The 57489-nt window shown below is 68.4% G+C and carries 48 protein-coding genes and 1 tRNA gene (2 of these 49 running past the window's edge); 26 read left to right on the top strand and 23 right to left on the bottom strand.

Going from position 1 to position 57489, the window contains the following annotated elements; genetic code table 11:
- The 9 genes from G524_RS0102410 to G524_RS16765 form a co-directional block, all read left to right on the top strand.
- A protein-coding gene (locus tag G524_RS0102410) for an adenylate kinase (RefSeq protein WP_027442276.1) crosses the window boundary here: on the top strand, window positions 1-402 show its 3' portion. 246 nt of this gene lie to the left of the window's left edge; only the last 402 of its 648 coding nucleotides appear in the window; its start codon lies off the left edge, out of view; it ends in the stop codon at window positions 400-402.
- 52 nt (window positions 403-454) lie between these two features.
- Complete coding sequence (locus G524_RS17035) at window positions 455-1336, top strand: hypothetical protein (protein ID WP_036857108.1); 882 nt, start codon at window positions 455-457, stop codon at window positions 1334-1336.
- 298 nt (window positions 1337-1634) lie between these two features.
- Entirely contained in the window at window positions 1635-2003 is a 369-nt protein-coding gene (gene rpsM / locus G524_RS0102400; protein ID WP_027442274.1) for a 30S ribosomal protein S13, read from the top strand.
- Window positions 2004-2063: 60 nt separating this feature from the next.
- Window positions 2064-2453: a 30S ribosomal protein S11 gene (gene rpsK, locus G524_RS0102395; protein ID WP_027442273.1), complete on the top strand. Its 390-nt coding sequence runs from the start codon at window positions 2064-2066 to the stop codon at window positions 2451-2453.
- Window positions 2454-2575: 122 nt separating this feature from the next.
- Window positions 2576-3631 (top strand): DNA-directed RNA polymerase subunit alpha, encoded by a 1056-nt coding sequence (locus G524_RS0102390; protein WP_027442272.1) that lies wholly within the window; start codon window positions 2576-2578, stop codon window positions 3629-3631.
- A 196-nt stretch (window positions 3632-3827) separates the two neighbouring features.
- Window positions 3828-4244 (top strand): 50S ribosomal protein L17, encoded by a 417-nt coding sequence (gene rplQ / locus G524_RS0102385; protein ID WP_027442271.1) that lies wholly within the window; start codon window positions 3828-3830, stop codon window positions 4242-4244.
- A gap of 92 nt (window positions 4245-4336) precedes the next feature.
- Complete coding sequence (locus G524_RS0102380) at window positions 4337-5707, top strand: serine hydrolase domain-containing protein (RefSeq protein ID WP_027442270.1); 1371 nt, start codon at window positions 4337-4339, stop codon at window positions 5705-5707.
- Between the two features lie 134 nt (window positions 5708-5841).
- Window positions 5842-6378, top strand: coding sequence for a hypothetical protein (locus G524_RS0102375; protein ID WP_051220845.1), 537 nt, complete (start codon window positions 5842-5844; stop codon window positions 6376-6378).
- Between the two features lie 163 nt (window positions 6379-6541).
- Complete coding sequence (locus tag G524_RS16765) at window positions 6542-7396, top strand: hypothetical protein (RefSeq protein ID WP_051220844.1); 855 nt, start codon at window positions 6542-6544, stop codon at window positions 7394-7396.
- A 12-nt stretch (window positions 7397-7408) separates the two neighbouring features.
- On the opposite strand, the gene G524_RS0102365 is transcribed toward G524_RS16765, so the two are convergent.
- From G524_RS0102365 to G524_RS14740, 12 genes are all read right to left on the bottom strand, one after another.
- A complete protein-coding gene (locus G524_RS0102365) occupies window positions 7409-8044 on the bottom strand; it encodes a trimeric intracellular cation channel family protein (RefSeq protein WP_027442268.1) in 636 nt (211 codons plus the stop codon).
- Window positions 8041-8739 (bottom strand): membrane protein, encoded by a 699-nt coding sequence (locus G524_RS0102360; protein WP_027442267.1) that lies wholly within the window; start codon window positions 8737-8739, stop codon window positions 8041-8043. The genes G524_RS0102365 and G524_RS0102360 overlap by 4 nt, the downstream gene beginning before the upstream one ends.
- Window positions 8740-8763: 24 nt before the next feature.
- A complete protein-coding gene (locus tag G524_RS0102355) occupies window positions 8764-10122 on the bottom strand; it encodes an amidase family protein (RefSeq protein WP_027442266.1) in 1359 nt (452 codons plus the stop codon).
- Window positions 10123-10199: 77 nt separating this feature from the next.
- Window positions 10200-11684, bottom strand: coding sequence for a DUF4403 family protein (locus G524_RS0102350; RefSeq protein WP_036857105.1), 1485 nt, complete (start codon window positions 11682-11684; stop codon window positions 10200-10202).
- A gap of 62 nt (window positions 11685-11746) precedes the next feature.
- A complete protein-coding gene (gene lpdA, locus G524_RS0102345; protein WP_027442264.1) occupies window positions 11747-13153 on the bottom strand; it encodes a dihydrolipoyl dehydrogenase in 1407 nt (468 codons plus the stop codon).
- 51 nt (window positions 13154-13204) lie between these two features.
- Window positions 13205-14482, bottom strand: coding sequence for a 2-oxoglutarate dehydrogenase complex dihydrolipoyllysine-residue succinyltransferase (gene odhB / locus G524_RS0102340; protein WP_027442263.1), 1278 nt, complete (start codon window positions 14480-14482; stop codon window positions 13205-13207).
- A gap of 53 nt (window positions 14483-14535) precedes the next feature.
- Window positions 14536-17331 (bottom strand): 2-oxoglutarate dehydrogenase E1 component, encoded by a 2796-nt coding sequence (locus G524_RS0102335; RefSeq protein ID WP_027442262.1) that lies wholly within the window; start codon window positions 17329-17331, stop codon window positions 14536-14538.
- An 82-nt stretch (window positions 17332-17413) separates the two neighbouring features.
- Window positions 17414-18304 (bottom strand): succinate--CoA ligase subunit alpha, encoded by an 891-nt coding sequence (gene sucD / locus G524_RS0102330; protein WP_027442261.1) that lies wholly within the window; start codon window positions 18302-18304, stop codon window positions 17414-17416.
- A 10-nt stretch (window positions 18305-18314) separates the two neighbouring features.
- Window positions 18315-18785 carry a hypothetical protein gene (locus G524_RS0102325; protein ID WP_156893979.1) on the bottom strand — a complete coding sequence of 157 codons (471 nt, stop codon included), beginning with the start codon at window positions 18783-18785 and terminating at the stop codon, window positions 18315-18317.
- On the bottom strand, window positions 18778-19740 hold the full coding sequence (mdh, locus tag G524_RS0102320; protein WP_027442259.1) for a malate dehydrogenase: 963 nt from the start codon (window positions 19738-19740) through the stop codon (window positions 18778-18780). Before mdh ends, G524_RS0102325 begins: the two co-directional genes overlap by 8 nt.
- 236 nt (window positions 19741-19976) lie before the next feature.
- On the bottom strand, window positions 19977-20330 hold the full coding sequence (locus G524_RS0102315; protein ID WP_036857103.1) for a hypothetical protein: 354 nt from the start codon (window positions 20328-20330) through the stop codon (window positions 19977-19979).
- Window positions 20331-20486: 156 nt separating this feature from the next.
- Window positions 20487-21653: a cell wall hydrolase gene (locus G524_RS14740; protein WP_245561267.1), complete on the bottom strand. Its 1167-nt coding sequence runs from the start codon at window positions 21651-21653 to the stop codon at window positions 20487-20489.
- A 159-nt stretch (window positions 21654-21812) separates the two neighbouring features.
- On the opposite strand from G524_RS14740, the gene G524_RS0102305 reads away from it, so the two are divergent.
- The 4 genes from G524_RS0102305 (at window position 21813) to uvrA (ending at window position 27777) form a co-directional block, all read left to right on the top strand.
- Complete coding sequence (locus G524_RS0102305) at window positions 21813-22685, top strand: ABC transporter substrate-binding protein (RefSeq protein WP_245561266.1); 873 nt, start codon at window positions 21813-21815, stop codon at window positions 22683-22685.
- Window positions 22682-23680, top strand: a complete 999-nt coding sequence (locus tag G524_RS0102300; RefSeq protein WP_027442256.1) for a FecCD family ABC transporter permease — start codon at window positions 22682-22684, stop codon at window positions 23678-23680. The genes G524_RS0102305 and G524_RS0102300 overlap by 4 nt, the downstream gene beginning before the upstream one ends.
- Window positions 23680-24426, top strand: coding sequence for an ABC transporter ATP-binding protein (locus G524_RS0102295; RefSeq protein ID WP_027442255.1), 747 nt, complete (start codon window positions 23680-23682; stop codon window positions 24424-24426). The genes G524_RS0102300 and G524_RS0102295 overlap by 1 nt, the downstream gene beginning before the upstream one ends.
- A gap of 453 nt (window positions 24427-24879) precedes the next feature.
- Window positions 24880-27777, top strand: coding sequence for an excinuclease ABC subunit UvrA (gene uvrA, locus G524_RS0102290; protein ID WP_027442254.1), 2898 nt, complete (start codon window positions 24880-24882; stop codon window positions 27775-27777).
- Between the two features lie 53 nt (window positions 27778-27830).
- On the opposite strand, the gene G524_RS0102285 is transcribed toward uvrA, so the two are convergent.
- Complete coding sequence (locus tag G524_RS0102285; RefSeq protein ID WP_027442253.1) at window positions 27831-28895, bottom strand: succinylglutamate desuccinylase/aspartoacylase family protein; 1065 nt, start codon at window positions 28893-28895, stop codon at window positions 27831-27833.
- Window positions 28896-29055: 160 nt separating this feature from the next.
- Between G524_RS0102285 and smpB the strand changes: the two genes are divergently transcribed.
- From smpB to G524_RS0102240, 8 genes are all read left to right on the top strand, one after another.
- Window positions 29056-29538, top strand: a complete 483-nt coding sequence (smpB, locus tag G524_RS0102280; RefSeq protein WP_027442252.1) for an SsrA-binding protein SmpB — start codon at window positions 29056-29058, stop codon at window positions 29536-29538.
- 227 nt (window positions 29539-29765) lie between these two features.
- Window positions 29766-30320 carry a DUF2062 domain-containing protein gene (locus G524_RS0102275; RefSeq protein WP_027442251.1) on the top strand — a complete coding sequence of 185 codons (555 nt, stop codon included), beginning with the start codon at window positions 29766-29768 and terminating at the stop codon, window positions 30318-30320.
- Between the two features lie 402 nt (window positions 30321-30722).
- Window positions 30723-32894, top strand: a complete 2172-nt coding sequence (locus G524_RS0102270) for a response regulator (protein ID WP_425387193.1) — start codon at window positions 30723-30725, stop codon at window positions 32892-32894.
- A gap of 123 nt (window positions 32895-33017) precedes the next feature.
- Complete coding sequence (locus G524_RS0102265) at window positions 33018-34514, top strand: DUF4139 domain-containing protein (protein WP_027442249.1); 1497 nt, start codon at window positions 33018-33020, stop codon at window positions 34512-34514.
- A gap of 11 nt (window positions 34515-34525) precedes the next feature.
- Entirely contained in the window at window positions 34526-36163 is a 1638-nt protein-coding gene (locus G524_RS14735; protein WP_051220841.1) for a DUF4139 domain-containing protein, read from the top strand.
- Between the two features lie 164 nt (window positions 36164-36327).
- A complete protein-coding gene (recA, locus tag G524_RS0102255; RefSeq protein WP_027442248.1) occupies window positions 36328-37395 on the top strand; it encodes a recombinase RecA in 1068 nt (355 codons plus the stop codon).
- Window positions 37396-37694: 299 nt separating this feature from the next.
- Window positions 37695-40364, top strand: coding sequence for an alanine--tRNA ligase (gene alaS, locus G524_RS0102245; RefSeq protein WP_027442247.1), 2670 nt, complete (start codon window positions 37695-37697; stop codon window positions 40362-40364).
- A gap of 148 nt (window positions 40365-40512) precedes the next feature.
- Window positions 40513-41130, top strand: a complete 618-nt coding sequence (locus G524_RS0102240; protein ID WP_156893978.1) for an energy transducer TonB — start codon at window positions 40513-40515, stop codon at window positions 41128-41130.
- Here G524_RS0102240 and G524_RS0102235 read toward each other — a convergent pair.
- A complete protein-coding gene (locus G524_RS0102235) occupies window positions 41127-42893 on the bottom strand; it encodes a cation:proton antiporter domain-containing protein (RefSeq protein ID WP_027442245.1) in 1767 nt (588 codons plus the stop codon). The two genes, G524_RS0102240 and G524_RS0102235, sit on opposite strands and share 4 nt — an antisense overlap.
- A 150-nt stretch (window positions 42894-43043) precedes the next feature.
- Here G524_RS0102235 and G524_RS14730 point away from each other — a divergent pair, with 150 nt between their 5' ends.
- On the top strand, window positions 43044-44345 hold the full coding sequence (locus tag G524_RS14730) for an NYN domain-containing protein (RefSeq protein WP_169447824.1): 1302 nt from the start codon (window positions 43044-43046) through the stop codon (window positions 44343-44345).
- Between the two features lie 49 nt (window positions 44346-44394).
- Here the strand turns inward: G524_RS14730 and G524_RS0102225 are convergent, their stop codons facing one another.
- From G524_RS0102225 to cpdR, 3 genes are all read right to left on the bottom strand, one after another.
- Window positions 44395-45618 (bottom strand): NADP-dependent isocitrate dehydrogenase, encoded by a 1224-nt coding sequence (locus G524_RS0102225; RefSeq protein ID WP_027442244.1) that lies wholly within the window; start codon window positions 45616-45618, stop codon window positions 44395-44397.
- A gap of 217 nt (window positions 45619-45835) precedes the next feature.
- Window positions 45836-45910 (bottom strand) — tRNA-Val (locus G524_RS0102220).
- A gap of 94 nt (window positions 45911-46004) precedes the next feature.
- Window positions 46005-46391, bottom strand: a complete 387-nt coding sequence (gene cpdR / locus G524_RS0102215) for a cell cycle two-component system response regulator CpdR (protein WP_027442243.1) — start codon at window positions 46389-46391, stop codon at window positions 46005-46007.
- A 113-nt stretch (window positions 46392-46504) separates the two neighbouring features.
- On the opposite strand from cpdR, the gene G524_RS0102210 reads away from it, so the two are divergent.
- Window positions 46505-47497, top strand: coding sequence for an N-formylglutamate amidohydrolase (locus G524_RS0102210; RefSeq protein WP_245561265.1), 993 nt, complete (start codon window positions 46505-46507; stop codon window positions 47495-47497).
- A 15-nt stretch (window positions 47498-47512) separates the two neighbouring features.
- Here the strand turns inward: G524_RS0102210 and G524_RS0102205 are convergent, their stop codons facing one another.
- Window positions 47513-48307: a SapC family protein gene (locus tag G524_RS0102205; protein ID WP_027442241.1), complete on the bottom strand. Its 795-nt coding sequence runs from the start codon at window positions 48305-48307 to the stop codon at window positions 47513-47515.
- A 133-nt stretch (window positions 48308-48440) separates the two neighbouring features.
- Window positions 48441-49892 carry an FAD-binding oxidoreductase gene (locus G524_RS0102200; protein WP_051220866.1) on the bottom strand — a complete coding sequence of 484 codons (1452 nt, stop codon included), beginning with the start codon at window positions 49890-49892 and terminating at the stop codon, window positions 48441-48443.
- 178 nt (window positions 49893-50070) lie between these two features.
- Here G524_RS0102200 and G524_RS0102195 point away from each other — a divergent pair, with 178 nt between their 5' ends.
- The gene (locus tag G524_RS0102195) at window positions 50071-50646 is read left to right on the top strand and encodes a hypothetical protein (protein ID WP_027442239.1); all 576 of its coding nucleotides are present in this window, start codon (window positions 50071-50073) and stop codon (window positions 50644-50646) included.
- Window positions 50647-50801: 155 nt separating this feature from the next.
- On the top strand, window positions 50802-52214 hold the full coding sequence (locus tag G524_RS0102190; RefSeq protein ID WP_027442238.1) for a DEAD/DEAH box helicase: 1413 nt from the start codon (window positions 50802-50804) through the stop codon (window positions 52212-52214).
- On the opposite strand, the gene G524_RS0102185 is transcribed toward G524_RS0102190, so the two are convergent.
- Window positions 52211-54526, bottom strand: a complete 2316-nt coding sequence (locus G524_RS0102185) for an ATP-dependent helicase (protein WP_036857238.1) — start codon at window positions 54524-54526, stop codon at window positions 52211-52213. The genes G524_RS0102190 and G524_RS0102185 overlap by 4 nt on opposite strands.
- 270 nt (window positions 54527-54796) lie before the next feature.
- On the opposite strand from G524_RS0102185, the gene G524_RS16215 reads away from it, so the two are divergent.
- Complete coding sequence (locus G524_RS16215) at window positions 54797-55183, top strand: hypothetical protein (RefSeq protein WP_051220839.1); 387 nt, start codon at window positions 54797-54799, stop codon at window positions 55181-55183.
- Between the two features lie 6 nt (window positions 55184-55189).
- Here the strand turns inward: G524_RS16215 and rsmD are convergent, their stop codons facing one another.
- The 3 genes from rsmD to G524_RS0102165 form a co-directional block, all read right to left on the bottom strand.
- Window positions 55190-55768 (bottom strand): 16S rRNA (guanine(966)-N(2))-methyltransferase RsmD, encoded by a 579-nt coding sequence (rsmD, locus tag G524_RS14720; RefSeq protein WP_036857102.1) that lies wholly within the window; start codon window positions 55766-55768, stop codon window positions 55190-55192.
- Window positions 55765-56559 (bottom strand): pseudouridine synthase, encoded by a 795-nt coding sequence (locus G524_RS0102170; protein WP_027442236.1) that lies wholly within the window; start codon window positions 56557-56559, stop codon window positions 55765-55767. The genes rsmD and G524_RS0102170 overlap by 4 nt, the downstream gene beginning before the upstream one ends.
- A gap of 70 nt (window positions 56560-56629) precedes the next feature.
- Window positions 56630-57489, bottom strand: the 3' portion of a protein-coding gene (locus G524_RS0102165; protein WP_027442235.1) for an aromatic ring-hydroxylating oxygenase subunit alpha. Its footprint extends 301 nt past the window's final position; 860 of the gene's 1161 nt are visible here — the last part of the coding sequence; the start codon falls outside the window, past its right edge — the gene reads right to left on this strand; the stop codon is at window positions 56630-56632.

The following is a 57489-nucleotide window of genomic DNA, read 5'->3' as shown; positions in this document are numbered from 1 at the left end:
TTCGATGGCTATCCGCGCACCGTGGCCCAGGCCGAGGCGCTCGACGCGATCCTCGCCAAGCACGGGCGCAAGCTCGACCACGTGATCGAACTGGCGGTGGACGAGGACGCGCTGGTGGCGCGCATCACCGGGCGCTTTTCCTGCGCCAATTGCGGGGCGCTCTATCACGACACCGCCCATCCGCCCGCCACGCCCGGCGTGTGCGATGTGTGCGGCGGCACCGAGTTCAAGCGGCGCCCGGACGACAATGAAGAAACGGTGCGGATGCGGATGCAGGAATATCGTGCCAAAACCGCGCCGATCCTGCCTTTTTATGAAGCGCGTGGTATCGTGTCGCGGGTCGATGGCATGGGATCGATCGAGGCGGTGGCGCAGGCCATCGACGCGATCCTGCGCGGATAGGCGCCCCGGCCGCGATGGTCTTGCCGGGCGCTGCAAGAGGGAGAGTGCCGCGATGCTGACCGCCTTCCGCGTCACCGCCACCGTGCTTGGCGCGGTGATCGCCGCCGCGCCGGCTGCGGCCGAAGTGACCCGCAGCACCGACAATGGCTTTGTCACCCGCCACGAGGTGGTGGTCGAGGCCGATCCCAAGGCGGTGTGGCTGGCGCTGATCACGCCGGCGGACTGGTGGCGCTCGGAACATACCTGGTCGGGTGATGCCGCCAATCTCACGCTCACCCCCCAGGCCGGAGGGTGTTTCTGTGAGACCATCCCCGAAGCGGACGATCCTGAACGCATCACGCTTGCGGGCAGTGTCGAGCACATGCGCGTGATCCAGGCCTATCCCGAAAGGGCCTTGCGGATGGTCGGCAGCCTCGGCCCGCTCCAGAGCGAGCCGGTCACCGGCGTGCTCACCATTGCCATCAGCACGGTGGAGAAGGGCACAAGGATCGTGTGGGAATACAATGTCGGCGGGCCGATGCGCTACGAGATCCCGGTGATCTCCAAGGCAGTGGACGGGGTGATGGGCGCGCAGCTCGCCGCGCTTGCGAAGCCGCTTAAGGTGGTGGAGATGCCGGCCCCTGCACCGGCGCCAGCCCCCGCCGAGGGCGCCAAGCCCGGAGGCGGCAGCGCTGCGCCCGCTGGTCCTGCGCCTGCCCCGGCGCCGGCGAAGGATACGGCTCCGGGACCTGCGGCCAAGCCCGCGGCGCCTGCACCTGCCGCCAAACCTGCGGAACCCGCGCCTGCCGCCAGACCCGCGGTCCCCGCGCCGGTGGCCAACGCCCCGGCCGCTGGGCCCGCCGCCAAGCCTGCCGCAAAGCCTGCCGACAAGCCCGAGGCCAAGCCCTCCAAGCTTGAGGACGCCTTCCGCGATCTCGATGGCCCCGGGCGCTGATCGCTCCGGCGCGGCGTGCCGTCTTTGGCCGTGGTGACGGCCTCATGATCGGGAAGACGCCGGGACGCGGTGCAGGCGGTTGACCTTGCCTGCGAATCGGCCTATGCGCGCCGCTCATTCGACATGTTCGAAGCAAGTTCGGCAGGCATCGCCGCTGCGCGTGCCGACCGGACTTTTTGCCGTTTGTGTCCCTGTCATAAAGGCAGGCCGCGCGGCGAGCGGACGGCAGGTTCGATGAGCGTTGAGATAGGGGAAGCCGCCCCGCGCGGCCCAACCCCTGTGGAGCATGGAGAAATAAGTGGCTCGTATTGCCGGGGTCAATATCCCCACCAACAAGCGCGTGATCATCGCGCTCACCTATATTCACGGGATCGGCCGCACCACCGCCATCCAGATCGCTGACAAGCTGGGCATTGCCCACAGCACCCGGGTGCAGGATCTTTCCGACGAGGACATCCTGCGCATCCGCGAAACCATCGATGCCGGCTACACCGTCGAGGGCGATTTGCGCCGCCAGACGGCGATGAACATCAAGCGGCTGATGGACCTGCGCGCCTATCGCGGGCTGCGTCACCGTGCGGGCCTGCCGGTCCGCGGCCAGCGCACCCACACCAACGCCCGCACCCGCAAGGGCAAGGCCAAGCCCATCGCGGGCAAGAAGAAGTAAGCCGGCAAGCGCTCGCGCTTTCCCGCTTTTTCCTTCTGACGAGCTAGAGGAATTTCAACAATGGCACGCGAACCAGGTCGTCTCCGGCGCCGTGACAAGAAGAACATCACCAGCGGCGTTGCCCATATCAACGCCAGCTTCAACAACACCATGATCACCATCACCGATGCCCAGGGCAATGCCATTGCCTGGTCGAGCGCCGGGATGATGGGCTTCAAGGGCTCGCGCAAGTCGACGCCCTATGCCGCGCAGGTGGCCGCCGATGATGCCGGCAAGAAGGCGGCCGAGCACGGCGTGCGCACGCTCGAGGTCGAGGTCAAGGGCCCCGGTTCGGGCCGCGAGAGCGCGCTGCGTGGCCTTGCCGCGGTGGGCTTCAACATCACCTCGATCCGCGACGTCACGCCGATCCCGCACAACGGGGTGCGCCCCTCCAAGCGCCGCCGCGTCTGATCCGCCGGGCAGGCGGGGGCTATGCGCCCCTGCCGCCCGATCGGGTCTGATGCGGCCGCAGAGCGCCCGGCATTACGGCCCGCCCAGTTTGAACCGCCGACAAGGCGAATTAGGGGAAATCCATGTCCGTCAACACCAAGAACTGGCAGGAACTCAAGAAACCCAACGCCCTCGAAATCAAGGACAGTGGCGATCGTCAGCGCAAGGCGACCTTCGTGGCCGAACCGCTCGAGCGTGGTTTCGGCCTGACGCTCGGCAATGCGCTGCGCCGGGTGCTGCTCTCGAGCCTGCAGGGCGCGGCAATCACCTCGATCAAGATCGAGAACGTGCTGCACGAGTTCTCGAGCCTTGCCGGGGTGCGCGAGGACGTGACCGACATCGTGCTCAACGTCAAGCAGATCGCGCTCAAGATGGAAGGCGAAGGCCCCAAGCGCCTGCAGCTTTCGGCCACCGGCCCGGGCGCGGTGACCGCTGGTGACATCGCGGTCACCGGCGACATCGAGATCATGAACAAGGATCTGGTGATTTGCCACCTCGATGAGGGCGCCACGCTCAATATGGAGCTGACCGCGGACACCGGCAAGGGCTATGCCCCGGCGGTGCAGAACCGCCCGGTCGATGCGCCGATCGGGCTGATCCCGGTCGACTCGCTCTATTCGCCGGTGCGCCAGGTGAGCTACAAGGTTGAAAATGCGCGCGTCGGCCAGGAGCTTGATTATGACAAGCTCTCGCTCACGGTCGAGACCGATGGCACTGTCACTCCGGAAGACGCGGTCGCCTATGCCGCGCGTATCCTCCAGGACCAGCTCACGCTGTTCGTCCACTTCGACGATGGCATCCCGCAGCCGGTCGGCACCATGATCGGCCATGCGGTGCAGCCCGAGGAGAGCGACGCCAACCAGCTCAATCGCTATCTGCTCAAGAAGGTGGACGAGCTCGAGCTTTCGGTGCGCAGCGCCAACTGCCTCAAGAACGACAACATCATCTACATCGGCGATCTGGTGCAGAAGACCGAAGCCGAGATGCTGCGAACCCCGAACTTCGGTCGCAAGTCGTTGAACGAGATCAAGGAAGTGCTCTCGAGCATGGGCCTGCGCCTGGGCATGGACATCCCCGGCTGGCCGCCCGAGAACATCGAGGAAATGGCCAAGAAGCTCGAGCAGGAGCTGCTCGGATAACCATCCGGGAAGCAGCCGCCTGATGGCAGCCGCAGGTTGCCGACGGACGAAGCTCGTTCGGAAGCGAAGCTGGCCGAAGGCCACCTCATGGGATTTTTTCCCATGACGGCGGGGGTTGCAGAAGGGCAGGTCGGACCCTTTCCGACCGGGATGGAGCTACCTCGCACGGGCTCCCTACGAACGAAGGAAAAAGACAATGCGTCATGGAATTTCGGGCCGCAAGCTGGGCCGCCGCACGGGTCACCGCAACGCGCTGCTGCGCAACATGGCCGCTGCGCTGATCAAGCACGAACAGATCATCACCACCTTGCCCAAGGCCAAGGAATTGCGCCCCTATGTGGAAAAGCTGATCACGCTGGCCAAGCGCGGCGGCCTTTCCAACCGGCGCCTCGCTATGGCCCGCTTGGGTGATGAAGTGCAGCTCAAGAAGCTCTTCGATGTGCTCGCCGCGCGCTATGCCACCCGCGAGGGCGGCTACACCCGGGTGCTGCGTGCCGGCATCCGCGCCGGCGATGCGGTGCAGATGGCGGTGATCGAACTGGTTGACCGCGATGAAGCCGCCAAGGGCCAGGATTCGGGCCCGGTGCAGGCCGGCGAATACGAAGAAGCGTAAGACCGCGCCGTTGCGCGACACGGGCAAGGGGCCGGGGCCGAAAGGTTTTCCGGCCCTTTCCTTTTGTGCAGCGGGGGATAGGTTGCGCCCCCATGATCCGCACCACCCTTGCCGCTGCCGCGCTGCTTCTCGCCGCCGCTCCCGCCGCCGCCCAGACCCAGCAACAAGCGCTCGAGGCGCGCTACACCCGCGCGCTTGCCGCCGGATACAAGGCGCTGATGCTGTGCGGGGCGATGGCCAGCGCTGAGCGCAGCGGATGGCCCGAGCGCAGCGAAGAGAGTGTGCTCGCTTATGAACTGACCGGGATTCAGCAGCCGCTTGATGCGCTCATAGGCGATCTCTCCCACCGCATCACGCGTTGGCCAGAGGGATCGCACCCGATCCGCCATGTCGTGGTCGATTGGGCAGAGGACATGCCACCCCGCATTGCCTTTCAGCGCAGCGGGGGCGGATGCGCGCTCGGCCCCATCGGTATGGAAGCGCGCGATGTGACCGAAACGCCCCCGGAGGCCCGACAAGGGTCGATTGCCAACTGGCACATGCGCAGGCCCGGGAAGGTCACGCCTGTGCTGGAGGCCGCAATGGGCGGCGCCTATGGTGCCAAGGCGCGCACCACGGCCGTTTCGGTCAATTGGGGGGAGGATGGCTGGGATTGGCGCTTTGCAGATGGGTTCACGCCCTTTACGCCGCAGCGCACCTGGTCAGTTGCCAAGAGCATTGCGGCCACGCTGGTAGGCGCAGCGATCCAGCGTGGCGAGGCGGACGTCAAGGCCTCGGCTGGCCTTGGCCTGTCGGAGAGTGACCCACGCCGCGCCATTACCCTCGATCACCTCTTGCGCATGGCCTCAGGCCGCTATTCCAATACCCCCGGCAATCGCACCGATGCGCTCTATTTCGGCGGATCGACCGTGCGCGAAACAGCGCTGCACTGGCCGGTGGTTCACCAGCCCGGAACGGTGTTCCGCTATGCCAACAACGACACGCTGGCAGCGGTTGCGGCCATCGCCCACACCTTTGCCGAGCATCCGCCGGCCGAACTTTTTGCAAGGATCGGAATGCACGACACCATCGCCGAGACTGACTGGCAGGGCGATTATGTTCTCTCCAGCCAAGTCTGGGCGAGCACGATGGATCTGATCCGCTTCGGCCAGCTTTACCTCAACGACGGCAAGCTCCCCTCGGGCGAGCGTATCCTGCCCGAAGGCTGGGTCAAATATGTCTCCGCCCCGTCCGGCCCGCAGCCCGATGGCCCCTTTGGCTATGGTGCTGGCTTCTGGCTGATGAACAGGTCCGAGGGCGTGCCGCCCGATACCTTCGCCGCTTTCGGCAATCGCGGGCAATATGTGGTGATCGTGCCTGCGCGGCAGGTGGTGATCGTGCGGCGGGGGGAGGATCCGCCCGGCTCGGGCTTCGATATCGCAGCCTTCACCCGCGATGTGCTGGCGGCCTTGGCTGCGCGATAGGCGTTCATCAAAAGGGGTTGTAGGATTAACGGCGCCTGTCGCGCCAGTTCAGCCATGCCTCAGCGCGAATCGGGCATTCCTTGCCCCACACCCCGGGCAATCGGGCCTGGCGTGAAACGACAAGGAACGCATCGATGACCACCACGACCAACCGGCTGGCCTCCGGCAAAGCGGCCAGGCTCGTGCTCGGCGCGGTCGCTGCCAGCGCGCTCGCCGCCACCTCCGCCACCCCTGCCATGGCGCACGATGGGCGCGACCGCGACGGCATCAGCGCGGGCGAGGTTATCGCCGGTGCGGTGGTGATCGGCGGGATCGCTGCGCTCGCCGGGGCCTTTGACGGCGACCGCCGGGACTATCGCGATCGGCGCTATCGCGGCGATTGGGATCGCGGCGGCTGGGGCTATGGCGGCGGCGCCCGCGGCGCGGTGGAGCGCTGCGTGCGTGCGGCCGAGTTTCAGGCCCGGCGCTTCGGCGGCTACCGCTATGCCGACGTGATCGACGTGCGCGATGTCGATCGGCGCCGCTTCGGCTTTCGCATCGAGGGCCGGATCGAGGTCGGTGATGGCGGGCGCTGGGGCGGGCGCGGGTTTGATCGCGGGCGCTTTACCTGCCGGCTCGATGGACGCGGCGCGCCGCTGATCGACTTTGACGGCATCCGCGGGCTGCGCTGAGCCGCCCGCACTCGGCGCGCGCCGCCTGCCTGCCTCTCCCTCGGGCGGTGCGCGCCATCTTCTTGCCGGACGACGGTTCAGCCCAGCGCAAGCCTGGCGCTGTTAGGCGCGGCCCAGCAGCGTGTGGTGGGCGCGCTTCGGCAAGCAACAGGAGAGAGCAGACATGGCTCTGAACTTGCGCGTTCTGGCGCTCACCGCCGCCTTGGGCGGCGCCGCTTTCATCACCGCTCCGGCATCGGCAGCCACCACAAGCGTGACAATTCCGGCCCATGGCGCGCCGCCTTTCGCCTTCGATCACAGCCGCTATGATCCCGCCCGCACCAGCGCCGATTGGCGCTGCTGGGGCTGGCGCTGCCGGCATTGGGGCTGGGGCGGCGGCTGGGGCCGGCGCGGCTGGCGGCGCGACCGGATCGATGCCGGCGATGTGCTGATCGGCGCGGCGATCATCGGCGGGATCGCCGCCATCGCCAGCGCCGAGAACCGCCGGCGCGAGCGCGATGTGGTGGTGGTCGAGCGCGAGCGTTATCGCCGGGTCCCCGATGACTGGCGCGACCGCCGCGCCGAGGAGCCGCGCACCCGGCTGCACGGCAGCGGGGCGCGCGGGCTCGACAATGCCGTGGACCAGTGCCTTACCCGGATCGAGCGCGATGTGCGGGTGGAAAGCGTCGATGGGGTTGAACGCTCGGCCGGCGGCTGGCGGGTGAGTGGGAGGCTGTTCAACGGCGCGCCGTTCCAGTGCCGGATCGGCAATGGCGGGCAGATCGACGGGATCGATTATGGCGATGGCTTTGCCTTTGGCACCGGCTCGGCCTCGTCCCCGCGCGGCGATGGGCAGTGGTCCGATGCGCGCTATGCCGATGCCCGTGCCGCGATTGGCGGGGCGGTGCGGCCCGATCTGTCGGTGCGCGAGGCGCGCCTGCCCGCGGGCGCCACAGCAGCGCCTCAGCCGATGCCGGCCTATCCCGGCGGGCCGATCCCGGGCGTGGCAATCCCCGAGACCATCGATGGCGATCTCTAGCGCCGCGGCCTGCTAGGCGAGCCGGCCATAGGCAGGAAGGCCCCATTGCCAGCGGATCGCCGCGGCGCGCAGGGCAAAGCCGCTGGCAAAGGCCGCGCCCCACACCGGCGGCGCGCCCAGCCCCAGCAGCGGCGCCGCGGCCATCCCGGCGACGGTGAGCGCGGCGCTGAGCGCGGCGGCGGTGACATAGAGTTCGGGCTGCATGATGATCGACGGGCGGCCCGCCACCACGTCGCGGACGATCCCGCCGACACAGCCGGTGATCACCCCCATCAGCGCCGCGGGCACCGGGGGCACGCCATAGGCGAGCGCCTTGGCGCTGCCGAGCACGGCATAGGCCGCAAGCCCGGCGCCATCGGCATAGGCAAGCCCGCGCCCTTGCCACCAGCTCACCGGGGTGAACCAGGCGATGAGCGCGGTGGCCAGGCACACCGGGGCCACCCACGGGTCGGCAATCCAGAACACCGGCGCCCCGATCAGCAGATCGCGCAAGGTGCCCCCGCCCACGCCCGTCACCAGGGCGAAGAAGGCCATGGTCACAAAGGTCTGCCGCAGCTGCGCCGCGAGCACCGCGCCGGTGAGCGCAAACAGCGCGATCCCTGCCAGATCGAGCGCATCGAGAATGGGGGTGAACACCGCCGGGGTCATCGCGTTCCCGGCCCCGGGCGCGCGCGGCGGCGGCGGAACATCAGCACGCAGCCGATCAGCGCCGAGCCGAGCGCCAGTGCGGCAAAGCCGATCAGCACCGGGTGGCTGGTATCCTCGCGCCCGGAAAGGTCCATGATGTGGAGGCCCCAGGCAAGGTCGAAGGCGCGCCACCAGCGGGTGCGCACCGCCTCGATCTCGCCGGTCTCGCGCCCGACATAGACATTGGTGCCATCGGCAAGGCGCACCTGCCACACCGCCAGCGGGCGGCGGAAATCGAAGGGTGCCTTGTCGGCGGCATAGGCGGTGACGCGCACCACCTTGTCGCCGCCGACGATCCGCTCGGCCACCAGCGCCCGGGCGGCGGCGGCATCGAGCGGGGGGAGCGCCGCGCCGCTTGCGGCATCGACCCTGCGGATGCTGCCATCAAGCCCGGTGAGGATCGCCACCGCGCGGCCCTGCTGCATCACCAGCCGCAGCTCCTTGAGCCTAGCCTCGGGCGCGGCGAGCGCGCTTCCCGCGATCACCAGCGGCGCCTCGGGCAGCGCGCGGCGCAGATGTTCGCCGCGCACCTCTCCAATCGGGCGCAGGGTCATGAACAGGCCGCTTGCCAGCCACAGCACGATCGGCACGCCCACCAGCCAGCCAAGCCAGATGTGCCAGCGGGCAAGGCGGGGCATGAACGCGAAGCGGGCCATGCCGCGCCCCATGGCCGAGCCGGCTTAGCCGTGCAAGATCGCGGCGATCGCCTCGGCCGCGGCGATGCAATCGAGATCGGCCCAGCGCCGGCCGATCACCTGCAGTCCGCAGGGCAAATCGGCGCCGAGATAGCTTCCTGTCCCGATCGGCAGCACCGTGGCGGGAAGGCCGGGGAAGGTGGCAAGCCCGGCCCAGATGAGGCCATTGCCGCCCGGCTCCTCGATACCATTGATGCTGAGCGTGCCGCGGAACACCGCTTCCTCGCGGTGCGGCATCGCCAGCACCGGGGCGGGCGGGGCGAGTACGAAGTCATAGGTCTCGAGCAAGGCGCTCCAGCGCGCCATGGCCACCGCCTGGGCATCGAGCAGATCGAACCAGTCGCTTGCGCTGGCGCGCTTCCCGTCGGGCGCCGGGGCGCCGCGCGCCATCACCACGTTCATCATCTTGAGATAGGCGCGGTGCTGCGCGGCAAGATCGGGGAGGAGCGCGCTCTCCCGCTCGATCGCGATCCCCGCGCGCATCAGCGCCTCGATCGCCGCCTCGGTGGGCGCGCGCACGCTGGCATCGAGCGGGGCGCCGGGCAGATCGGTGAGCGCCAGCAGGCGGCATTGGCCCAGCGGCTTTACCCGCCGGCGCAGCGGCACATCGGCGCCCACTTCGACCAGCACAGCCAGATCAGCCGGATCGCGCGCCAGCGGTCCGGCGATGCTGAGCGCCCCGTCATGCGCGGCGATGAAGCCCGGCTTACGGCTCATCGCCGGGTGATCGTGGCCGTGCTTGGGCACCAGGCCCCAGGTGGTCTTGTGCCCCCACACCCCGCAGAAATGCGCCGGCACCCGCACCGATCCGCCGATATCGGTGCCGTAGTCGCAGGCCACCATCCCGCTCGCCACCGCCGCAGCGCTGCCGCCCGAGGAGCCGCCGGGCGAGCGCTCGGGATGGTGCGGATTTGCGGTGCGGCCATAGACCGGGTTGAAGCTCTGCCAATCGGTGAGGTCCACCGGCACGTTGGTCTTGCCGATGATCACCGCGCCTGCTGCCTTCAGCCGCTCCACCAGCAGCGCATCGCGCGGCGCGGGCTGGTCCTTGTAGCGGGCATGGCCCCAGGTGGTGGGCAGGCCGGCGACATCGAAGCTTTCCTTGATCGTCATCGGCACGCCGAACAGCGGCTGATCCGCGCGCGGCCCGGCGGCATCGAGCGCGCGCGCCTGGACATGGGCGGCCTCGAAATTGGGCACGGCCAGGGCGTTGATCGCCCCGTCTTTTTCCTCGATCCGGGTGATCGCGGCATCGACCGCTTCGGCCACGCTGAGCCTGCCGGCACGGATGGCGGCGCTGGTGGCGAGCGCGCCCGGCTCGCTGGTCAATTGCGGATAGGCCATGCGTGATCCTCTGTCCTTTCACCCCTTGCTGCCTGTGCTAGCCGCCGCGCGCCAGCAAGGCAAAGGGGGCTTGCCGCCTATTTCACGCCGCCAAGCCCAAGGAGCTTCGCCCGGATCGTCGCCTCGAGGCTCACGGGGAGAAACAGGCCCTGTCCATGGGCCTCGATCGTGCCGGTGCTAAGCTTGTCGATGGTGACCGAATAGGCCACCGGCCCGTCCACCCGCTGCGCCAGCGCTGCATCGATCTTGGCGCGCAGCTTGTTGAAATCGTTCTCGAAGTTCTGCCGCAGGGCCGCGGCGATGGCGCTATTGAACTCGGGCGTGTTGGCAAGCGCAAGCAGCAGATCGCCGCCGAGCGAGCCGGTGGCGCCGGTGATTGCGACATCGGCAAACTCGATCGCGCGCGAATCGGGCTGGTTGACCGGGCGGCCCACCAGCCACACCGTGCCTTGCGCCTTGTCCACCAGCGCAAGATCGGACGTTGCGGCAAAGCTCACCCCCACGGCGATGCGCTGCCCGGTGGTGCCATAGGCCTCGACCTTGTCGATCCGGGCGGTGACGCTGCCATAATCCTTGAGCGGGATGGGCCGCGCGGTGCGCTTGGCGAGAGCCTTGGCGATCACCGGCTCGAGCACGGCATAATCGGCCACCACGGGGATGGCGAGGCTGGCCTTGTTGCGCGCGCCTTCGAGCCGGCCAAGCGGAGGCAGGGGGGTGGGGGCGGGCGGCTCGGGCCGCGGGCCGACGATGGTCTCGACCATGCCGTCAAGCCCGAGGCTCAGCGTCAATTGCTGGCCACTGGCGCGGTAGCCGCCATAGAGGAAGCGCTGCGGGGTGAGCCGCGCCCAGACCGCGGGGTTGCGGGCATTGAGCTCGAGCACGGTGTGCGCGGCGCGCCAACCGCGCGTGGCCGCCTCGCGCAGCTCGAGGCGCGCAAGTTCGCGCGCGATCTCGCGCTCGATCTGCTGCGTCAGCGGGCGCAGCTCCTTGTCCGCGGCCGAGGCAAAGCGGATGCGCTGGCCGAGAAAGTCGATCCCCGGCTCGCGCACCCAGCGATAGGAAAGGTCGGGCCGGGCGATGATGCGCCAGTCGGGCGCCACATCGAGCGTCAGGCGCAGCACCACGTCGGCGGCCGCGGTGGCGGTCTCGCCCTTGAGCACCCCGGCAATATCGCGCGCCGCCACCCGGGCGCGTACCGGCAGGGTGACGATGAGCTCGCGCCCCTTGCCTGTCAGGCGCAGCCGCCCGCGCGTGGCCGTGCCGGTGATGTCGCAGGTGACCCGCGGGGTCTTGACCGCCACCAGTTCAAGATCAAGCCGCTTGGACGGCACGCAGTCCATGTCCTGCCGATTGATCGTCCACAAGGTGCGCGGGAGGCGCTGCTCGAGCGTGCGCTCGAGCGCGCTGAGATCAACCGCAAGATCAACCGCGACATGCGAGGCCGCCGCCGGGATCGTCACCGGATCGCTCGCCCGGGGCGGGGCGATGGGCGCGGCGCTTTCCGCCTGGCACCCCGCCAAGGCCAGCGCGCCCGCTGCGATCAGCCCCAGCCGCATCCGCATCGATCCCCCCACTCGCCCCTGCCCTTGCCGATCAGGCGGGAGCGATCATGCCGCAAGGCGGATCACATGTGAATGGGCTTGCCGCTCACCGCGATCGCCGCTTCCTTGACCGCCTCGGCATGGGTGGGGTGTGCGTGCGACGTCAGCGCGATGTCTTCAGCCGTGGCGCCGAATTCCATCGCTTGCACCGCCTGGGCGATCATCGTTCCGGCAAGGCTCGCGATCATCCACACGCCGAGCACCCGGTCGGTCTCGGCATCGGCGATGATCTTGACGAAGCCGGTGGTGTCACGGTTGGCCTTGGCGCGGCTGTTGGCGCTCATCGGGAACTTGCCGACCTTGACGGCAAAGCCCTTTTCCTTGGCCTGTTCCTCGGTGAGGCCCACCCCGGCGATTTCAGGCATGGTGTAAACCACGCTGGGGATGACCTCGCGGTTGACGATGCCGGTATGCCCGGCGATGTTTTCCGCCACGGCGTGACCCTCGTCCATGGCCTTGTGCGCGAGCATCGGCCCGGCGATGACATCGCCGATCGCCCAGATGCCCGGTACCGCGGTGCGGAAATCGGCATCAACCTCGATCTGCCCGCGCTGGTTGACGCTCAGCCCCGCCTTCTCCAGCGCGAGGCCCTCGGTGTTGGGCCGCCGCCCGATGGCAACCAGCACGTGGCTGGCCTCGAGGCTCTGCGGCTCGCCCCCGGCGGCCTTCTCGATGGCGAGGGTGACGCGCTTGCCCTTGACCTCGGCGCCGGTGACCTTGTGGCCGAGCATCAGCTCCATGCCCTGCTTCTTGAAGATGCGCCCCGCCTCCTTGCGCACCTCGCCATCCATGCCCGGCAGGAGCTGATCGAGGAACTCGATCACCGTGACCTTGGCCCCGAGCCGCCGCCAGACGCTGCCAAGCTCAAGCCCGATAACCCCGCCGCCGATCACCACCAGATGCTCGGGCACCTCGCCAAGCTCGAGCGCGCCGGTGGAATCGACGATGCGCTTGCCCGCATTGTCCACGGCAACGCCGGGCAGCGGGGTGACGCTCGAGCCGGTGGCGATCACGATGTCCCTGGCGGTGTGGACAGCATCGCCCACGCGCACGCTGTGCGCATCCTCAAAGGCGGCATGGCCCTTGATCCAGGTGACCTTGTTCTTCTTGAACAGGAACTCGATCCCGCCGGTCAGCTCGCTCACCGCCTTGGCCTTTTCGGCCATCATCTGCGCCAGATCGAGCTTGGGCGTAGCGCTGATGCCCCAGGCGGCAAAGTGCCCGCCGGCGGCTTCCTCGAACAGCTCCGAGGCGTGGAGCAGCGCCTTCGATGGGATGCAGCCGACATTGAGGCAGGTGCCGCCCAGCGTCGCGCGGCTTTCGACGCAGGCGGTCTTGAGGCCCAGCTGCGCGGCGCGGATCGCCGCCACATAGCCGCCTGGCCCGGCGCCGATGATGAGCACGTCGTAATCGTAGGAATGGTCAGCCATCTTGTTCCTCTTTCGTCATCCCGGAAGCGGCCGGGGGCGACGCGCAGCGCCTCAAAGATCGATGAGGATCCGGGTCGGGTCCTCGATCGCCTCCTTGATGATCTTGAGCGCGGTCACCGCCTCGCGCCCGTCGATCAGGCGGTGGTCATAGGACAGGGCGAGATACATCATCGGGCGGATCACGATCTGGCCGTCGCGCACCACCGGGCGATCCTCGATGCGGTGGAGCCCGAGCACCGCCGATTGCGGCGGATTGATGATCGGCGTACTCATCAGCGAGCCGAACACCCCGCCGTTGGAGATGGTGAAGGTGCCGCCGGCCATGTCCTCCATGGTGAGCGTGCCGGCCTTGGCGCGGGCGCCGAAATCGGCAATCTCGCGCTCGATCTCGGCAAAGCCCTTCTTGTCGGCATCGCGCACCACCGGGACCACGAGGCCATTGGGCGCGCTCACCGCCACCGAGATATCGACATAGTCGTGATAGACGATCTCATCGCCCTCGATATAGGCGTTGACCGCGGGAACGTCCTTCAGGGCAAGGCAGGCGGCCTTGGCGAAGAAGCCCATGAAGCCCAAACGGATGTCGTGCTTCTTGGCGAAGAGATCCTTGTATTTCTCGCGCGCTGCGATCACCGCGCTCATGTCGCAGTCGTTGAAGGTGGTAAGCATCGCCGCATTGTCCTGCGCGGCCTTGAGGCGCTTGGCGATGGTCTGGCGCATCCGCGTCATGCGCACGCGTTCGGTGTTGCGGCCCGCAGCCGCGGCTTGGGTGCCGGCAGCCGGGGCGGCGGCGGGGGCAGGCGCCGGGCTGGCGGCTGGGGCAGGCGCGCTCTTGGCGCGGGCCTGGGCGGCGGCGATCACGTCTTCCTTGGTCAGCCGCCCGTCCTTGCCGGTGCCCTTGATGGTCGAGGGATCGACCCCGTATTCGAGCACCGCGCGGCGCACCGCCGGAGACATGGTCTGGGCCGGGGTGAGCAGTTCCGCGCGTGCCGCCGGGGTGCTGGCCGTATCGGCCTTGGGTGCTGCGGGGGCAGGGGCAGCCGCGGGTGCCGAGGCGGACTCGGCCTTGGGCGCGCTGGCTCCGGCTGCGGCGCCTTCGGCGATCAGCGCGATCACCGCCCCCACCTCGACCGTATCGCCCACCGCGGCGCGGTGCTCGGTCAGCACGCCCGCGACCGGCGAGGGCACATCGACCGCGACCTTGTCGGTTTCGAGGCTGGCGATCGGCTCGTCCGCGGCGACCGCATCGCCGGGCTGCTTGAGCCATTCGGCAATGGTGCCTTCGGTGACCGATTCGCCAAGGGCGGGGACTTTGATTTCGGTTGCCATGAAAGGGGTTCCTGGAATGACGTGCTATCGGGGTGTAAGGGGGCTGCGGCGGCTCACAGCCCCAGGGCCTCGGCGACCAGCGCCTCCTGCTGGGCCTTGTGGCGGCTGGCAAGGCCGGTGGCGGGCGAAGCGGCGGCCTCGCGCCCGGCATAGATCGGGCGCATGCCGGCATGGCCCGCCGCGGTGAGCGCCGCCTCGATCCGCTCGTTGACATAGAACCAGGCGCCGTTGTTGCGCGGCTCCTCCTGGCACCACACCACTTCCTTGAGGCCCGTCATGCGCTTGAGGCGGATGCTGAGCGGATCGCCGGGGAAGGGGAAGAGCTGCTCGATCCGCACGATCGAGATGTCCTCGATCCCGGCGGCGTCGCGCGCCTCGATCAGCTCATAGGCCACCTTGCCCGAGCACAGCACGAGGCGGCGGATCTTGTCGTCCGGGATTGCGCGCGTGTCGGAAAGGATGCGGCGGAACTGCTTGTCACCGACAAAATCGGCCTTGCTGCTGCGCGCCATCGGATGGCGCAGCAGCGACTTGGGGCTCATGATGATCAGCGGCTTCCTGAAATTGCGCAGCATCTGCCGGCGCAGCACGTGGAAGTAGTTGGCCGGCGTGGTGATGTTGCACACGCACATATTGTCATCGGCGCACAGCTGGAGGAAGCGCTCGAGCCGCGCCGAGGAGTGCTCCGGCCCCTGGCCCTCGTAACCGTGCGGCAGGAGCATCACGAGGCCATTGGCGCGCAGCCACTTGCTCTCGCCGCTGGCGACGAACTGATCGATCATGATCTGCGCGCCATTGGCAAAGTCGCCGAACTGGCCTTCCCACAGCACCAGGCACTTGGGATCGGCCATGGCATAGCCATATTCAAAGCCGAGCACGCCATATTCGGACAGCGGGCTGTCGTGCACCTCGAAGCGGCCATGCGGCAGGGTGGAGAGCGGCACATATTTGCGCTCGGTCTTCTGATCCACCCACACCGCGTGGCGCTGCGAGAAGGTGCCGCGGCCCGAATCCTGGCCCGAAAGCCGCACCCCGAAGCCCTGCATCACCAGGCTGCCGAAGGCGAGCGCCTCGGCGGTGGCCCAGTCGAAGCCCTCGCCGGTGGCAAACATCTCGCGCTTGGCGGCAAGCACGCGCTCGAGGGTCTTGTGGATCTCGAGGTCGGCGGGGACTTCGGTGAGCACCCGGCCGAGCGAGTCGATCATCTTGGGTTCGATCCCGGTCTCGACGCTGCGGCGCGCGGTCTCGGGGTCGGCGGGCTTGTTGAGCCCGGCCCAGCGCCCGCCGAACCAGTCGGCCTCGTTGGCCTTGTAGGTCTTGCCGGCCTCGAACTCGGCATCGAGCAGCTTGACGAACTCGGCTGCGATCGCCTCACGCGTACCCGGCGCCACCACGCCCTCGCGGATCAACCGCTGCTCATAGATTACGCTGACCTTGGGGTGCTGGCGGATCTTGTCATACATCAGCGGCTGGGTGAACTTGGGCTCATCACCCTCGTTGTGGCCGAAGCGGCGATAGCACCACATGTCGATCACCACGTCGCGGTGGAAGGTCTGGCGATATTCGACCGCGAGCTTGCAGGCGAAGGTCACCGCCTCGGGATCGTCGCCATTGACGTGGAGGATCGGCGCCATCACGCCCTTGGCCACATCGCTGGGATAGGGCGAGGAGCGCGCGAATTTCGGCGAAGTGGTGAAGCCGATCTGGTTGTTGATGATGAAGTGGATGCAACCGCCGGTGTCATAGCCCGGCACGCCCGAGAGCGAGAGGCTTTCCCACACCACGCCCTGCCCGGCAAAGGCGGCATCGCCGTGGATCAGCACCGGGAGCACCTGGCTCTTGGTCTTGAGATCATCACGGATGGTCTGCTGCGCACGGGTCTTGCCGAGCACCACCGGATTGACCGCCTCGAGGTGCGAGGGATTGGGCACCAGGCTCATGTGCACGCTGATCCCGTCAAACTCGCGATCGGTCGAGGTGCCGAGGTGATACTTGACGTCGCCCGAGCCGCCGACATCCTCGGGGTTGGCGCTGCCGCCCGAAAACTCGTGGAAGATCACGCGGTAGGGCTTGGCCATGACGTTGGCGAGCACATTGAGACGCCCGCGATGGGCCATGCCATAGACGATCTCGCGCACGCCCGCGCTGCCGCCATGCTTGATCACCGCCTCGAGCGCGGGGATCATCGATTCCCCGCCATCAAGCCCGAAGCGCTTGGTGCCGACATATTTCTTGGCGAGGAATTCCTCGTATTGCTCCCCGCGCAGCACCGCGGCAAGGATCGCCTTCTTGCCTTCGGGGGTGAACTGGATCGTCTCGCCCGGGCTTTCAAACTTGTCCTGGAGGAAGCGGCGCTCCTCGGTGTCGGCGATGTGCATGTATTCGAGGCCGACCTTGCCGCAATAGACCTCGCGCAGGCGCTGGTGGAGCTTGCCCACGGTGGTCCACTGCATGCCGAGCACCCCGCCGACATAGACCTCCTCGTGTTCCTTGCCCGCAAGGCCATGCCATTCAAGCGTGAGGTCGGCCGGGCCGGTGCGGTCGGCAAGGCCGAGCGGATCGAGGTCGGCGGCCATGTGCCCGCGTACGCGGTAAAGCCGCACCAGGGTCATCGCCGCGATCGAGAGCGCGGCGGCCTTCTCGATCGCCGCCGGATCGGCAGGGCGCCCCGTGTCTTTCGCCGCCTTGGCGATGGCGAGCTTCATCGCGGTGGGATCGAGCGCGGCGGTGAGGTCTTCGCCGCTGCCGGCCAGCGTGTCGAGCCAGCCGGAGCGCGCCCAGGAGGGGCCGGGCTGGGGGCCTTCCTGATCGGTGAGGGCGGGGATGAGGTTGTGCGCTTCGTTACCCATGTCGGGGCTCCCGGGGAGGAGAAAAATGCAAGGAGTTTGGATTGGCCCCCCGCCCGTGTGCGGGAGGCCGTTCTTCAGTGGTTCAGGCGTGCTCCTTCAGCATCGCGGCGAGGGTTTCACCGAGGAGCGAGGGCGAGGGGGAGACACGGATGCCCGCATCTTCCATCGCCGCGATCTTGTCTTCGGCGCCGCCCTGGCCGCCCGAGACGATCGCGCCGGCATGGCCCATGCGGCGTCCGGGAGGGGCGGTGCGCCCGGCGATGAAGCCGACCATGGGCTTCTTGCGGCCCTTGGCGGCTTCGCGCTTGATGAAGGCGGCGGCTTCTTCTTCGGCCGTGCCGCCGATCTCGCCGATCATGATGATCGATTCGGTTTCGGGATCGTCGAGGAACAGGTCGAGCACGTCGATGAAATTGGTGCCGTTGACCGGGTCGCCGCCGATGCCGACCGCGGTCGATTGCCCGAGGCCGACCATGGTCGTCTGGTGCACGGCTTCATAGGTGAGCGTGCCCGAACGGCTGACGATGCCGACCGAGCCCTTCTTGAAGATATTGGCCGGCATGATCCCGATCTTGCACTCATCCGGGGTCAGCACACCGGGGCAGTTGGGGCCGATGAGGCGCGACTTCGAGCCTTGGAGCGCGCGCTTGACCGGCACCATGTCGAGCACCGGAATGCCTTCGGTGATGCAGATGATGAGCTCGATCTCGGCATCGATGGCTTCGCAGATCGCGTCGGCGGCAAAGGGCGGGGGCACGTAGATGCACGAGGCGGTCGCGCCGGTTGCGGCCTTGGCCTCGCGCACGGTGTCGAACTGGGGGATGCCGATATGGGTGGTGCCGCCCTTGCCCGGGGTGACGCCCGCGACCATCTGCGTCCCGTAGTCGAGCGCGGCCTGGGTGTGGAAGGTGCCGGTGTTGCCTGTCATCCCCTGGGTGATGACCTTGGTGTCTTTGTTTACGAGGATGGACATTCAGTAGCTCCTAGAAGGCAGCGCCGATAAGACGGATTTTGGGTTTGTCGGACGTATTGTCCGTGAAGAATTGCAGGCCGCGGGCATTTTCCCCTTTGCCGAACATCCAGATAAGACTGTCCGTCTGGTCCAAGGGCTTCTGCTTCAGCAAGACCTCGAAGGCGGTGCGCATCTGCTTTTGCTGGTCTTGCGAAGGTAGCGTCGCTTCCACCACGCAGATGCGTGACACGCCATCGGGATCAGCCGGGAAGGTCACCTTTACGGGCAGGCCTTTGGCGGCGAGATAGCTACCGTCGTCCTGCTTTTCCCAGTTGGCATCGCCATCGAAGTTCGACCTGTCAGCACCATTCTTCCCTGCCGCGAGGACGCAGGAGGTTGCGCCCTCCATCGCCCGAACGAGCGTCGCCGGGTCTTCTTGCGCATGGGCAGAAGACCCCAGCAACGCTGCTAGCATTGCTGCAGAGAGGAACAGTTTACGCAAGGCTGCTATCCAGCGCCTTGCACGCCTCGAGCAGTTCCTTGACCGCATCGATGCTGACCTGGAGGTTGGCCTTTTCCTCGTCCGAGAGGCTGATCTCGATCACGTCCTCCGCGCCGCCCGCGCCGATCACCGCCGGCACGCCGACATAGAGCCCATCAAGCCCATACTTGCCCTCCACATGCACGGCGCAGGGCAGGATGCGCTTCTGGTCGTAGAGATAGGCCTCGGCCATCGCGATCGCGCTGGTGGCAGGCGCGTAATAGGCCGAGCCGGTCTTGAGCAGGGCCACGATCTCGCCCCCGCCCGAGCGAGTGCGCTGGACGATCTCGGCGAGGCGGTCTTCGGAGATGCCCTTGATCTTGGCCATGTCCTTCACCGGGATGCCGTTGATGGTCGAATAAGAGAGCACCGGCACCATGGTGTCGCCATGGCCGCCGAGGACGAAGGCGTTCACGTCCTTCACCGAAACGCCGAATTCCCAGGCAAGGAAGGTGGCAAAGCGCGCCGAATCGAGCACGCCCGCCATGCCCACGACCTTGTTGGCCGGAAGGCCCGAGAACTCGCGCAGCGCCCAGACCATCGCGTCAAGCGGATTGGTGATGCAGATCACGAAGGCGTTGGGGCAATTGTCACGGATGCCTTCGCCCACCGCCTTCATCACCTTCAGATTGATGCCGAGCAGGTCATCGCGGCACATGCCGGGCTTTCGCGCCACGCCCGCGGTGACGATCACCACGTCGGCGTCGGCGATGTCGGCATAATCGTTCGAGCCGATGATGCGCGCATCGAATCCTTCCACCGGGCCACACTGGGAAAGGTCGAGCGCCTTGCCCTGGGGCACGCCTTCGACCACGTCGAACAGCACGATATCGCCGAGTCCCTTCATCGCGGCCAGGTGCGCGAGCGTGCCGCCGATATTGCCGGCACCAACGAGGGCGATTTTCTTGCGGGCCATGTCCTGAGGCTTCCTTCCCTGATCGAGCGGGACGAAGAGGCACACGAAGAACAGCGGCGCCCGCCCCCGTCCCAAGCAGCAGGCGCCGGTCACCCGGCGGGCGGTAAGCCGGCTCAAGCCCGATTGCAACCGCCAAAAGCTCGGGAATGGCAACTATCTTTGCAAACAGTTCGCAATCGCAATAAGGCAGGGATGCACGTCATCCTGCTGCACCGCCTCGGCGCTGTCTTTCGCGCTCATGCCGCCGGGGCGGGGGCGCCTGCCGCTACGGCGCGGCGGCGGTCGAACAGCGCGGTGATTGCCAGCCAGTGCGCGCGTGCCTCGGTATCGCCGGCAAGGCCGGCCTCGTGCGCCTCGGCCAGCGCCGCCTCGGCCGCGGCAAGGCCGTGCACGGCAAAGTGGCGCAGCGCCGCGATCAGCATCGGCTCGAAGGGCGCCGCGCCTGCCTGCAAAGCCAGCGCGGCACCTGGCGCCGCCGCGGGATTGTCATTGGCTGCGCGCGCCAGCGCCGGCGCTAGAAGCCCGCGCCGGGCGGCCCGCCAGCCGAGGCGGCGCAGCGGATGGTTGGTCGAGGCAAAGCGGACGGACATGGTGCGGTTCCCGGCAAGAAAGCTCTCGCCTCGGGCCCGCGGGCCGCGGCGATCGGCTGCGCCTCTAGGCCCCGCCGCGCTAAGGCGCGGTGTGCGATCAGGGTTTCGTAGGCCTTAACCCTGTTGTGCGCACGGGCGCGTTGACCGGGGTTGGCCCTATTCGCCTTCGCCCGATGCGGCGCCTGCCGCGGCGCCCGGCACGGGGCGCGGCGTCGGATTGGCCTTCCACTGGCCGGCGCGGGCATATTCGGGGCGCACCGATCCGGCCCCGCTCGCTGGCTCGGCCAACCGTGCTGCCGGGCTGGCAGCGGGGGCGGGCGCGCTTGCCGCGATGGGCTGGGAGGCAAGGCGCGGACGATGTCCCACGGGCGGCGCCGTCGGCGCGGCGCTCGCCAACCCCGCCGCTGCTGCCGCGGTCGGCGCAACCGGAGCGGTGCGGCCCGAGACCACTGGCTCAAACCCCGCATAGGCCGAGCGGAACGCGCCGGCCTGCCCACTCGCCCCGCGGTTGCGGTAGAAGCGGTGCGCCCCGATCGTGCCGATATGTTCAAGCCTCGCGGCCCAGGGCGGACGGACCCACAAGGTGTGGTAATGGGTGGCAAGCCCGATCGGGGCATAGACGCTCCCCGCCAGCGCTTCGGCGGCGATCCGGCGGGCCTGCGCCCAGCTCGCGCCGCCCGGCCGGCGCGCAAGGCTGCCATCGCAGGTAAAGGTGAACTGGCACCCGCTGGCGCGTTCGGCACCCTGATAGACTACCCCGCACACGCTCGCTGGCCAGGCCGGATGCGCCACCCGGTTCAGCACCACCTGCGCCACCGCGCGCTGGCCCGCCTCGCTCTCGCTCGCCGCCTCGTACCAGATCGCCTGGGCGAGGCATTCGAGCGCGCGGCCATGGGTGATGCCGACCCCGGGGGAGAAGAACGGGCGGGCCGGATCGCCGACATCGATGAGCGCGCCAAGATCGCGCCCGCCTTCGCCCCCGTTCGTGTGCGGATCCTCCGCCGGCAGGGCAACAAGCGCGCTGCCGGGCGGATCGGCCATGTAGAAATAGGCCGAGCCAGGAAAGCTCATCCCCGGTCGCTCGAAGGGCAGCGCGGCCTCGGCCGCGGCGCGCAGCGCCAGCGAGGCTTCGCCTTCGACCGCAGGGCCGGGCAGGCTGGAAAGCCCTGTTCCCGAAAGCGTCGGCGCTGCCATTGCCGGCACGGTGATCGCCGCGCCCAGCACCGCGAGGCGCTTGCGCCAATTGTTGCGCGCACGCACACACCCGTTGCGCCGCGTGGCGGCAGCAGGGGAGGGAGCAGCAAGGGCGGGGCGGCGGGTCATCTTGCGCCCCGCTTCTAGGCTGATCCGCGCCAGCCAGCGAGGAGGCCGGCTGCCCGCGTCCCGAAACCGGACACCCCGAAGGCGGCTGATTGCCGGTTCAGCGGCATCGGGGCCTGCACCTTGCCCGGCGCCGCGCGCCGCCCTATCGAGGCCGCGACCATGGCGCACAGGCACGACCGGAGAGACACAGGGCGCGCCCGCAGCGCGGCGCTCACGCTGCTTCTCGCCGCACTCGCCATGACGGGCTGCGCCCCCGCCGTGCCTGCGACAGACAAGATGCAGCACGACAGGCCCCGGCCCACCATCGTCAGCCTCAACCCCTGTCTTGATGCCATCCTCGTCGAGATCGCCGCGCCGGGGCAGGTGCTGGCGCTCTCGCACTACAGCCGCGATCCGGCCTCCAGCTCGATTGCGCCCGAGGTGGCGGCGCGCCATCGCTTCACCGGTGGCAGCGCCGAGGAGGTGATCGCGCTGAGGCCCGATCTGGTGCTCGCCTCGATCTTCCTGCCCGCGCCCACGCGCCGCGCGCTCGAGGCCGCGGGGCTGAAGGTCGCAACCTTCGGCAGCCCCACCAGCATCGCCCAAAGCGCAGCGCAAGTGCGCGAAGTGGCCCGGCTGGCGCGGCGCGAGGGCGCCGGGGCGGCGCTGGCCGCGCGCATCGCCGCTCGCCCGGCACCGCCCCCCGGCCCGGCGCCGCGCGCTCTGCTGTGGCAGCCGGGCGAGATCACCGCGGGCGAGGCGACGCTCATCGCCCAATTGCTGCGCGAGGCCGGCTTTGCGAGCCACGCCGCGGCGCGCGGGCTCGGGCAGGCCGACCGGGTCAGCCTCGAACAGGTGCTCGCCGATCCGCCGCAGGTGCTGCTCATCGCCGGGGACGAGGCAGGCCAGCGCCACCCGGTGCTGCGCGCGGGCCTGCCCGGCACCCACATTGCCCGCTTCGATCCGCGGCTGCTCTATTGCGGCGGGCCGACCATTCCCCGCGCCCGCGCCCGGCTGGCGGCGATCCGTGCCGCCGCGATCCGCCAGCCATGAGCCGCGCCAGCCTTGCCTTTGCCGCGCTGCTGGCGCTGCTGGTGCCGCTCTCGCTGCTTGCCGGGCGGGTGTTGATCGCCCCCTGGGCCGAGGGACCGGCCAATGCCGCGTTGATCCTTGCCGAACTGCGCGCCCCGCGCGCGGCGCTGGCGCTGGTGATCGGCGCCGGGCTGGGGGCGGCCGGGGCGGCGATGCAGGGCTATCTGCGCAATTCGCTGGCCGACCCGGGCCTGTTTGGAATAGCCCCCATGGCCGCGCTGGGCGCGGTGGCGAGCTTCTGGGCGCGCCCTTTGCTCCCCGCCGCGCTCGCCGATTGGGCGCTGCCCGGGCTGGCGCTCGCCGGCGCGGGGCTGGGCATGGCCGCCCTCGCGCTCATCGCCGGGCGCAGCACCAGCGACGGCGCAGGCGGGGCGGGCAGCGGCATTGCCCTTTTCACCCTCGCCGGGCTGATGCTGGCGAGCCTTGCCGGGGCGCTCACTGCGCTTGCGATCACGCTTGCGCCCAATGCCTTTGCCCTGTCCGAGATCGTGCTGTGGCTCAACGGCGCGCTGACCGATCGCTCCTGGCGCGAGGTCGCGCTCGCCGCGCCGCTCGTCCTTGCCGGGATTGCGGTGCTGCTGCGCGCCGCCCCGGCGCTCGATGCGCTGACGCTCGGCGAGGCGGCGGCGCGCTCGCTCGGGGTCGATGCGCGCCGCCTGCTGCTGCTGCTGGTGGTGGGCGTGGGGCTGACGGTCGGCGCGAGCGTGGCGGTGGCGGGGATCATCGGCTTTGTCGGTCTGATCGTCCCCCACCTCGTGCGCCCGCTCACCGATCGCCTGCCCTCGAGCCTGCTGGTGCCGAGCGCGCTTGCGGGCGCAGCCCTCGTGCTGGCGGCAGACAGCCTGGTGCGCATCCTGCCGCTGGTGACCGAGCTGCGGCTCGGCATTGCCCTTTCGCTGATCGGCGCGCCGTTCTTCGGCTACCTGCTGATGAAGATGCGAAGGGGGCTGGTGTGATGCTGGCGACCGAGGATCTGGCGCTGGTGCGCGGCGGGCGCGAGGTCATCTCCGGCCTGTCACTGGCGCTTGCGCCGGGGCGGATCGTGGCGCTGGTCGGCCCCAACGGGGCGGGCAAATCCTCGCTGCTGATGGGGCTGGCCGGGCTGATCGCCCCGGCGCGCGGATCGGTCAGCCTCGATGGGGAGGTGCTGGCCGGGCTTTCCCCGAAAGCGCGGGCGAGGGCCTTGGGCTATCTCCCGCAAGAGGGCGCTCTTGCCTGGGACGTCGCGGTCGAGGTGCTGGTGGCGCTTGGGCGCCTGCCCTGGGGCGATCGCGGCAGCGCCGCGATCGAGGCGGCGCTCGGTGCGCTCGATCTCCTCCATCTGCGCCGGCGCCCGGTGAGCGCGCTTTCGGGCGGAGAGCGTGCGCGGGCGCTGCTCGCCCGGGTGCTGGCGGGAGAACCGCGCTGGATCCTCGCCGATGAGCCGCTCGCCGCGCTCGATCTGGCACATCAGCTCGCGCTGCTCGCCCATTTGCGCGCCTGCGCCGATGCCGGGCAGGGGGTGGTGATGGTGCTCCACGATCTGGCCCTCGCGATGAACCATGCCGATCACGTGGTGGTGCTTGACGAAGGCCGCCTCGCTGCCCAGGGCCCGCCGGCCGAGGCGCTTACCGAGGAGGTGATCGCGCGCGTCTGGAGCGTGCGCGCCCACTGGCTGGGCCCGCCCGGGGCGCGGGCGCTGGTGAGCACAGGCCTGCCTTGACAAATCAGGCCGGGACGCAAGGCCCGGGCGCTTGGGGGATGCCCGGTCTTGCCTTGTCCCGGCCCTCGGCCGATCGGTGTGGTGCGCCAGGGTGCGACCCTGAAAGGCCCCGGCGGCGATCGGCTGGAGAGTGGCCCAAGCAATGGCCCAATTGGCACCGGCGGGCGACTTAAGATTTTCTGTAGGGGGGCACTGGATCGTCCCAGATCGCTGAAATGTAATCAGAAAGATCATGGCAAAGGGCCGGCGCGGCGGCACTGGCCGGCCGTGCTGCCGGCGGTCCGCAAGGCCTCTCCCCGCCGCGAGCCGACGCGCAGCGCCCCTGCGCGGATCAAGCCCGGCGCTTGCGCGTTGCATCACTCTCACCCTAGAGGCTCCCGTCACCGTGGGCAGGTCTCGCCCCGGGGCCGGGGCGCTTGCCACGCGCGAACAAATCTGGAACACACCCCTCTCATGAGCCTCACCACCATCTCGGTTCGCGGTGCGCGCGAGCACAATCTCAAGGGCATCGACATCGATCTGCCGCGCGACAAGCTGATCGTCATCACCGGGCTTTCGGGCAGCGGCAAGTCGAGCCTTGCCTTCGACACCATCTATGCCGAGGGCCAGCGCCGCTATGTCGAGAGCCTTTCGGCCTATGCGCGCCAGTTTCTCGAGATGATGCACAAGCCCGATGTCGAGCATATCGACGGGCTGTCCCCGGCGATCAGTATCGAGCAGAAGACCACCAGCCGCAACCCGCGCTCGACGGTTGCCACCGTCACCGAGATCTATGATTACATGCGCCTGCTCTGGGCGCGGGTAGGGGTGCCGCATTCGCCCGCAACGGGCCTGCCGATCACCGCCCAGACAGTGAGCCAGATGGTCGATCGGGTGATGGCCCTGCCCGAGGGCACGCGCCTCTACCTGCTCGCGCCGGTCGTGCGCGGGCGCAAGGGCGAATACAGGAAGGAGCTGGCCGAATGGCAGCGCCAGGGCTTTGCCCGGGTGCGGATCGACGGGGAGATCTACCCCATCGAGGAGGCCCCGGCGCTCGACAAGAAGTTCAAGCACGATATCGAGGTGGTGATCGATCGCCTGGCGGTGCGTGAGGGCATCGAGACCCGCCTTGCCGAAAGCTTCGAGACCGCGCTCAAGCTGGCCGAGGGCCTTGCCTATGTCGATCTGGCTGACGGCGTGGTGCCCGGGCGCGAGGGCGAGGATCAGGGCGCGGGCAATCTCAAGGGCGCAGGCCTGCCGCCCAACCGCATCGTCTTTTCCGAGAAGTTCGCCTGCCCGGTCTCGGGCTTCACCATCGAGGAGATCGAGCCGCGGCTGTTCTCCTTCAACGCGCCGCAAGGGGCCTGCCCGGCCTGCGACGGGATCGGCGAGAAGATGCTGTTCGATCCGCAGCTGGTGGTGCCCAACGAGGCTCTGAGCCTCAAGCAGGGCGCGGTGGTGCCCTGGGCCAAGTCCAACCCGCCCAGCCCCTATTACATGCAGGTGCTGGCCAGCCTCGCCAAGGCCTATGGCTTTGATCTCGATACGCCGTGGAAGGCGCTTGCGCCTGAACAGCGCGAGATCATCCTCCACGGCACGGGGGGCATGGCGGTGCCGCTCACCTTCCGCGACGGGCGGCGCGAATACACCGTGATGAAGCCCTTCGAGGGGGTGATCGGCAATCTTTCCCGCCGCTTGATGCAGACCGAAAGCGCCTGGATGCAGGAGGAGCTGGCCAAGTATCAGACCGCACAAGCCTGCGAGACCTGCGGCGGCAAGCGCCTCAACGAGAAGGCGCTGAGCGTGAAGGTCGCGGGCGTCGATATCGCCACGCCAGTGGCGATGAGCGTTGCCGATGCGCGCGCCTGGTTTGCCGCGCTCGAAGACCAGCTTGGCCCGCAGCAGCGCCAGATCGCCCGCGCGATCCTCAAGGAAATCAACGAGCGGCTGGGCTTTCTCGACAATGTCGGGCTTGATTACCTCAACCTCGATCGCACCAGCGGCACGCTCTCGGGCGGGGAGAGCCAGCGCATCCGCCTTGCCAGCCAGATCGGCAGCGGGCTGTCGGGCGTGCTCTACGTGCTCGACGAGCCTTCGATCGGGCTCCACCAGCGCGATAATGACCGCCTGCTCGCCACGCTCAAGCGCCTGCGCGACCTCGGCAACACGGTGATCGTGGTCGAGCACGACGAGGATGCGATCCGCGCGGCCGATCATATCGTTGATCTTGGCCCCGGCGCCGGGGTGCATGGCGGCGAGGTGGTGGCGCAGGGGAGCCTCAAGGACATCCTCAAGGCCAAGGGGAGCCTCACCGCGGACTACCTCAGCGGCAAGCGCAGGATCGAGGTGCCCACATCCCGGCGCAAGGGCAATGGCCATGCCATCACCGTGCGCAACGCGCGCGCCAACAATCTGAAGGGCGTCACCGCGCGCTTCCCGCTCGGCACCTTCACCTGCGTGACGGGCGTTTCGGGCAGCGGCAAATCGACCCTCACGCTCGACACGCTCCAGGCTGCCGCCGCCCGCGTACTCAACGGCGCGCGGGTGATCGCCGGGGCGCATGATGCGATCGAGGGGCTCGAATATTGCGACAAGGTGATCGAGATCGACCAGTCGCCGATCGGTCGCACCCCGCGCTCGAACCCCGCCACCTACACCGGTGCCTTCACCCAGATCCGCGACTGGTTTGCAGGCCTGCCCGAAGCCCAGGCGCGTGGCTACAAGCCCGGGCGCTTTTCCTTCAACGTCAAGGGCGGGCGCTGCGAGGCCTGCCAGGGCGATGGCCTCATCAAGATCGAAATGCACTTCCTGCCAGACGTTTACGTCACCTGCGAGGAATGCGGGGGCAAGCGCTACAACCGCGAGACGCTCGAGGTGAAGTTCAAGGGCCACTCGATCGCCGACGTGCTCGACATGACGATCGAGGACGCGGAAGAGTTCTTCAAGGCGGTGCCGCCGATCCGCGAGAAGATGCGGATGCTGTGCGAAGTGGGGCTTGGCTATGTCAAGGTCGGCCAGCAGGCCACCACGCTCTCAGGCGGCGAGGCGCAGCGGGTCAAGCTTGCCAAGGAACTCGCCCGCCGCTCGACCGGGCAGACGCTCTATATCCTTGATGAACCCACCACCGGGCTGCATTTCGAGGATGTGCGAAAGCTCCTCGAGGTGCTCCACCGACTGGTCGATCAGGGCAACACCGTGGTGGTGATCGAGCACAATCTCGATGTCATCAAGACCGCCGACTGGATCATCGACCTTGGCCCCGAAGGCGGGGTGCGCGGGGGCGAGATCGTGGCGGAAGGAACGCCCGAGGAGATCGTCAAGGCCGCGCGCAGCCACACCGGGCGCTATCTCGCCCCGCTGCTCACACGGTGAGGGGCATAGCGCGCCGCCAAGCGCCCGCCGCCAAACACCTGCCGCCCGCCGCCTCAGACCACCTCGTCTTCGTCGAGCAGCGCCTCGGCCGAGCCTTCCGGCTCGCTTGCGAGGATCGCCTCGGTGATGCTCTCGATCCGCGCGCCCACCCGCTCGGGGTGGGGGATGTCGGCGATGTGGAACAGGGCATCGCCCTGGTGCACCACCGGCAGGGTGGCATGGCCGATGATGATCCCGTCGATCGGGCTGGTGACCTCGAGCGCCTCCTCGCCGAACAGCCCGCCGACCCGCGCCAGCACGTCGCCGCGGCGCACCGGCGCGCCCGATTCGCGCTCGATCAGCGCCACCCCGCCGCGCGGGGCGCGCACCCACACCGAGCGGTTGGCCCGCGCCGGGATGCCCACCGTGGTAAGGCCATCATCCTCCTCGACCATGCCCAGATGCGCCAGCACCCGGTGCACGCCGGCCACCCCGGTCTCGATCGACAGCCGGTCAAAGCGCAGCGCCTCGCCCGCCTCGAGCAGCAGCATGTCCACCCCTTGGCGGTGGGCAAGTTCGCGCAAGCTGCCATCGCGCAGCGGGCTTTCGATGATCACCGGGGCGCCAAAGGCCATGGCCAGCTCCACCAGCCGCTTGTTGCCCGCAGCGATGCGGATTTGCGGCAGGTTGTAGCGATGGATCGCGGCCGAATGGATGTCGATGCCGAGCGCACAGCGCTCCACCACCTCGCGGAAGAACACATGGGCCAGCTGCCCGGCCAGCGATCCCCCCGCGCTGCCGGGAAAGGAGCGGTTGAGATCGCGCCGGTCGGGCAGATAGCGCGAATGGGTGATGAAGCCGAAGATGTTGGCGACCGGCACCAGCAGCACCGTGCCGCTGAGCGCGCGCGGATCGAGTTCCTGCGCCAGCCGTTGAATCACCGCGGTGCCGACGATCTCGTCGCCATGGATCGCCGCGCTGACGAACACCGCCGGGCCGGGGCGCAGCCCGTGGAGCACCCGCACGGCCAGCGATGAGGTGGTGCCGGTGGCCATGGTGGTGATCGGAAAGTCGATCTCGGCACAGCTTCCCGGCGCCACCATGCGCCCGCCGATCGCAAAGGCCTGTGGCTCGTCCATCCCGCTCTCCCCCTTGGCTGCACCGCGTTCATGCGCCCCCGCGCCCCTCGGCCTTCATAGCCCTGGCACCGCCCCAGCGCAAAGCACGGGCAGCCTGCCGGCGCCGCCGTGCAATGCCCTCTCGCCTTTTGGCTGCGGCTTGCCTATGTCGCGCCCCCTTATGGCACGCCCCAAACCGCTCACCTTCGACAAGCAGAAGATCGTCGCCGAAAACCGGCGGGCGCGCTTCGACTATCATGTCGAGGACGTGCTCGAGGCCGGGCTGATGCTCCAGGGCACCGAGGTCAAGGCGCTGCGCGCGGGCGAGGCGAGCATCGCCGAAAGCTATGCCGAGGTGCGTGATGGCGAGGTCTGGCTGGTCAACGCCAATATCCCCGAATACAGCCACGGCAACCGCCTCAACCACGAGCCGCGCCGGCCGCGGAAGCTCTTGCTCCACGCGCGCGAGGTCAACCGCCTGCTCGGCGCGGTCGAGCGCAAGGGCATGACGCTGGTGCCGCTGTCGATCTATTTCAACCGCACCGGGCGGGCCAAGGTCGAACTGGCGCTGGCCAAGGGCAAGCAGACCCACGACAAGCGCGCCGCGATCAAGGAGCGCGACTGGAAGCGCGACAAGGCGCGGCTGATGCGCGAGCGCGGCTGAGCGCGCAGGGACTTCAAGGCAGGAAAGGCGGGCAGGGCGCAGGAAATGCACGCAAGGGCGATTCACCCACTGGTCAGATGCCCTGTGCTACCCATATGGGCACCTGCCATGCCCGCCGCCGCGCCCCCCGTTGCTGTTCTCGCGCTGCCGCCCCTTGTAGGAGTGCCGGCATGAGCGCGCCGCCACCCCCGCGGCGCGGGCTGGGCCTGCGCTCGAAGACCTGGGCGATGGATCTCATCCGCCGCCACACGCCCACGCGCGAGGAGATGGCGGCGAACAAGTATCTCGCGCCGATCGCGCACCGCTTCCTCTCGCCCGAATTGTGGCGCTTTACCCGCCGCTCGGTGCCGCGCGGGGTGGCGCTGGGGCTGTTTGCCGCCTTCATCATCCCGGTGGGGCAGATCTTCCTGGCCGCCTTCCTCGCCTTGCCGGCGCGCGCCAATGTGCCGCTGTCGGCGCTGGCGACCTTCATCACCAACCCCTTCACCCTGCCGTTCTGGCTGGTGGTGGCGAACAAGGTGGGCAATTTCACCCTCAGGCTCGATGCCGCCGGGCCGCAGCTGGCCCAGGCCACCGCCGAAAGCGGGCTGTGGAGCAGCGCGCTTGCCTTTGTCGAGATGGCCGGGGCCACCGCCTTCGGCTTTGCCGTGCTCGCGGTGGTGGCGCCCTCGATCGGCTACCTCGTGGCAAGCTGGGTGTGGCGGGTGGTGGTGGCGCGCAAGCGTGCGAAACGGTTGAAGATCATGGAAGCGCGGCTCGACCAGCGGCTCGGCGCGCAGTAAGCAGCCCGGCCATGGGTTTGAGGAGTGCCCCACGTGGCCCGCGCCGCCCTGCCTGATCCGCTCCCGCGTTCCGGCGCCGGCACCGGCACCGACAAGCGCATCGTCACCGGCACCGCCCTGCGTGAGGCGGCGCTGCGCCCGGCGCTGCTGCTGGGCCTTGCCGGCGCGCTGCTGGCAAGCGCGGGGGTGCTCTATCTTGCCACAACGAGCCTGGTGGCGGCGCTCGCCTTCGTGCTCGCCGCCGGGGTGATGCTCGGCGGCGTGGTGTTGCTCGACCAGCTCAAGGGCGCTCCGCGCGCCGAGCCGCTTGGCGCGCCCGACTGGAGCGTCACCCGCGCGGCGATCGAGGAGGTGGGCGAGCGCAATGGTGAGGCGATCGCCATCACCGACCGGGCCAACCGCATGGTCTGCGCCAACAGCCGCTTTCTCGAGGCCTTCGGCGCGGGCGCGGCGCCCCCGGCCCTGCCCTTTGGGCGCGCGGCGCGCGAGGCGGTGACGCTGCTTGCCCGCAGCGCCTGGCGCGATGGCACCGCCGCGATCGAGGGCGTGGCTGATGAAGACGGGAGGTTGTGGCACGTCTCGGCCCGGCGCGCCGGGCGGGGCGAGGATCACCTCATCTGGCGGCTGCGCCCCGATGCCGGTGGGCGCGGGAGCGAGCTTGATCTCGTCGACCTTTCCGGCCCCTTCGGCAAGATGCTGAGCCGCGCCGGGATCGAGACCGCGATCACCACCCAGGACGGGGTGATTCGCGCGGTCAGCGCCGGCTTTGCCGAGCGTGCCGCGGGCGATGCGCGCGCAACGCTGGTGGGGCAGGATTTCGTCAGTTTCCTGCGCACCGACGAGCGCGACCGCATCTTCTATGCCCGCGAGGGGCGCAGCGGCACCCCGCAGACGCTGGTGGATGTGCCGCTGGTCGATCCCGAGGCGCGGGTCGGCCCGGCGGGGCCGGACGAGGCGACCTCGCTGATGCTGCTGATCGACAGCGGGGTGGGGATCGGCGCGGGCTGGGACGGGGCCGGGCAGGCCGGGGTGGCGCAGCTCGAGGCGCTGCTGGCGCAATTGCCGCTCGGCCTTGCCATGACCGACCGCGACGGGCGCTTCCTGTTCGGCAACGAGGCCTTCCTGCGCAGCGTCGGGCGCGAGGGGCGGGGGCTGCCCGCCTTTCCCACCGATCTCGTCGTGCGCGAGGACAAGGCGGCGCTGTCCGATGCGGTGCGGCGCCACGGGCGCGGGCCGGCGATCAGCAGCAATGTCGCGGTGCGGCTGGTGGCCAGCCCCGAGGAGCCGGTCTCGCTCGGCCTTGCCGGGGTGCGCGGCCTGGGCGAGGCGGCGGTGCTGCTCAGCCTTGCCGATTCGAGCCAGGAAAACCAGCTGCGCCGCCAGGTTGCCCAGGCCACCAAGATGCAGGCGGTGGGCCAGCTCGCCGGCGGGGTGGCGCATGATTTCAACAACGTGCTTACCGCCATCATCGGCACCTGCGATCTGATGCTGCTGCGCCACATCCCGGGCGACAGCGACTATGACGACATCCAGCAGATCCGCGCCAATTCCAACCGCGCCGCCGCGCTCACCCGCCAGCTGCTCGCCTTCTCGCGCCAGCAGACCCTGCGGCCCGAGATCATCCAGCTGCCTGACGTGGTGAGCGAGGTCAGCCCGCTGATCAAGCGCCTGCTCGGCGGCAAGATCACCTTCTATGTCCAGCACGATCGCAACCTCGGCCCGGTGCGCGCCGATCCGCAGCAGCTGGAACAGGTGATCATGAACCTTGCGGTCAATGCCCGTGATGCGATCCAGGCGCGCGGCAATGGCAGCGGGCGGATCTCGCTCTACACCCGCGCGCTCAAGGCCAAGGAGGTGATCCAGCTCGGCTCGGAAGTGCTGCCCGCGGCCGATTACACCGTGCTCATCATGCAGGACACCGGCGGCGGCATCCCCCCGCATGTGCTGCCCAAGCTGTTCGAGCCGTTCTTCACCACCAAGGAGCAGGGCAAGGGCACCGGCCTCGGGCTTTCCACCGCCTACGGGATTGTCAAGCAATCGGGCGGGTTCATCTTTGCCGACAACGTGCTCGACAAGTCGGGGCGGCCCACCGGCGCGCGCTTTACCGTCTATCTGCCGGTGCACCACGGCCCGGCGCCGAGGAAGCGCGCCGCCCCGCCGCCTGCCTCCTCCGACTGGGCGGCAGGCGGAAGGGTGCTGCTGGTCGAGGACGAGGAGATGGTCCGGGCCGTGGCCGAACGCGCGCTTTCCCGCGCCGGCTATGAGGTCACCGCCTGTGCCGGGGGCGAGGAGGGCCTTGCCGCGATTGCCGCGGCCAAGGCTCCCTTCGACATCATCGTCACCGACGTGATGATGCCGGGGATGGACGGCCCGGCGATGGTGCGCGCCATCCGCGCGCGCCACCCGGCGATCCCGGTGCTGTTCATGTCGGGCTTTGCAGAGGACGTGCTGCGCCGCGACATCGACATTCCCGAGGTGCACTTCATCGCCAAGCCCTTCAGCGTCGCGGCGATCGCCGAAAAGGTCGGCGCGGTGCTGCGCGAGGCACGGGCCGAACAGCGCGCCGGGGGCTGAGCGGCCGCGCGTGCCGGCCCTGTTTCCGAAAGCCCAGCCCATTCCCCTTGGCTCACATTCACCTTGGATAAAGGCGCAGAAGCGTTCATCATCCGCGCAGCGGGGGAGAAGGGGAGGGAGTTCATGCACCAGGCAAAAGGCGCCGCCACCGGGCTTGCCGCAGCGGCGGCAGCGCTGCTCGCAGCCGGGGCGGCGGCGCAGAGCGCGGGCGAGGAGAGCGCGCAGGGCGATCTTGCCATCACCATTTACAACAATGATCTTGCCCTGGTGCAGGACGTGCGCCAGCTCGCCATCGCCGCGGGAAAGAGCCGGATCGAGTTTCCCGACGTCTCGGCCCGGATCCAGCCCGAGACCTTGAGCTTTGCCGCCGCGGGCACCACCATCATCGAGCAGAACTTCGACTATGATCTGCTCAGCCCTGGCAAACTGATGGAAAAGGCCGTGGGCCAGAGCGTCACGCTGCTGCGCACCAATCCTGCCACCGGGGCCGAGACCCGCGAGCGCGCCAAGGTGCTTTCGGTGGTGGGCGGGGTGGTCGTGCAGATCGGCGATCGCATCGAGGTGCTGCGCGATGATGGCCTGCCGGTGCGGGTGATCTTCGATCGCGTGCCTCCCGGGCTGCGCGCCCGCCCGACCTTGTCGGTGACGCTCGATTCGGCCCGCGCCGGCACCCGCCCGGTGTCGCTGCGCTACCTCACCGGCGGGCTCGGCTGGAGCGCCGATTATGTCGCGCTCTACAATGACGCGGCCGGCACCATCGACATGCAGGGCTGGGTGACGCTCACCAATTCCACCGGCACCACCTTCCACAATGCCGATGCGGTGCTGGTGGCGGGCAATCCCTATGCCGGCGGCGCGCGCGGCTTTGGCGGGGGCGCGGGCAGCGCCATGGTTCGCCCCGGCACCCAGACCGCTGCGCGCGAGCGGATTGGCGATCTTTATCTCTACCCCATCGCCGGGCGCACCACCATCGCCAATGCCCAGACCAAGCAGGTGAGCTTCCTCGACGTGCAGGCCGTGCCGGCGCGGCGCATCTACTCGCGCGATATCGCCTGGCAGCAGAACGACGAGCAGCCGCGCAATGCCGAAAGCCGCATCGCCTTTTCCACCGCGCGCGGATCGGGCCTTGGCGATGCCCTGCCCGCGGGCACGGTGCGCTTCTACCAGCGCGATGCACAAGGCACGCCGCAATTCGTCGGCGAGCGCGGGATCGACCACACCCCGATGGGCAGCGAGCTTTCGCTCGCCACCGGCGAGGCCTTCGACATCACCGTCAGGGCCGAGATCGAAAGCCGCCAGACCATCACCAGCGACGAATGGGAACGGAGCGCGCGCTTTCGCATCAGCGATGGCAGCGCCAGCCGCACCATCACCATGGAGCGGCCCAAGACCTATTACCGCACGGTGATGCGCTACACTCTCACCAACGGCCGCAGCGAGCCAGTCGAGGTCGAACTCAACCAGACCGGGCTTGCCCGCGCCTGGTGGGCCGACGACCTGCGTGTGCCGGCCGAGGACATCAAGGGCGAACAGGTGAATGCCGATCGGCGGCGCTACAAGGTGAGCGTGCCCGCCAATGGCGAGCGGGTGATCCGCGTCACCTATGAAGCGCGCTTCTGAGGGGCGGTGTGATGCGCCGCGGCGTGACATTCCTGCTGGGCGCGGCGGTGATCGTCGCTCCCGCCTCAGCGCGCGAGGTGGTCGAGGCCTCGGCGCCGGTCGATCTGTCGGTCACCATCTACCGCGATCCCGCCCGCACCCCCGATGAGCGCCTCACCCGCGCGGCCCCGGGGGGCCTGGCGCTCATTTCCGAAACCCGCCGCGTCACCCTGCCGCCGGGCGAGGCGACGGTGCGCTTTGAGGGCGTGGCCGAGGGCATGATCGGGGTTTCGGCGATCGTCACCGGGCTTCCCGGCGGCACCATCGAGAAGAACCGCAGCGCTGCGCTGCTCTCCCCGGCGGCGCTGGTCGATGGCACGCTCGGCAACCGGGTAACGGTGACCCGCACCAATCCCGCCACCGGCGCGGTGGTGAGCGAAAGCGCGATCGTGCGCACCCGGGCCGATGGCGGGCTCGTGCTCGAGACCGCCGCGGGCTTCGAGGCTCTGCGCTGCGCCGGCCTTCCCGAGCGGCTGAGCTTTGCCGGGGTGCCCGCGGGCCTCTCGGCCCAGCCGGTGTTTGCGGTTGATACGGTCTCGCCCGCGGCCGGCACCTTCGAGGTGACTCTCACCTATCTCGCCTGGGGCTTTGATTGGCAGGCCGATTATGTCGCCAGCCTGTCCGACAAGGCAGCGGGCGAGGAGTTCGATCTGGGGCTGTTGAGCTGGCTCACGCTCGTCAACGACAATGGCCAGAGTTTTCCCGGGGCGCGGCTGCAGATCGTGGCCGGCAGGCTCAATCTCGACAGCGACTATGCCGCACTGGCAAGCCCGCCGGTGGGCGCGCCGCTCAGCCTCACCTGCTATCCGCTCGGCAGCACCGCCGCGAGCCTGCCGTTGCCCGAGGACGAACCGGTGCCGCCGCCACCGCCGGCGCTGATGATGGCCGCACCGGGGAGGATGGCCGATGCGGTGGTGGTGACCGGCGCGCGCCTCCAATCGCGCGAGATGGCGAGCGCGGTGGTGACCGCAAGCGAGGAGGATCTCGGCGATCTCAAGCTCTTTCGCGTGCCGGGGCGGGTTGATGTTGCGGCAAAGGGCATGAAGCAGGTGGCCTTTCTCGATCGCCAGGGGGTGAAGGCGCGGCTGCTCTACCAGGCCCGCTGCGCGCCGGAGGTGCGGCTGCCCGAGACTGCAAGGCCAGGGGCGCCGGCTGATCCGGAAGCCGGTTTGCAGCCGGCCGGGATTCTGCTGGTGACCAGGAACGAGGAGCAAAAGGGCCTCGGCATCGCCCTGCCGCAGGGGCAGATGGCGCTGTTCGAGCCGGGCCCGCGCGGGCCCGCGCTCGCCGCCCGCGCGCGGCTGCGCGACTATGGCCGGGGGCAGGAGATCGAGCTGGAACTGGGCGAGAGCGCGCAGGTGTTTGCCCGCTGCGGCGCGCGCGCGGTGGGCGCGGCGCGCGGCTGGCGGCGGATGGAGGCGCGCCTTGCCAATGCCAATCCCCACCCGGTACGCCTGCGCCTTGAACTTAGCCGCGCGGGCGATGGCGATGTGCGCTTTGCCGGGCGCAAGGTCGCGATCCGCAACGGCTGGCAGACGGTCGAGCTGGTGCTGCCGGCGGGCAGCGAGGCGCGCTACGACTGGCAAGTGAGGCGCCCGGGCGGCGGCTAGGGGCAGGGACGCCCCGGGCAAGCGGCCCCGCGCGGCCCCGTGTGTCGCGGTTGTGGGAAATTTTCGTGTTCCCTACTTGTTCCATGAGAACAAATGCGATACATAGCGTGTGCGGGCAGCGGAAAACCGCTTTCCCCCTCTGGTCAAGCAAGGGAGCGCATGCGATGGCTACACAGTTGAAATTGGTGGAAGAGGACAGGAAAGCCGTGGACCGTCAAAAGGCGCTTGAGGCCGCGCTGGCGCAGATCGATCGTGCCTTCGGCAAGGGTTCGGCGATGCGGCTGGGCCAGAAGGAGACGATGCAGGTCGAGGCGATTTCGACCGGATCGCTCGGGCTGGATATTGCGCTCGGCGTCGGCGGCCTTCCGCGCGGCCGCGTGATCGAGGTTTATGGGCCTGAAAGTTCAGGCAAAACCACGCTCGCCCTGCACGTCATTGCCGAGGCGCAGAAGACCGGCGGGACGGCGGCCTTCGTCGATGCCGAACATGCGCTCGATCCGGTCTATGCCAAGAAGCTCGGCGTCAATATCGACGAGCTGATCGTCTCGCAGCCCGATACCGGCGAGCAGGCGCTCGAGATCGTCGATACGCTGGTGCGCTCCAATGCCATCGACGTGCTGGTGGTCGATTCGGTCGCCGCGCTGGTGCCGCGCGCGGAGATCGAGGGCGAGATGGGCGATTCGCATGTCGGCCTGCAGGCGCGACTGATGAGCCAGAGCCTGCGCAAGCTGACCGGCTCGATCAGCCGTTCGCGCTGCATGGTGATCTTCATCAACCAGCTGCGGATGAAGATCGGGGTGATGTATGGCAATCCCGAGACCACCACCGGCGGCAATGCGCTCAAGTTCTATGCCTCGGTGCGGCTCGACATCCGTCGCACCGGCCAGATCAAGGATCGGGACGAGATCATCGGTAACACCACCCGGGTGAAGGTGGTCAAGAATAAGGTCGCCCCGCCGTTCAAGCAGGTCGAGTTCGACATCATGTATGGCGAGGGCATTTCCAAGATCGGCGAAATTCTCGATCTCGGGGTCAAGGCCGGGCTGGTGGAGAAGTCGGGCAGTTGGTTCTCCTACGACAGCATCCGCATCGGCCAGGGGCGCGAAAATGCCAAGGCGTACTTGCGCGAAAATCCCGAAGTTTGCGACCGTCTGGAAGCTGCGATCCGCAGCCGCACCGATCAGGTCGCCGGGGAGATGATGTCCGGTCCGGACGCGGACCTCGACATGTGATCCCCAAGCGGACGCGGCGGTCTGGCTCAGCCGGTCCGAGGTGAACGCAGGCGCAATGTCCCGTAGCACGCCTGCATCCGCGCAGCGTCCGGAAACCCGGAAGGCCGGCACTTGCCTCTCCCCAGGGCAGGCGCCGGCCTCTCGCGTTGCGCCCTCGCTCGGATCGCCGCTTGGCCTGCTCTTGATACTCATCGCGGGACCTCGCGGTCGCAGCCGCGAGATCCGCCGGGGCCAAGCCTCGAGGGCCCGATGTGCAGCTTCCATTGCGAAAGGGCCGCGCTTTGCCTAACTGCACCGCCATGACCTCGACCAACGAAATCCGCCGCTCGTTCCTCGACTACTTCAGCCGGAACGGCCATGCGGCCACGCCCTCGGCGCCGCTGGTGCCCTACAACGATCCCACGCTGATGTTCGTCAATGCGGGGATGGTACCGTTCAAGAACGTCTTCACCGGGCTCGAGACCCCGTCTTCGCCGCGCGCGGCCTCGGCGCAGAAATGCGTGCGCGCCGGCGGCAAGCACAATGACCTCGACAATGTCGGCTATACCGCGCGGCATCACACCTTCTTCGAGATGCTCGGCAACTTCTCCTTCGGAGACTACTTCAAGGAAGGCGCAATCCTCCACGCCTGGACCTTGCTGACCAAGGAGTGGGGCTTGCCCAAGGAGCGCCTTACCGTCACGGTCTATCACACCGATGACGAGGCCCACGCGCTGTGGCGCAAGATCGCCGACCTGCCTGACGCGCGCATCATCCGCATCCCCACCAGCGACAATTTCTGGTCCATGGGTGACACCGGCCCCTGCGGGCCATGCTCGGAGATCTTCTACGATCACGGCGAGCACATTCCCGGCGGGCCGCCCGGAAGCGCGGACGAGGATGGCGACCGTTTCGTCGAGATCTGGAACCTCGTGTTCATGCAATACGAGCAGCAGGCCGATGGTTCCCGCCGCGACCTGCCCAAGCCCTCGATCGACACCGGCATGGGGATCGAGCGCATCGCCGCGGTGCTGCAGGGCGTGCATGACAATTACGACACCGACACCTTCCGCGCGCTGATCGCGGCGAGCGAGGCTCTCACCGGCGTTCCCGCCAGGGGTGAACATGCCGCCAGCCACCGGGTGATCGCCGATCACCTGCGTTCGACCAGCTTCCTCATGGCCGATGGGGTGCTGCCCTCCAACGAGGGGCGGGGCTATGTGCTGCGTCGGATCATGCGCCGGGCGATGCGCCACGCTCATCTGCTCGGCGCGCGCGAGCCGCTGATGCACCGCCTGGTCGGCGCTCTGGTGACCGAGATGGGCGCGGCCTATCCCGAGCTTGCCCGCGGGCGTGCGCTGATCGAGGAAGTGCTCGAGCGCGAGGAAACCCAGTTCCGCCGCACGCTCGACAAGGGCTTGCGGCTGCTCGACGAGGCCACAGCCGCCCTTGGGGCCGGCGCGGAGCTCGATGGCGAGATCGCCTTCCGCCTCTATGACACCTACGGCTTTCCCTATGACCTGACCGAGGATGCGCTGCGCCCGCGCGGCATCGCGGTCGATCGGGCGGGCTTCGAGGCGGCGATGGCGCGCCAGAAAGCCGCGGCCCGCGCGGCCTGGAAGGGCTCGGGCGAGGCTGCATCGGGCGAAGTGTGGTTCGACATCGCCGAGCGCGAGGGTGCGACCGAATTCACCGGCTATGCCGCCACCAGCGGCGAGGGCCGGGTGGTGGCGATCGTCAAGGACGGCGCCGAAGTCACCAGCGCCGTCGCAGGCGAGGAGGTGGCAATCCTCACCAACCAGACGCCCTTCTATGGCGAGAGCGGCGGGCAGACCGGCGATGTCGGGACGATCACCAGCCTTGCCGGCCTGCGCGCCCTGGTGACGGACACCTCAAAGCCCTTGGGCAGGCTTCATGCCCACCACGCTCGGATCGAGGCGGGGAGCGTCAAGGTGGGCGATACGGTCGAACTCAAGGTCGATGCCGAGCGGCGTGATCGTATTCGCGCCAACCACTCGGCCACCCATCTCGTCCACGCCGCGCTGCGCAACCGCCTCGGCGCGCATGTGACGCAGAAGGGCAGCCTCGTGGCCGAAGACCGCCTGCGCTTCGATTTCTCGCACCCTGCCGCCCTCACGCCCGAGGACATTGCCGCGATCGAGGCCGAGGTGAACGCCGAGATTCGTGCCAATGTGCCCGTTACCACCCGGCTGATGACCCCCGAGGATGCGGTGGCCGCCGGCGCGCTGGCGTTGTTCGGCGAGAAATATGGCGATGAGGTGCGCGTGCTCGCCATGGGCAGGCCGGGCAAGGACGGGCGCAACTATTCGGTCGAGCTGTGCGGTGGCACCCATGTGCGCGCCACAGGCGACATCGGCCTGTTCCGGATCGTCTCGGAAAGCGCGGTGTCCTCGGGCGTGCGCCGCATCGAGGCGATGACCGGCGAGGGCGCGCGGCAATGGCTGGTCGCGCGCGAGGAAGCGCTCAAGGCCGCCGCCAGCACCATCCGCGCCACCCCCGAGGAAGTGCCTGCAAGGCTTGCCGCGCTGCTCGAGGAGCGCAAGCGGCTCGAGAAGGAGCTGGCCGAGGCGAGAAAGGCCTTGGCGCTCGGCGGCGGCGCTGGCACCGGCAAGGCCAACGCCGCGGACGAGACGATCGCCGGCGTTACCTTTTCCGGGCAAGTGCTCGAAGGGCTCGATCCCAAGGAGCTGCGCCCGCTCCTCGATGCCGCCAAGCAGCGCATGGGCAGCGGGGTGGCGGTGATCATTGCGGTGAGCGAGGGTAAGGCGAGTATCGGCGTTGGCGTTACCGACGATCTCACCGCGCGTTTCAGTGCGGTCGATCTGGTGCGCGCAGGGGTCGCGGTGCTCGGCGGCAAGGGCGGCGGCGGGCGCCCCGACATGGCGCAGGGCGGCGGGCCGGATGCTTCCAAGGCCGCCGAGGCGCTGGCTGCGGTGAAATCGGCTCTGGCCGCGCAGCCCGCGATGTGAGGCGAACAAGCGATCTCGCGCTGGCAGGGGCCTTTGCACTTGTCGGCGCCACTCCGCTGGCGGCGCAATCACGCGAGCCGATTGTCTTTGCGGGCGGGGTGTTCGATGTGACCGGGGCGGGCGAACTTGACCTTGGGACATCGATCCTGTGCTTGCGCCTTACCGCAAGACCTTCCGCGCCCGTCCATTCATGGCCGGGATTGCGCTCGATCTCACGGTCGATGCGGCGGGCAATGTCGTTGGATGCGAGGCGCAACCCGGTGAGGGCCTGGCAGAGGCCGGGGCGGCGATCTGCGCCCATGCCCAGGCGGCGGGACGTTTCCGGCCCGATCCCTACCTCGCGCTTGATTACACGCGCGCCCGTTACCACACCCGTATCACCCTTTCCTTGGCGGCGGCTGAGGGCGAGCCCCTGTTCACCCATTCAACCAGCAGCTTCCCTCTGCTCGACCACCGCCCGGTTCTCTTTGGCGATGACGTGATCCCGGCCGAGGATCAGCGGCTCAAGGCTGATGATGTCGTTATCCAGCCGCTGCAATATCCGCGCCGCGCGTTGCAGAACGAAGTCTTTGACCGGGTGCTTGTGTCCCTCACCTTCGATGCCGAGGGCAAGCCAGCCTCGTGCCGGCCGCTGCGTTCGAGCATGAGCGCGCGGCTGGCCTACGAGACCTGCGCGGAAGCCAAGGGTGCGGTGCAGCTCAAACATCCGCCCGACGCGCGGCCTTATGTCTTGTCGATCGTTTGGTCGCTGGGCGAAGGCCGCTAGCCGGCCGTGCTGGTTCTGGTGCGCAGCCGCGGCTTTTCGCTAAGGCCGCCCTCGCGTTCGAGCTGTTCGCGATATTCGTCGCGCTTGGCGTGGATCGAGGCGATCACCGGGCCCATGGCCACGCCTATATCGACGAGCACCGCCTCGGAAAGCTGGAGCGAGGCCTCGAGCGTTTCGGGCACGGCATGGCTGGCACCGGCCCGGTAGAGCGCGGCGGCGTGATCGGGATCGCGCGCGCGGGCGACGATGAGAAGCTCGGGATATTCGCGCCTGAGTTTGGTGACGAGCCGCTGCGCCAGCACCGGCTCGTCCATCGTCAGCACCACGGCCGGGGCACTTTCCACCCCCAGCCGCGCCAGCGCATCGCCGCGCACGGCATCGCCGAAGACCGCGCGATAGCCATCGCGCTTGGCCTCCAGGATGAGATCAGGGTTGCTGTCGATCATGACATAGGGCTGTGCGTGAACGCGCATCATGTCCGCCACCAGCCGCCCCACGCGCCCGCCGCCAACGATGATGGTACGCGGCTCATCGCCATCATCCTCGAGATCGGTGGGGGAGCCATCGACCTTGCGGGCGATCACCGCGCCAAGCCGGGCGAGCAGCGGGGTGACGGTAAGGCCGATGGCGGTGACGGTCTGCCAGAAGCGCGCCGTTTCCTGATCAATCACCAGCGCGCTGGTGGCCGCGGCGAGCACGATCAGCGTGGTCTCCGAGGGTGAGGCCATCATCACCCCGGTCTCGGCCGCAGTGCCGCGCCGCGCCCCCATCAGCCGCAGCAGGATGCCGGTGACGATCGCCTTGAACACCAGCACGCCCACCACCGCCACGGCCAGCGTGCCGATCTGGGCGCCGATCTCGACGAGATTGATGCTCATCCCCACGGTGATCAGGAAGACCCCGAGGGCAAGCCCCTTGAACGGCTCCATGATCAGTTCGACTTCGGTGTGATACTCGGTCTCGGCGATCAGCAGCCCGGCGATCAGCGCGCCGACGATCGGGGAAAGGCCGGTGATCGCGGTGGCAAGGCTGGCCCCGATCACCACCAGCAGCGAGGCGGCGAGGAACAGTTCGGGGCTCTTGGTGCGCGCCGCCTGGGCAAACAGGCGCGGCAGGGCGACACGCCCCACCACCAGCAGCACCGTGACCACCAGGCCGCCCTGCCAAAGCGTGGTGAAAAGCCCCTCCCAGCCTTCAGCCTGGGCGTTGGGAGCGAGCGCGCCCAGGAGGAAGATGATCGGCACGATCATGATATCCTCGAACAGCAGCATCGAGAGCGCCGCACGCCCTACCGGGGTGCGCGTGCCCGAGATCGGCAGCACCATCGCGGTCGAGGAAAAGGCCAGCGCAAAGCCCAGCGCCAAGGCTCCTGGCCATGCGAGCGTGCCCGAAAGCCCGAACAGCAGCGCCAGCGAGGAGCCGATGATGAGAAGCTCGAGCGCGCCGAGGCCAAACACCAGCTTTCTCAGTTGCCACAGACGGTTGAACGAAAGTTCAAGGCCGATGGCAAAGAGCAGCAGCACGATCCCGAATTCGGCAAAGGGGGCAAGCACCTCGGGATTGGTGATGGTGATATGGGTGAGCCAGGGCACACGCTCGACCAGCGAGCCGAGGCCGAAGGGGCCGACCGCCACCCCGATGAGGATGAAGCCGATGATCGGGGTGATGCGGAAGCGCGCGAAGACCGGAATGACGATTCCCGCCGCGCCGAGGATTACCAGCGCATCGGAAAGAACGGGAGAGGGAGCAAGTTCGCCTGCCACGGCGAAGGCTTAACGCGCGCAGCGCAGCCTGTCACCCGCGGTATCGCAGCCTTCGCGGCAACCGGGCAAGGCGTGGAGCGCAAAAGGCAATTGCGCCTTCCTGCGCAGTCGCCCAAACCATGCGCGCGGCATCAATTGGGGGGATTGGTGGTGAACAAGAGCATCATTCTGGTCGATTTCGACAATATCTTTCTCGGGCTGTGGAATCTCGATCCCGACCTTGCCCTGCGCTTTGCCAACCTGCCCGATGTGCTCCTCGAAGCGCTTGCCGAGCGCTATCTGGTGAGCGAGCGGCGGCGCTGGCTGGTGGCGCGCTGCTATCTCAACCCGGCCGGCTACGTGATCGATGGCAGGCAGGAGGATGGCAGCGATTTCAAGCGTTTCTTCTCGCGCTTTCGGCCCTTGTGGGTGAGCGCCGGGTTCGAGGTGGTCGACACGCCCACCCTCGCGCGGGACAAGAATGCCGCCGATATCCGCATCGTCATCGATGCGCTCGATCTGCTCCAGCACCCCACGGGCTTCGATGAGTTCGTGATCGCCTCGGGCGATTCGGACTTCACCCCGCTGCTTCATCGCCTGCGCGCGCATGGCCGCGGCATTGCGGTGCTCTCGCCGGGCAATGCCGCGCGCGCCTATGTTTCGGTGGCCGACCGGGTGCTCAATTTCGAGGCGATCGGCGATCTGCTGCGTCCGCCCGCGGTGGCGCCGGTGCCGGTCTCCTTGCCCGCAGCGGGCAGCACGGCGCTCGCCGCGGTCGATCTTGACGATGCGCTCGATGCCTTCGCCCTGTTCGTTCAGGGTGAATACAACGAGGCGACCAGGCCGCTCAATCTTGCGCAATTGTCGCAGAAGGCCGCGGCCGCGGTGCCGGGCCTGCGCGAGGCGCGCTGGGGCGGCAATGGCTTTGCCGCGGCGGTCGCGGCGCTGCAATTGCCCAACGCGCGGCTCGACCAGTATCACCTGTGGGACGAGGAGCGCCACGAACCGCCCTCTGCGCCCGACACCACCGTGGCCGAAAGCGATCTGCCCGAATTGATCGACCTGCTTGCCCGGGTGGTCGATCTGCCGCGGCTGCCGGCAGAGGCCTGGCCGGTGATCTTCAAGGCGATTGCCGAGTATCTTGCCGAGTATCCCTTCAACCTCGCCGAAATCACCCGCGCGATCCGCGACCAATTGGCCGATTCGCCGACGCCGGTGGGGCGTGCGGCGCTCAATTTCGTGGTGCGGGGTGCGCATTTCGGCGGGGCGCCGCTGACCGAGAGCCCGGCGCCCGGTGCCGATGAGATCGCCCAGGCCTTCCTCGCCAACCTCATCCAGCTGGCCTATGATGCCGGGGTCAATCTCGATAGCGAGGACCAGCTGACACTGAGCGACTGGTTCGGCATCGCTGCCGAGGAGGGGCCGGGCGCAGCGGATGAGGCGGGCGAGGGCAGGCAAGGCGCGGCAGGCTGAAGCCCGCGCGCCACCCGGCCCTGCGTACGCGGCATGCGCCGCGCCTGCCTCAGGCCCAGGAGGCCATTTCCTTCTCGAGATTGGCGACGATGGTCTCGAAGAACTGCTCGGTGGTCAGCCAGGCCTGGTTGGGGCCGATCAGCAGCGCCAGGTCCTTGGTCATCTGGCCGCTTTCGACCGTCTTGATGCAGATTTTCTCGAGCGTTTCGGCAAAGCGCACCACATCGGGCGTGTTGTCGAAGCGGCCGCGATACATGAGCCCGCGAGTCCAGGCGAAGATCGAGGCGATCGGGTTGGTGCTGGTCGCCTTGCCCTGCTGGTGCTGGCGATAGTGGCGGGTGACGGTGCCGTGCGCGGCCTCTGCCTCCACGGTCTTGCCATCCGGGGTCATCAGCACGCTGGTCATCAGCCCGAGGCTGCCGAAGCCCTGCGCCACGGTATCGGACTGCACGTCGCCATCATAGTTCTTGCACGCCCAGACGAACTTGCCCGACCACTTGAGCGCGCTTGCCACCATGTCGTCGATCAGGCGGTGTTCGTAGACGATGCCCTTTTCCTTGAACTTCTCGGCAAAACCCTCGGTGTCGAAGACTTCCTGGAACAGGTCCTTGAAGCGCCCATCATAGGCCTTGAGGATCGTATTCTTGGTGGAAAGGTAAACCGGCCAGCCGAGCGAGAGGCCGTAGTTGAAGCTCGCCCGGGCAAAGTCGCGGATCGAATCGTCGAGGTTGTACATTGCCATCGCCACCCCGGCGCTGGGGAAGTCGAAGACATCAAGATCGATCTTGGTGCCGTCCTCGCCGTCGAACACCAGGCGCAGCTTGCCGGGGCCGGGGATGCGGGTGTCGGTGGCGCGATACTGATCGCCAAAGGCATGGCGACCGACCACGATCGGATCGGTCCAGCCCGGCACCAGCCGCGGCACGTTGTCGATCACGATCGGCTCGCGGAACACCACGCCGCCGAGGATATTGCGGATCGTGCCATTGGGGCTCTTCCACATCTTCTTGAGCCCGAATTCCTCGACCCGCGCCTCGTCCGGGGTGATGGTGGCGCACTTGACCCCCACGCCATACTGCTTGATCGCATAGGCGGAATCGACCGTCACCTGATCATCGGTGGCATCGCGGTTCTGGATCGAAAGATCGTAATACTTCAGATCAATGTCGAGATAGGGCAGGATCAGGCGCTCGCGGATCCACTGCCAGATGATCCGGGTCATCTCGTCACCGTCAAGCTCGACGACGGGGTTGGCGACTTTGATTTTCTGCATGTCTCGTGCCCTATCCTTCTTGCCCCGTCGCTTGCGGGGCCGTTCATGATCGACAGGAAGCTGTGATAGATCCCGCGCGGGGCTTTAGCAGAGCAAGGCGCGGGTGCAAGGCGGGGCGGGGGAAATCATCGGCAGAGGAAAAGGCGGCCCCGATGCTGCAAAAAGGCCCGCCGCAAGGGGCGGGCTTTGCCAGGCCTTTTGCCGATGGATGGGGCGATGGTGGGCGTAGCAAGGTTCGAACTTGCGACCCCTACGATGTCAACGTAGTGCTCTACCACTGAGCTATACGCCCACACCATCGCGCGCGCCCCGGCAGGGGCGGAGCGGCCAGTTATCGCAGGCACTGCCAAGGTGCAAGCGATTCGCGCCCGAGGCGGTATAAGCCTTCAGCGGCCCGCCTCGGCCTCCTCGAACACCCTTTCAACCTCAAGCACCAGATCGCGCAGGTGGAAGGGCTTAGACAAGACCCGCGCGGCGGGTTGTTCGCGGCTGGCGCGCAAGGAGACCGCGGCAAAGCCGGTGATGAACATCACCTTGGTGCGCGGCGAAATCTCGGCGCAGCGCTGGGCAAGCTCGATCCCGTCCATCTCGGGCATGACGATGTCGGAAAGCAGCAGATCAAACTCGCCGGTCTCGAGCAGCGGCACGGCATCGGTACCGCGACCGACGCTGCTGACGTGATAGCCGGCATTGGTGAGCGCCCGCTCGAGATAGGCGCGCATCGCCGCCTCGTCCTCGGCGAGCAGGATGCGGGGGGTGCGTGTCGCGTTCATGGGGCGGGGGCATAGCACCGCCGGCTTAAGAATTGTTTGTGCATCATCACCGCAGGCGATGCCTGGATGAGGCTTTGACAGGCGCGGGCAAAGGCGCCAGCAAGAGCATAGCAATGCCTCACGCCGATCCCGATCCTGCCTTTGCTGCCGTGCCAATGGGCCGCCACGCGGCGCGCCAGCAGCGCGTGGGCGGGCGGGTGCCGGGTCTGGGCGCGGCGCCGGCCTTCACCCTGAGCGCGCCGGCCCGGCTCCAGCTTCCGGTGCTGGTGGCCGTGCCCCATGCGGGCCGGGCCTATCCGCCCGCGGTGACCGCGCGGATGCGCGATCCGGCGCTGGCGCAGTTGCGGCTCGAGGATCGCCATGTCGACCGGCTGGGCGTTGCCATCGCGCGGGCCACGGGGGCGGCGCTGCTGATCGCCCATGCCCCGCGCGCGCTCATCGATCTCAACCGCGCCGAGGATGATATCGATTGGGACATGGTGGCCGGCGGGCGCCCAGCCACGCCTGCCCCCGATGCCCCGGCCGGGGCGCGCAACGGCCGGGCGCGCAGCGGGCTGGGGCTGGTGCCACGCCGTCTGCCGGGATCGGGCGAGATCTGGCGCGGGCGGCTCGATCCGATCGAACTGGCCGAGCGGATCGCGCATATCCACCGCGCCTATCACACAGCGCTCGGCGAAGAACTGGCACGCATCCGCAAGGCCTGGGGCGCGGCACTGTTGATCGATCTGCATTCGATGCCGCCACTGCGCCCGGCAAGCGCAGAGGAGCGCGCCCCGGTGATCGTGCTCGGTGACCGCTTCGGGGCCTCGTGCGATGCGGGTCTGATCGGTCGGGCGCTGGCGCGGCTCGAGGCCGGCGGCGTGCCGGCGGCGCACAACCGGCCCTATTCGGGCGGCTATGTGCTCGATCGCCACGGGGCGCCCGCAGCCGGGGTGCAGGCGCTGCAGATCGAGGTGTGCCGCGCCGCCTATCTCGATCGCCAGCTCGCCGAGCCGGGGCCGGGCCTGCCGGCCATGGCAGCGCTGCTTGCCGCGCTGGTGCGCGAACTCGGGGCCGAGACCGCGCTGCTCGGCGGCGGTGAAGGCCTGCTTCAGGCCGCCGAGTAGCGCGCTCGCACCCGCTCAGTTGAGCGCGGGGGCGGCTTCGCCCGCGGCCGGCATCGGCAGGCGGCCCTGGGCGGCCTGACGCTCGAAGATCGTGCGCATCAGCCCGAGCGAGAACAGGTGGGCATAGATCAGCACCAGCATCCCGTTCTTGGCGAGGCGTTCGAGCGTTTCGGCCGAAAGCTCGCGCAGCTTGTTTTCATCGACCATGCGAAAGCCGCGATAGACGAAGGGCTTGTCGGGCATGTCGTTGCGGGTGATGGCGATCTCGCCGTCGATCAGGATGTCGAGCTTGGCGAGCTCCTCCATGAACAGCTTGGTGCGCTGCCCGGCTTCCTCGAAGCGGCGGCAGAACTCGAGCACGCCCTTGGTGTAATCGGTTGGCTGGCCCTGGTCATCGAACAGCGGCAGGCCGTCATCGCGCTTGCCGATCACCCCGACGCTGGGATCGAAGCACAGCGACATGTCCTCGCTGCCCGGCTGGAGCTTGGCGAGGATGAAGGGATAGCGCCGCACATAGGCGGGCAAATAGATCGCCTCGGTGATCTTGTTGTCGGGGCCGACGAAGGTGTTGACCCCTTCATTGAGCCCGAACAGCGCGATCGGCACCGAATTTTCACCGCTGGTGAAAACGATCGGGAAATCGCGCTGGGCATCGACGAATTCGTCGGCGGTCAGCGGCACCGCGTGGGTGGCGGCGAGGTGGGCGGCGCTTTCCAGCGTGCCGGCCTTCCAGTCGGCATGGTCGCGGCTGTTGAGCGGCAGGAGATCCTTGTAGAACAAGGGAAGTTGCGGTTGCGGCGCGCTGGCCATCGAATGTCTCCGGTCAAATCTGTGGTGGTGGATGCGGTCGGCCCCGTGGCGCCCCCGTCCGAGCCGCCGCGCATAGGCGTTTGCGCCGGGCCGCGCAAGGCGCAGCCGGGCGCCGCCGCACGGGGGCGGGAACTCAGACCAGCTTGCCGGGGTTGAGCAGACCCTCGGGATCGAGCGCGGCCTTGATCCGCCGCATCAGCCCGAGCGCGACCGGATCGTGCAGCCGCGCAAGTTCATCGCGCTTCATCTGGCCGATCCCGTGCTCGGCGCTGATCGAGCCGCCCCATTGGGTGACGAGATCGTGGACATGGGCGCTGATCGCCTTGCCCTCGGCCTCCTCCCATATCCCGCGCACCGCGCCCTCGGGGGCGAGCACGTGGAAATGGACATTGCCATCGCCAAGGTGCCCGAAGGCCACAGCGCGTGTGCCGGGGTGGGCGGCCTCGATCGCCGGGCCGGCGGCGAGGATGAAATCGGGCATGGCCTCGACCGGCACCGAAATATCGTGCTGCATCGCCGGGCCAAGCGCCCTTTCGGCCGCGGAAATCCCGTCGCGCAGGGCCCAGAAGGCCTCGGCCTGGGCTTCGTTTGCAGCGATGGCGGCATCGGCGATGAGCCCCGCCTCGAGCGCCTCGGCAAGCGCCTGTTCCAATGTCTCGCTGAGCGCCGCGTTGTCCTCATGGGGCGAGACGCATTCGATCAGCGCGTTCCACGGGTGACGCTCTGCCAGCGGCGAACGGGCGCCCGGTTGATGGGCGAGCACGCTGGCGAGGCAATGCGCGGGCACCACCTCGAAGCCTTCGAGCACATCGCCGAGCCTGCGCTCCATCCGGCGCAGCAGGCGCCCTGCCTCCTTGATCCCGCCAAGCCCGACCCAGGCCGTGGCGCGCCCCGCCGCCGCGGGCAGCAGCCTGAGCGCTGCCGCGGTGACGATCCCCAGCGTGCCTTCCGAGCCGATGAACAGCTGCTTGAGGTCGAACCCGCGGTTGTCCTTCTTGAGGGCGGCGAGGAGATCGAGCACGCTGCCATCGGCAAGCACCACCTCGAGTCCCAACACCTGCGCACGCATGGTGCCATGACGCAGCACCTGCGTGCCCCCGGCATTGGTCGAGACGAGGCCGCCGATGGTGGCCGAGCCCTTGCCGCCCAGCGTTAGGGGGAAGCGCAGGCCTTGGGCCTCGGCGGCCTCGTGGAGGTGCTGGAGCACCACGCCCGCCTCGCACACCACCAGCCCTGCGGCCGGATCAAGGCGGCGGATCGCGGCCATGCGCCGCAGCGACAGGAGCAGCGCCCCGCCGCTGGCATCGGGCGTCGCGCCGCCCACCATGCCGCTGTTCCCGCCCTGCGGCACGACCGGCACCCGGTGCGCGGCGCACAGCCGCATCAGCGCCGCCACCTCGGCGGTGCTCGCCGGCTGCGCGAGCGCGAGGGCGCGCCCGGTGTAACGCCCGCGCCAGTCGGTCAGCCACGGCTGCATCAGCTCGGGGTCCCGCGTCAACCCGCGTGGGCCGAGCAGGGCCTCGGCCGCGGCAAGAAAGTCGGAGTCGGTGGCCAGGGTGGGCGGGGGCGGGGCGGGGTGCTTCATCGTGGCCTTCATGCCACAGCTCGTCCCGATTGTGCCACCGCTTTCGGGCGCGGTGCAGGGTCAGTTAAGCCACGGTTCAATTGCCGCTGCTAGGCGGAAGGCGCGCAGTGGTGCATCCTGCCCTTGCAGGCAGGCACGCCGCGCCTGTCACCTGACGAGGGAGACCTTGCCCGCAACCATGCCCAGCTTGTTTGCCTTGGCGGCGCCGTTGGCGCTGGTCTGGCCGTGGACGACCGGGGGCGAGGCTCCCGGGCGCCCTGCTGCGCCTGCCGCCTCGGCACCACGCTGCGAGGCGCGCGCTGCAATGGTCGAGGAGCCGCAGCTCCCCAACCCGCTCTCGGCGCTTAGGGCCTCGCAGAGCGCACGGCAGGTGCGGATCGAACAGCGCGTGGTGATCCGCGTCGCGCCCCAGCCGCTGGCGGCGCGGCGCAACCTCTTTGCCGAATTGCCCGATCCCGATGCCGCCCCCCGCCCCCGCTTCGAGGAACGGCGGCGCGAGAAATGCGTGCCGCTGCAAGGCATTGCCGGGGTGCAGACAGGCAGCGGCAACCGCCTGGTGCTGTTCCTGCGCAATCAGCGGATGGTCTCGGTCAATCTCGAGAAATCCTGCCGCGCGCGCGATTTCTACTCGGGCTTCTATGTCGAAAAGAACGAGGATGGGCGCCTGTGCGCCGCGCGCGACCAGCTGCAATCGCGCACCGGGGCGCGCTGCCAGATTGCCGCGATGCGCCAGCTGGTTGCGGTGGATGATTGAACCTCTGGCCCCAAGCGCTTCTCAGGCGCGCGATTCCTTGACTTTTGCGCCCGTTTGCGAGAAAGGCGCGGCGACCTGACGCCGCGCCTTGCGCCCGCAGGCCTGACAAACTCGGCAGTGCCCCTGTCGCTCATCTTTCGGAACCTGCTGCGCGCATGACCTTTGCCGATCTCGGCCTTTCGCCCGAATTGCTCAAAGCCGTGGAGGATGCGGGCTATACCGCGCCCACGCCGATTCAGGCCCAGGCCATCCCGACGGTGCTGATGATGAAGGATCTCATCGGCATCGCCCAGACCGGCACGGGCAAGACCGCCAGTTTCGTGCTGCCGATGATCGATATCCTCGCTTCCGGACGGCGCCGGGCATTGATGCCGCGCTCCCTGATCCTCGAGCCGACCCGCGAGCTCGCTGCCCAGGTGGCCGAAAACTTCGAGAAATACGGCAAGAACCACGATCTCAAGATGGCCCTGCTGATCGGCGGGGTGCAGATGGGCGATCAGCTCAAGGCGCTTGATGAAGGGGTGGACGTGCTGATCGCCACGCCGGGCCGGCTGATGGACCTGTTCGAGCGCGGCAAGATCCTCCTGAACGGCTGCGAGCTGCTGGTGATCGACGAGGCGGACCGGATGCTCGACATGGGCTTCATCCCCGATATCGAGTTCATCTGCGCGCGCCTGCCCGAAAGCCGCCAGACCATGCTGTTCTCGGCCACCATGCCGCCGCCGATCGAGAAGCTGGCCAAGAAGTTCCTGAACAACCCCAAGCGCATCGAGGTGAGCCGGGCGGCTTCGACCAATGCCGATATCACCGCCTTCAAGGTGCCGGTAAAGCCCGCCAAGAAGCGCGAGACGCTGCGCTGGTTCCTCGAGAATGACCTCGTGGAAACCGCGATCATCTTCGCCAACCGCAAGACCACGGTGCGCGAACTCAACCAGAGCCTCAAGCGCCACGGCTTTGCCTCGAGCGAGATCCATGGCGACATGGACCAGCCGAGCCGGCTGAAGGAGCTGGAGCGCTTCAAGCGCGGCGAGGTCAACATCCTCGTTGCTTCGGACGTTGCCGCGCGCGGGCTCGACATCAAGGGTGTCAGCCACGTCTTCAACTTCGATACGCCTTGGCACCCGGATGACTATGTCCACCGCATCGGGCGCACTGGCCGCGCCGGGGCCAAGGGGCGGGCCTTCACCTTCGTCACCGAGGATGATGCCGAAGCGATCGCCAATGTTGAAAAGCTCACCGGCAGCCCGATCAAGGTGTTCGGCAAGGAAGACCTGAGGGTTGACCTCAAGGAGATCCTCGCCCGGGCCGAGGCTGCGGCTTCCGATGCCCCGGAGGCGGAGCAGGAGGGTGCGTCATCGGCCAAGCGCAAGGCCCGCCGCAACCGCGATGAGAGGGCCGAGAAGAAGGCTGGAAGCACGTCGCGCCGCGCGGCTCAGGGTGACGTGCGCGCCGCAAGCACCAGCCGCTCGAGGCCACCGCGCCCGCGCGAGGATGCGGATGAGCCGCCGATGCGGCCCGGGGAGTGGAATGGGCCGATCCCGAGCTTCCTCGAAGTCGGCTGCAGCTAGGCGCCCTCGCCCAGCAGGGTGACGAAGCTGTCAAGCACGCGCTTATCGCCCACCTCCTCGAAGCGGATGGTGAGGCGGTTGCCTTCCTGGTCGATCACGCAGCCGCGACCGAACTTGGCGTGGGCCACCATCGCCCCAATGGCGATGTCGCGCCGCGCCGGGGCGGCGATGCTGGCGGGCGAGCGGGTCGTTTCGCCAAGCCGCGACGGGCGCTTGTCATAGCCCGAGGCCAGCGCCCGCTGCCAGCCGGGCCCGCGCGCCTCGCCCCGCTCGGGCCGGGTGGCGGCGACATGGGCGAAAGGATCCTCCTGCGCGCGCCAGCTTGCCCGCCACAGGCTCACCCCGCCGCTCAGCGTGGTCTGGCTGGTGATGTGCTCCTCGGGCAGTTCGGCGATGAAGCGCGAGGGGATCGAACTGACCCATTGGCCATAGATGCGGCGGTTCGCGGCATGCAGGATGGTGCAGTGGCGCCGCGCCCTGGTGATCGCGACATAGGCAAGGCGCCGCTCCTCCTCGAGACTGGCCAGCCCCCCTTCGTCGATCGCGCGCTGCGAGGGGAACACGCCTTCCTCCCAGCCGGGCAGGAAGACGTGATCGAACTCCAGCCCCTTGGCGGCGTGGATGGTCATGATCGTCACCATGTCCTCGGCATCGGCGCGGTCATTGTCCATCACCAGGCTGACATGCTCGAGGAAATCGCCGAGGCTCTGATATTCCTCCATCGCCCGGGCAAGTTCGGCAAGGTTCTCCGCCCGTCCGGCGCTCTCGGGGGTGCGTTCGGCGGCGAGCATGGCGTTGTAGCCCGATTCGTCGAGCACCAGGCGCAGGAGATCAGCCGGGCTCAGCACCTCGGCCTGCTGCCGCCAGTGCAGGAACTGGCGCATCAGCGCTGCGATGGTGGCCGCCGCGCGTTTCGGCAACGCATCGCTGTCAGCCAGTTGCAGCGCGGCGGCTGCCAGCGGCAGGCCGGTGCGCCGGGCATGGGCGTGCATCGCCTCCAGCGCTTTGGCGCCAAGGCCACGCCTCGGCACGTTGTGGATACGCTCGAAGGCCAGATCGTCCTGCGGCTGGGCGATCAGCCGCAGATAGGCCAGCGCATCGCGAATCTCGGCCCGCTCGTAGAAACGAAAGCCGCCGATGATGCGGTAATTGATGCCGGTCTGGATGAAGCGGTCCTCGAACTCGCGGGTCTGGTATTGTGCGCGCACGAGAATGGCGATCTGGTTGAGCGCGGCGCCCTCGCGCTCCAGCCGCTCGATCGCCTCGCCCACCCGGCGCGCCTCCTCGGGCGCATCCCACACGCCGATCACCTTGACCTTGTCGCCGCCGCTCAATTCGGTCCACAGCGTCTTGTCGTGGCGCTGGCTGTTGGCGCGGATAAGGCCCGAGGCCGCGCCCAGTATATGCGGGGTGGAGCGGTAGTTCTGCTCCAGCCGGATCACTTGCGCGCCCGGAAAATCCTTTTCGAACCTCAGGATATTGGCGACTTCCGCACCGCGCCAGGAATAGATCGACTGATCATCATCGCCCACCACGCAGATATTGCCATGGCCCTGCGCCAGCAGTCGCAGCCACAGATATTGCACGGTGTTGGTGTCCTGATACTCGTCCACCATGATGTAGCGAAAGCGGCGGTGGTAATCGGCAAGGATGTCGCGGTGCTGGCGCAGGATCGTCAGCATGTGCAGCATCAGATCGCCGAAGTCGCAGGCGTTGAGGCTGCGCAGCCGCTCCTGATAACGGGCATAGAGCGCCGCGCCCTTGCCATTGGCGAAGGCTTCGTTCTCGATCGCGTCGAGATCGTCTGGGGCCAGCCCGCGGTTCTTCCAGCGATCGATCAGCCCGGCAAGCTGGCGGGCAGGCCAGCGCTTCTCGTCAAGATCCGCCTCGATGATCAGCGCCTTCAACAGGCGCAGCTGATCATCGGTGTCGATGATGGTGTAATTGGGCTGGAGGCCGACCAGTTCGGCATGGCGGCGCAGCATCTTGGCGCAGATGGCGTGGAAGGTGCCGAGCCACGGCAAGCCTTCGGCCGCGCTGCCGAGATGCGCAGCCACCCGCTCGCGCATCTCGCGCGCGGCCTTGTTGGTGAAGGTCACGCACAGGATCTGCGAGGGAAAGGCCCGGCGGGTGGCAACCAGATGGGCAAGGCGCGCAGTGAGCGCGGCGGTCTTGCCGGTGCCCGCCCCGGCCAGCATCAGCACCGGCCCCTCGGTGGCAAGCACCGCGGCGCGCTGCGCCGGGTTGAGCCGTGCGGCATAGGCCGGGGCAGGATCGCTGGCGGGCGCAGGGATGGGCAGGGAGGGGTTCATGACGCTCGTGAACAGGTAGGGAACAATGGCCGCAGGGGCAAGCCGCCATGCGCGCCCCATGCCCGGCTTTTGCTCGGCTGCCAACGGTCCGCCGGCTTTGCGCCACGCTTCGCGCCCGGTGGTGGCCGCGGCGCGATGCATGGGTGCGGGGGCCGGTTGCCGCGATCAGGGCGCGCGCCATAGTTGCATGGCCCGGCTTGCAGGGGACTGAGCGGCAGGGCAGCGATGCGTTCGTCGTGCTTGGGACTTTCAACCACAAGGGAGAACCCCATGCACTCTTATCGCAATATCCTTGGGCTTGCCGGGCTTGGTGCGGCGCTGGCCGCAACGCCGGCGCTCGCCTCGGCGCAGGATGAGGCCGCCGCGCCCCCTACTGATGCGGGGATGGAGCGCCCTGCTCCGGCGCAGGCTTCGCCGCCGCCGCCAACGCCAGCGCAATTGGCCGAGGTCGAGACCTGGCCTGCTGACAAGCAGAAGGCCTACAACGGCTGGACAGCGACGGTGCAGAACTATTTCTGGACGCTCACTCCCGAGCGCCGGGCGATGTTCTGGCGCCTCAATGATGCCGACCGCGAAACCTTGACCAAGCTCACCGAGGCCCAGCGCGAAATGGCCTGGGGCCAGATCAAGAGCAAGCTCGAGGCGATGCAGAGCTAGGCCCGCTCAAGCCCCTCGGGTCGCCGCCGGGTCGGGTGCGGCAGGCGCCAGCCGCATCAGGTTGAGCTTGCCCTTGCCGACCCGGCGTGCCGTCTCGATCATCAGGCCCTTGACCGCCGGATCCTCGTTGAAGGCGGTCTCGAGGCTGATCCAGGTCTCCTGCCCGATCCAGCCCAGCCGCAAGAGGCGGTCGAGCGCGACTTCGCCCGCGCCGGTGCGATAGGGTGGATCGGCAAGGATGAGGTCATAGGGCTGCGGCGCCGGGCCGAGGCCAAGCACCGATCCCGCCTCGATCCGCGCCGCGCCCTGCGCCCCGAGCGCGGCCACATTGGCGCGGATCGCGGCCAGTGCGGCGCGGTCCTGCTCGACGAACAGGCACGAGGCCGCCCCGCGCGAGAGCGCCTCGAGCCCGAGCGCGCCCGATCCGGCAAACAGATCAACGACGCGCAGGCCCTCGAAGCTGCCGAGCCGGCTCGTCAGCATCGAAAACAGCGTCTCGCGGGTGCGGTCAGCCGTGGGACGGGTGGCCTCGCCCGGCGGCGCGGTCAGACGGCGCCCGCGCCAGGTGCCGGCAATGATCCTCACGCGCGCACCTCCCCCTTGGCAAGCCCTTCAAGGAAACGCGCAACCGGCTTGCCGGTGAGTTCCACCGCCTGCCCGCGCGGCAGATCGCCAAGGAGAAAGGGGCCATAGGCGGTGCGGATCAGCCGGTTCACCGCAAGGCCGAGGTGCTCGAGCACCCGGCGGACCTCGCGGTTCTTGCCCTCGGTGATGGTCAGTTCGATCCACAGGTTGCGGCCGCGCGCGCGCTCGAGATTGGCATCGATCCGGCCATAGCGCACCCCGTCGATGGTCACCCCCTCGATCAGCTCGTCGAGCTGGCGCTGGCTGACCGTGCCGAACGCGCGCGCGCGATAGGTGCGCGGAATGCCGCTCGCCGGAAGTTCCAGCTGCCGCTTGACCGCGCCGTCATTGGTGAGGAGCAGCAGCCCTTCGGTGTTGAAGTCGAGCCGCCCGACCGGCATCACCCGTCCGGCCCCTGGCGGCAGCGCGTTGCGCAGCGCATGGTAGATGGTGGGCCGCCCCGCGGGATCGCGCGCGGCGGTGATGAGGCCGGCAGGCTTGTGAAAGGCAAACAGCCTGGTCGGCTCGGGTGCGGCAACGGGCTTGCCATCCACCGTCACGCCCGCAAGGCCGGGAAGGATCGTCGCCGGGGTTTCAAGCACCTTGCCATGCAAGGCCACCCGGCCTTCGGCGATCATCCGTTCGGCCTCGCGGCGGCTCGCCACCCCGGCGCGGGCGAGCAGCTTGGCGATGCGCTCGCCTGCGGGGCGGGGGCTTGATTGGGACGCGGGGCGAGGAGGTTGGCTTGGCATGGGCGCGGCGCCTAGCCGATTTCGCCCGCAAAGGCGACCTTCTTGCGCCCGTCAATCAGCCTTGCTTTACTCAATTGGCCGTCCGCAGCGCCTCGCGCACGATTTCGTCGAAACGCGCGATCCCGCCTTCGAGCGTGCCAAGCGTAAGGTGCTCCACCGCGCCGCTCGCCAGCCCCTGCTGGCCGAGTTCGGCAGCGCGGAAATCCTCGCTGGCAAAGACCCCGCCGTCGAGCAGATTCCAGCTTTTCTCCCAATGTGCCAGCGCCTTCTCGCTCGCCGGCGGCTCGGGGATCAGCATGAAATCCTCAACCAGGGTGCAATCGACCGCCTGGGGCATCAGCACCATCACGTTGACATAATCCGGGCTGGGCACGATCACCGTGGCGGGCAGCAGCTGATAGGCGAAGGTGACCACCCGGCGCAGCGCCGCCATGTCGGTGAGGTCAACCCCCTCCATCTCCTCGAGCCGTCCGACCGCCGAGCGCTGGTGCGGGCCGATCTGGTCACCCGCGGTGATCCCGTCCTTGAAGAAGGGGCCGATGGTGGCGGCATGAAGCCGGGTGACATGGTAGCTTTCAAGGAAGGCATCCATGATCAGCTTCCAGTTGCCCCGCACCTTGTGGGTCTTGCGCCGGAACAGGTGGGCGCTCTCCAGGCCGAAGGCGGCAAAGTCCGCGCCCAGCGCCTCGGCATGGGTGAAATCGGCGCCTTCGACCGGCGCGAACCAGATCAGCCCGCCCGCCTCGCACGAGGGCAGTTCGACAAGGCCGAAATCGCCCTTGTCGAGGCCCGGAAAGGTCTCGGGCCGGGGCAGGGCGAGCAGCGCGCCATCGAGCCGGTAGGTCCAGGCGTGATAGGGGCACACCAGCCGCTTGGCGCAGACCACTTCGCTGCCCTCCACCAGCCGAGTGCCGCGGTGGCGGCAGACAT

Origin of the sequence: Erythrobacter cryptus DSM 12079 (assembly GCF_000422985.1) — a bacterium.
Classification (GTDB): domain Bacteria; phylum Pseudomonadota; class Alphaproteobacteria; order Sphingomonadales; family Sphingomonadaceae; genus Erythrobacter; species Erythrobacter cryptus.
Note: the sequence above shows the minus strand (reverse complement) of the source record. Positions and strands in the feature narration are given on the sequence as shown.

What these genes read in the sequence shown, in the direction of transcription:
- G524_RS0102200 (WP_051220866.1), bottom strand. Translation starts at nt 49,892, where the DNA reads ATGAAGCACCCCGCCCCGCCCCCGCCCACCCTGGCCACCGACTCCGAC.
- lpdA (WP_027442264.1), bottom strand. Translation starts at nt 13,153, where the DNA reads ATGGCTGACCATTCCTACGATTACGACGTGCTCATCATCGGCGCCGGG.
- G524_RS0102305 (WP_245561266.1), top strand. Translation starts at nt 21,813, where the DNA reads ATGGCGCACAGGCACGACCGGAGAGACACAGGGCGCGCCCGCAGCGCG.
- G524_RS0102190 (WP_027442238.1), top strand. Translation starts at nt 50,802, where the DNA reads ATGACCTTTGCCGATCTCGGCCTTTCGCCCGAATTGCTCAAAGCCGTG.
- mdh (WP_027442259.1), bottom strand. Translation starts at nt 19,740, where the DNA reads ATGGCCCGCAAGAAAATCGCCCTCGTTGGTGCCGGCAATATCGGCGGC.
- G524_RS0102185 (WP_036857238.1), bottom strand. Translation starts at nt 54,526, where the DNA reads ATGAACCCCTCCCTGCCCATCCCTGCGCCCGCCAGCGATCCTGCCCCG.
- G524_RS0102195 (WP_027442239.1), top strand. Translation starts at nt 50,071, where the DNA reads ATGCCCAGCTTGTTTGCCTTGGCGGCGCCGTTGGCGCTGGTCTGGCCG.
- G524_RS0102315 (WP_036857103.1), bottom strand. Translation starts at nt 20,330, where the DNA reads ATGTCCGTCCGCTTTGCCTCGACCAACCATCCGCTGCGCCGCCTCGGC.
- uvrA (WP_027442254.1), top strand. Translation starts at nt 24,880, where the DNA reads ATGAGCCTCACCACCATCTCGGTTCGCGGTGCGCGCGAGCACAATCTC.
- G524_RS14740 (WP_245561267.1), bottom strand. Translation starts at nt 21,653, where the DNA reads ATGACCCGCCGCCCCGCCCTTGCTGCTCCCTCCCCTGCTGCCGCCACG.
- rpsK (WP_027442273.1), top strand. Translation starts at nt 2,064, where the DNA reads ATGGCACGCGAACCAGGTCGTCTCCGGCGCCGTGACAAGAAGAACATC.
- cpdR (WP_027442243.1), bottom strand. Translation starts at nt 46,391, where the DNA reads ATGAACGCGACACGCACCCCCCGCATCCTGCTCGCCGAGGACGAGGCG.
- G524_RS16765 (WP_051220844.1), top strand. Translation starts at nt 6,542, where the DNA reads ATGGCTCTGAACTTGCGCGTTCTGGCGCTCACCGCCGCCTTGGGCGGC.
- G524_RS0102210 (WP_245561265.1), top strand. Translation starts at nt 46,505, where the DNA reads ATGCCTCACGCCGATCCCGATCCTGCCTTTGCTGCCGTGCCAATGGGC.
- G524_RS0102205 (WP_027442241.1), bottom strand. Translation starts at nt 48,307, where the DNA reads ATGGCCAGCGCGCCGCAACCGCAACTTCCCTTGTTCTACAAGGATCTC.
- G524_RS0102380 (WP_027442270.1), top strand. Translation starts at nt 4,337, where the DNA reads ATGATCCGCACCACCCTTGCCGCTGCCGCGCTGCTTCTCGCCGCCGCT.
- recA (WP_027442248.1), top strand. Translation starts at nt 36,328, where the DNA reads ATGGCTACACAGTTGAAATTGGTGGAAGAGGACAGGAAAGCCGTGGAC.
- G524_RS0102350 (WP_036857105.1), bottom strand. Translation starts at nt 11,684, where the DNA reads ATGCGGATGCGGCTGGGGCTGATCGCAGCGGGCGCGCTGGCCTTGGCG.
- G524_RS17035 (WP_036857108.1), top strand. Translation starts at nt 455, where the DNA reads ATGCTGACCGCCTTCCGCGTCACCGCCACCGTGCTTGGCGCGGTGATC.
- sucD (WP_027442261.1), bottom strand. Translation starts at nt 18,304, where the DNA reads ATGTCCATCCTCGTAAACAAAGACACCAAGGTCATCACCCAGGGGATG.
- G524_RS0102275 (WP_027442251.1), top strand. Translation starts at nt 29,766, where the DNA reads ATGGATCTCATCCGCCGCCACACGCCCACGCGCGAGGAGATGGCGGCG.
- G524_RS0102300 (WP_027442256.1), top strand. Translation starts at nt 22,682, where the DNA reads ATGAGCCGCGCCAGCCTTGCCTTTGCCGCGCTGCTGGCGCTGCTGGTG.
- G524_RS0102355 (WP_027442266.1), bottom strand. Translation starts at nt 10,122, where the DNA reads ATGGCCTATCCGCAATTGACCAGCGAGCCGGGCGCGCTCGCCACCAGC.
- rplQ (WP_027442271.1), top strand. Translation starts at nt 3,828, where the DNA reads ATGCGTCATGGAATTTCGGGCCGCAAGCTGGGCCGCCGCACGGGTCAC.
- G524_RS0102170 (WP_027442236.1), bottom strand. Translation starts at nt 56,559, where the DNA reads ATGCCAAGCCAACCTCCTCGCCCCGCGTCCCAATCAAGCCCCCGCCCC.
- G524_RS0102365 (WP_027442268.1), bottom strand. Translation starts at nt 8,044, where the DNA reads ATGACCCCGGCGGTGTTCACCCCCATTCTCGATGCGCTCGATCTGGCA.
- G524_RS0102270 (WP_425387193.1), top strand. Translation starts at nt 30,723, where the DNA reads ATGGTCTGCGCCAACAGCCGCTTTCTCGAGGCCTTCGGCGCGGGCGCG.
- smpB (WP_027442252.1), top strand. Translation starts at nt 29,056, where the DNA reads ATGGCACGCCCCAAACCGCTCACCTTCGACAAGCAGAAGATCGTCGCC.
- G524_RS0102360 (WP_027442267.1), bottom strand. Translation starts at nt 8,739, where the DNA reads ATGGCCCGCTTCGCGTTCATGCCCCGCCTTGCCCGCTGGCACATCTGG.
- G524_RS0102390 (WP_027442272.1), top strand. Translation starts at nt 2,576, where the DNA reads ATGTCCGTCAACACCAAGAACTGGCAGGAACTCAAGAAACCCAACGCC.
- G524_RS0102375 (WP_051220845.1), top strand. Translation starts at nt 5,842, where the DNA reads ATGACCACCACGACCAACCGGCTGGCCTCCGGCAAAGCGGCCAGGCTC.
- G524_RS16215 (WP_051220839.1), top strand. Translation starts at nt 54,797, where the DNA reads ATGCACTCTTATCGCAATATCCTTGGGCTTGCCGGGCTTGGTGCGGCG.
- alaS (WP_027442247.1), top strand. Translation starts at nt 37,695, where the DNA reads ATGACCTCGACCAACGAAATCCGCCGCTCGTTCCTCGACTACTTCAGC.
- G524_RS14735 (WP_051220841.1), top strand. Translation starts at nt 34,526, where the DNA reads ATGCGCCGCGGCGTGACATTCCTGCTGGGCGCGGCGGTGATCGTCGCT.
- G524_RS0102225 (WP_027442244.1), bottom strand. Translation starts at nt 45,618, where the DNA reads ATGCAGAAAATCAAAGTCGCCAACCCCGTCGTCGAGCTTGACGGTGAC.
- G524_RS0102335 (WP_027442262.1), bottom strand. Translation starts at nt 17,331, where the DNA reads ATGGGTAACGAAGCGCACAACCTCATCCCCGCCCTCACCGATCAGGAA.
- G524_RS0102265 (WP_027442249.1), top strand. Translation starts at nt 33,018, where the DNA reads ATGCACCAGGCAAAAGGCGCCGCCACCGGGCTTGCCGCAGCGGCGGCA.
- odhB (WP_027442263.1), bottom strand. Translation starts at nt 14,482, where the DNA reads ATGGCAACCGAAATCAAAGTCCCCGCCCTTGGCGAATCGGTCACCGAA.
- G524_RS0102285 (WP_027442253.1), bottom strand. Translation starts at nt 28,895, where the DNA reads ATGGACGAGCCACAGGCCTTTGCGATCGGCGGGCGCATGGTGGCGCCG.
- G524_RS0102295 (WP_027442255.1), top strand. Translation starts at nt 23,680, where the DNA reads ATGCTGGCGACCGAGGATCTGGCGCTGGTGCGCGGCGGGCGCGAGGTC.